Annotated in this window: 57 protein-coding genes and 2 pseudogenes (2 of these 59 cut by a window edge); 40 read left to right on the forward strand and 19 right to left on the reverse strand. The window is 64.9% G+C overall.

The genetic code is table 11. From position 1 onward, the window contains the following. The 3 genes in view from A3E1_RS0117755 to A3E1_RS0117765 are tightly spaced (at most 2 nt apart) and all read left to right on the forward strand, a layout consistent with a single transcriptional unit that may run on beyond the window. Positions 1-42 carry the final stretch of a site-2 protease family protein gene (locus tag A3E1_RS0117755; protein ID WP_020522143.1) on the forward strand. 1,092 nt of this gene lie to the left of the window's left edge, so the window shows 42 of its 1,134 coding nt (coding positions 1,093-1,134); its start codon lies off the left edge, out of view; it ends in the stop codon at positions 40-42. 2 nt (positions 43-44) lie between these two features. Then, positions 45-929: a tRNA (adenine-N1)-methyltransferase gene (locus tag A3E1_RS40795; protein ID WP_051105059.1), complete on the forward strand. Its 885-nt coding sequence runs from the start codon at positions 45-47 to the stop codon at positions 927-929. After that, a complete protein-coding gene (locus tag A3E1_RS0117765; RefSeq protein WP_020522145.1) occupies positions 926-1,480 on the forward strand; it encodes a hypothetical protein in 555 nt (184 codons plus the stop codon). The genes A3E1_RS40795 and A3E1_RS0117765 overlap by 4 nt, the downstream gene beginning before the upstream one ends. Here A3E1_RS0117765 and A3E1_RS0117770 read toward each other — a convergent pair. Further along, positions 1,477-1,776, reverse strand: coding sequence for a ferredoxin (locus tag A3E1_RS0117770; RefSeq protein ID WP_026208545.1), 300 nt, complete (start codon positions 1,774-1,776; stop codon positions 1,477-1,479). The genes A3E1_RS0117765 and A3E1_RS0117770 overlap by 4 nt on opposite strands. Before the next feature lie 142 nt (positions 1,777-1,918). Here A3E1_RS0117770 and arc point away from each other — a divergent pair, with 142 nt between their 5' ends. The 10 genes from arc (at position 1,919) to A3E1_RS40800 (ending at position 12,658) form a co-directional block, all read left to right on the forward strand. After that, complete coding sequence (arc, locus tag A3E1_RS0117775; protein ID WP_020522147.1) at positions 1,919-3,685, forward strand: proteasome ATPase; 1,767 nt, start codon at positions 1,919-1,921, stop codon at positions 3,683-3,685. Positions 3,686-3,763: 78 nt separating this feature from the next. Next, a complete protein-coding gene (locus A3E1_RS0117780; protein ID WP_040391103.1) occupies positions 3,764-5,266 on the forward strand; it encodes a DUF2142 domain-containing protein in 1,503 nt (500 codons plus the stop codon). Further along, a complete protein-coding gene (locus A3E1_RS0117785; RefSeq protein WP_020522149.1) occupies positions 5,263-7,350 on the forward strand; it encodes a hypothetical protein in 2,088 nt (695 codons plus the stop codon). Before A3E1_RS0117780 ends, A3E1_RS0117785 begins: the two co-directional genes overlap by 4 nt. A gap of 34 nt (positions 7,351-7,384) precedes the next feature. Further along, positions 7,385-8,899 (forward strand): depupylase/deamidase Dop, encoded by a 1,515-nt coding sequence (gene dop, locus A3E1_RS0117790; RefSeq protein ID WP_040391106.1) that lies wholly within the window; start codon positions 7,385-7,387, stop codon positions 8,897-8,899. 67 nt (positions 8,900-8,966) lie between these two features. Next, positions 8,967-9,179 (forward strand): ubiquitin-like protein Pup, encoded by a 213-nt coding sequence (locus A3E1_RS0117795; RefSeq protein ID WP_020522151.1) that lies wholly within the window; start codon positions 8,967-8,969, stop codon positions 9,177-9,179. After that, positions 9,157-9,333, forward strand: a complete 177-nt coding sequence (locus A3E1_RS48445) for an endonuclease domain-containing protein (protein WP_020522152.1) — start codon at positions 9,157-9,159, stop codon at positions 9,331-9,333. The genes A3E1_RS0117795 and A3E1_RS48445 overlap by 23 nt, the downstream gene beginning before the upstream one ends. Before the next feature lie 27 nt (positions 9,334-9,360). Then, the gene (gene prcB, locus A3E1_RS0117800; protein WP_020522153.1) at positions 9,361-10,203 is read left to right on the forward strand and encodes a proteasome subunit beta; all 843 of its coding nucleotides are present in this window, start codon (positions 9,361-9,363) and stop codon (positions 10,201-10,203) included. A gap of 50 nt (positions 10,204-10,253) precedes the next feature. Further along, on the forward strand, positions 10,254-11,054 hold the full coding sequence (prcA, locus tag A3E1_RS0117805) for a proteasome subunit alpha (protein WP_026208546.1): 801 nt from the start codon (positions 10,254-10,256) through the stop codon (positions 11,052-11,054). A 31-nt stretch (positions 11,055-11,085) separates the two neighbouring features. Beyond that, positions 11,086-12,444: a Pup--protein ligase gene (gene pafA, locus A3E1_RS0117810; protein WP_020522155.1), complete on the forward strand. Its 1,359-nt coding sequence runs from the start codon at positions 11,086-11,088 to the stop codon at positions 12,442-12,444. A 10-nt stretch (positions 12,445-12,454) separates the two neighbouring features. Then, positions 12,455-12,658 carry a hypothetical protein gene (locus tag A3E1_RS40800; protein WP_020522156.1) on the forward strand — a complete coding sequence of 68 codons (204 nt, stop codon included), beginning with the start codon at positions 12,455-12,457 and terminating at the stop codon, positions 12,656-12,658. Here the strand turns inward: A3E1_RS40800 and A3E1_RS0117820 are convergent. Next, positions 12,632-13,699, reverse strand: coding sequence for a DUF3866 family protein (locus A3E1_RS0117820; RefSeq protein ID WP_020522157.1), 1,068 nt, complete (start codon positions 13,697-13,699; stop codon positions 12,632-12,634). The two genes, A3E1_RS40800 and A3E1_RS0117820, sit on opposite strands and share 27 nt — an antisense overlap. Positions 13,700-13,770: 71 nt before the next feature. On the opposite strand from A3E1_RS0117820, the gene A3E1_RS40805 reads away from it, so the two are divergent. The 3 genes from A3E1_RS40805 to A3E1_RS0117835 all read left to right on the forward strand — a co-directional run bounded on the left by A3E1_RS40805 (position 13,771) and on the right by A3E1_RS0117835 (position 16,032). Further along, positions 13,771-14,772, forward strand: coding sequence for a helix-turn-helix transcriptional regulator (locus A3E1_RS40805; RefSeq protein ID WP_051105060.1), 1,002 nt, complete (start codon positions 13,771-13,773; stop codon positions 14,770-14,772). Then, positions 14,769-15,713, forward strand: a complete 945-nt coding sequence (locus tag A3E1_RS0117830) for a helix-turn-helix transcriptional regulator (protein WP_020522159.1) — start codon at positions 14,769-14,771, stop codon at positions 15,711-15,713. Before A3E1_RS40805 ends, A3E1_RS0117830 begins: the two co-directional genes overlap by 4 nt. A gap of 61 nt (positions 15,714-15,774) precedes the next feature. Further along, entirely contained in the window at positions 15,775-16,032 is a 258-nt protein-coding gene (locus A3E1_RS0117835; protein WP_020522160.1) for a hypothetical protein, read from the forward strand. A gap of 42 nt (positions 16,033-16,074) precedes the next feature. Here the strand turns inward: A3E1_RS0117835 and A3E1_RS0117840 are convergent, their stop codons facing one another. After that, positions 16,075-16,740: a hypothetical protein gene (locus tag A3E1_RS0117840; protein WP_020522161.1), complete on the reverse strand. Its 666-nt coding sequence runs from the start codon at positions 16,738-16,740 to the stop codon at positions 16,075-16,077. A gap of 262 nt (positions 16,741-17,002) precedes the next feature. Here A3E1_RS0117840 and tatA point away from each other — a divergent pair, with 262 nt between their 5' ends. The 3 genes from tatA to A3E1_RS0117855 all read left to right on the forward strand — a co-directional run bounded on the left by tatA (position 17,003) and on the right by A3E1_RS0117855 (position 19,138). Further along, positions 17,003-17,254, forward strand: coding sequence for a Sec-independent protein translocase subunit TatA (tatA, locus tag A3E1_RS40810; RefSeq protein ID WP_020522162.1), 252 nt, complete (start codon positions 17,003-17,005; stop codon positions 17,252-17,254). Positions 17,255-17,339: 85 nt separating this feature from the next. Then, positions 17,340-18,188: a twin-arginine translocase subunit TatC gene (gene tatC / locus A3E1_RS0117850; RefSeq protein ID WP_020522163.1), complete on the forward strand. Its 849-nt coding sequence runs from the start codon at positions 17,340-17,342 to the stop codon at positions 18,186-18,188. Between the two features lie 77 nt (positions 18,189-18,265). Then, positions 18,266-19,138: a diacylglycerol kinase gene (locus A3E1_RS0117855; RefSeq protein WP_020522164.1), complete on the forward strand. Its 873-nt coding sequence runs from the start codon at positions 18,266-18,268 to the stop codon at positions 19,136-19,138. Here A3E1_RS0117855 and A3E1_RS0117860 read toward each other — a convergent pair. Beyond that, a complete protein-coding gene (locus A3E1_RS0117860; RefSeq protein ID WP_020522165.1) occupies positions 19,121-19,834 on the reverse strand; it encodes an HAD family hydrolase in 714 nt (237 codons plus the stop codon). The two genes, A3E1_RS0117855 and A3E1_RS0117860, sit on opposite strands and share 18 nt — an antisense overlap. Before the next feature lie 128 nt (positions 19,835-19,962). On the opposite strand from A3E1_RS0117860, the gene A3E1_RS0117865 reads away from it, so the two are divergent. Both A3E1_RS0117865 and A3E1_RS48450 read left to right on the forward strand, forming a co-directional pair. Next, complete coding sequence (locus A3E1_RS0117865; RefSeq protein WP_020522166.1) at positions 19,963-22,656, forward strand: DEAD/DEAH box helicase; 2,694 nt, start codon at positions 19,963-19,965, stop codon at positions 22,654-22,656. A 150-nt stretch (positions 22,657-22,806) separates the two neighbouring features. Beyond that, a pseudogene (locus A3E1_RS48450) lies at positions 22,807-23,223 on the forward strand (MHYT domain-containing protein); the annotation flags it as partial. A gap of 245 nt (positions 23,224-23,468) precedes the next feature. On the opposite strand, the gene A3E1_RS0117875 reads toward A3E1_RS48450, so the two are convergent. Continuing rightward, on the reverse strand, positions 23,469-24,386 hold the full coding sequence (locus A3E1_RS0117875; protein ID WP_020522169.1) for a 5'-3' exonuclease: 918 nt from the start codon (positions 24,384-24,386) through the stop codon (positions 23,469-23,471). A 42-nt stretch (positions 24,387-24,428) separates the two neighbouring features. Here A3E1_RS0117875 and A3E1_RS0117880 point away from each other — a divergent pair, with 42 nt between their 5' ends. After that, on the forward strand, positions 24,429-25,577 hold the full coding sequence (locus A3E1_RS0117880; protein ID WP_020522170.1) for an acyl-CoA dehydrogenase family protein: 1,149 nt from the start codon (positions 24,429-24,431) through the stop codon (positions 25,575-25,577). Here A3E1_RS0117880 and A3E1_RS0117885 read toward each other — a convergent pair. Continuing rightward, positions 25,574-26,758, reverse strand: a complete 1,185-nt coding sequence (locus tag A3E1_RS0117885; RefSeq protein ID WP_157631585.1) for a PucR family transcriptional regulator — start codon at positions 26,756-26,758, stop codon at positions 25,574-25,576. The two genes, A3E1_RS0117880 and A3E1_RS0117885, sit on opposite strands and share 4 nt — an antisense overlap. Before the next feature lie 270 nt (positions 26,759-27,028). Between A3E1_RS0117885 and A3E1_RS0117890 the strand changes: the two genes are divergently transcribed. Beyond that, complete coding sequence (locus A3E1_RS0117890; RefSeq protein ID WP_020522172.1) at positions 27,029-27,574, forward strand: DoxX family membrane protein; 546 nt, start codon at positions 27,029-27,031, stop codon at positions 27,572-27,574. Positions 27,575-27,593: 19 nt separating this feature from the next. Next, a complete protein-coding gene (locus A3E1_RS44865; RefSeq protein ID WP_020522173.1) occupies positions 27,594-28,343 on the forward strand; it encodes a GNAT family N-acetyltransferase in 750 nt (249 codons plus the stop codon). Here A3E1_RS44865 and A3E1_RS0117900 read toward each other — a convergent pair. Both A3E1_RS0117900 and A3E1_RS45680 read right to left on the reverse strand, forming a co-directional pair. Continuing rightward, positions 28,340-28,666, reverse strand: a complete 327-nt coding sequence (locus A3E1_RS0117900) for a hypothetical protein (RefSeq protein ID WP_020522174.1) — start codon at positions 28,664-28,666, stop codon at positions 28,340-28,342. The genes A3E1_RS44865 and A3E1_RS0117900 overlap by 4 nt on opposite strands. Positions 28,667-28,698: 32 nt before the next feature. After that, the gene (locus A3E1_RS45680; protein ID WP_063825137.1) at positions 28,699-29,592 is read right to left on the reverse strand and encodes a SigE family RNA polymerase sigma factor; all 894 of its coding nucleotides are present in this window, start codon (positions 29,590-29,592) and stop codon (positions 28,699-28,701) included. Between the two features lie 76 nt (positions 29,593-29,668). Here A3E1_RS45680 and A3E1_RS0117910 point away from each other — a divergent pair, with 76 nt between their 5' ends. Both A3E1_RS0117910 and A3E1_RS0117915 read left to right on the forward strand, forming a co-directional pair. Further along, on the forward strand, positions 29,669-30,706 hold the full coding sequence (locus tag A3E1_RS0117910) for a zinc-dependent alcohol dehydrogenase family protein (RefSeq protein WP_020522175.1): 1,038 nt from the start codon (positions 29,669-29,671) through the stop codon (positions 30,704-30,706). A 5-nt stretch (positions 30,707-30,711) separates the two neighbouring features. Continuing rightward, positions 30,712-31,167: an Lrp/AsnC family transcriptional regulator gene (locus A3E1_RS0117915; RefSeq protein WP_020522176.1), complete on the forward strand. Its 456-nt coding sequence runs from the start codon at positions 30,712-30,714 to the stop codon at positions 31,165-31,167. Here the strand turns inward: A3E1_RS0117915 and A3E1_RS0117920 are convergent. Next, positions 31,147-31,710, reverse strand: coding sequence for a histidine phosphatase family protein (locus A3E1_RS0117920; protein ID WP_020522177.1), 564 nt, complete (start codon positions 31,708-31,710; stop codon positions 31,147-31,149). The two genes, A3E1_RS0117915 and A3E1_RS0117920, sit on opposite strands and share 21 nt — an antisense overlap. A 44-nt stretch (positions 31,711-31,754) precedes the next feature. On the opposite strand from A3E1_RS0117920, the gene A3E1_RS0117925 reads away from it, so the two are divergent. Both A3E1_RS0117925 and A3E1_RS0117930 read left to right on the forward strand, forming a co-directional pair. Beyond that, the gene (locus A3E1_RS0117925) at positions 31,755-32,054 is read left to right on the forward strand and encodes a TFIIB-type zinc ribbon-containing protein (protein ID WP_026208549.1); all 300 of its coding nucleotides are present in this window, start codon (positions 31,755-31,757) and stop codon (positions 32,052-32,054) included. A 13-nt stretch (positions 32,055-32,067) separates the two neighbouring features. Next, the gene (locus tag A3E1_RS0117930; protein ID WP_020522179.1) at positions 32,068-32,493 is read left to right on the forward strand and encodes a DUF1801 domain-containing protein; all 426 of its coding nucleotides are present in this window, start codon (positions 32,068-32,070) and stop codon (positions 32,491-32,493) included. Here A3E1_RS0117930 and A3E1_RS0117935 read toward each other — a convergent pair. Genes A3E1_RS0117935 through A3E1_RS47730 form a run of 3 tightly spaced genes read right to left on the reverse strand, consistent with a single transcriptional unit; the run spans position 32,490 to position 34,660 of the window. After that, positions 32,490-33,017, reverse strand: coding sequence for a DinB family protein (locus A3E1_RS0117935; RefSeq protein WP_020522180.1), 528 nt, complete (start codon positions 33,015-33,017; stop codon positions 32,490-32,492). The two genes, A3E1_RS0117930 and A3E1_RS0117935, sit on opposite strands and share 4 nt — an antisense overlap. Then, positions 33,014-33,952, reverse strand: coding sequence for an asparaginase (locus A3E1_RS0117940; protein WP_020522181.1), 939 nt, complete (start codon positions 33,950-33,952; stop codon positions 33,014-33,016). The genes A3E1_RS0117935 and A3E1_RS0117940 overlap by 4 nt, the downstream gene beginning before the upstream one ends. A gap of 27 nt (positions 33,953-33,979) precedes the next feature. Next, a complete protein-coding gene (locus A3E1_RS47730) occupies positions 33,980-34,660 on the reverse strand; it encodes a hypothetical protein (protein ID WP_169454420.1) in 681 nt (226 codons plus the stop codon). 54 nt (positions 34,661-34,714) lie between these two features. Here A3E1_RS47730 and A3E1_RS47980 point away from each other — a divergent pair, with 54 nt between their 5' ends. Further along, positions 34,715-35,869: an NADH:flavin oxidoreductase gene (locus tag A3E1_RS47980; RefSeq protein WP_020522183.1), complete on the forward strand. Its 1,155-nt coding sequence runs from the start codon at positions 34,715-34,717 to the stop codon at positions 35,867-35,869. Here the strand turns inward: A3E1_RS47980 and A3E1_RS49185 are convergent. From A3E1_RS49185 to A3E1_RS0117960, 3 genes and pseudogenes are all read right to left on the reverse strand, one after another. Continuing rightward, on the reverse strand, positions 35,862-36,026 hold the full coding sequence (locus A3E1_RS49185; RefSeq protein WP_020522184.1) for a hypothetical protein: 165 nt from the start codon (positions 36,024-36,026) through the stop codon (positions 35,862-35,864). The two genes, A3E1_RS47980 and A3E1_RS49185, sit on opposite strands and share 8 nt — an antisense overlap. A gap of 47 nt (positions 36,027-36,073) precedes the next feature. Beyond that, positions 36,074-36,661 (reverse strand): annotated as a pseudogene (locus A3E1_RS48455) (alpha/beta fold hydrolase); the annotation flags it as partial. Then, the gene (locus A3E1_RS0117960) at positions 36,658-37,332 is read right to left on the reverse strand and encodes a helix-turn-helix transcriptional regulator (protein WP_020522185.1); all 675 of its coding nucleotides are present in this window, start codon (positions 37,330-37,332) and stop codon (positions 36,658-36,660) included. The gene A3E1_RS0117960 and the pseudogene A3E1_RS48455, both read right to left, overlap by 4 nt. 92 nt (positions 37,333-37,424) lie before the next feature. Here A3E1_RS0117960 and folE point away from each other — a divergent pair, with 92 nt between their 5' ends. Beyond that, positions 37,425-38,021 carry a GTP cyclohydrolase I FolE gene (gene folE, locus A3E1_RS0117965; protein WP_020522186.1) on the forward strand — a complete coding sequence of 199 codons (597 nt, stop codon included), beginning with the start codon at positions 37,425-37,427 and terminating at the stop codon, positions 38,019-38,021. A gap of 123 nt (positions 38,022-38,144) precedes the next feature. After that, complete coding sequence (locus tag A3E1_RS0117970; protein ID WP_020522187.1) at positions 38,145-39,215, forward strand: lytic polysaccharide monooxygenase; 1,071 nt, start codon at positions 38,145-38,147, stop codon at positions 39,213-39,215. Positions 39,216-39,263: 48 nt separating this feature from the next. On the opposite strand, the gene A3E1_RS0117975 is transcribed toward A3E1_RS0117970, so the two are convergent. The 4 genes from A3E1_RS0117975 to A3E1_RS0117990 form a co-directional block, all read right to left on the reverse strand. Next, positions 39,264-41,522, reverse strand: a complete 2,259-nt coding sequence (locus A3E1_RS0117975; RefSeq protein WP_020522188.1) for a WD40/YVTN/BNR-like repeat-containing protein — start codon at positions 41,520-41,522, stop codon at positions 39,264-39,266. Between the two features lie 25 nt (positions 41,523-41,547). After that, positions 41,548-42,537 (reverse strand): LacI family DNA-binding transcriptional regulator, encoded by a 990-nt coding sequence (locus A3E1_RS0117980; RefSeq protein WP_020522189.1) that lies wholly within the window; start codon positions 42,535-42,537, stop codon positions 41,548-41,550. Beyond that, a complete protein-coding gene (locus A3E1_RS0117985) occupies positions 42,537-45,146 on the reverse strand; it encodes a glycoside hydrolase family 3 protein (RefSeq protein WP_020522190.1) in 2,610 nt (869 codons plus the stop codon). Before A3E1_RS0117985 ends, A3E1_RS0117980 begins: the two co-directional genes overlap by 1 nt. A 155-nt stretch (positions 45,147-45,301) precedes the next feature. Next, positions 45,302-46,510, reverse strand: a complete 1,209-nt coding sequence (locus A3E1_RS0117990; RefSeq protein ID WP_026208550.1) for an ROK family transcriptional regulator — start codon at positions 46,508-46,510, stop codon at positions 45,302-45,304. Between the two features lie 159 nt (positions 46,511-46,669). On the opposite strand from A3E1_RS0117990, the gene A3E1_RS0117995 reads away from it, so the two are divergent. The 9 genes from A3E1_RS0117995 to ku form a co-directional block, all read left to right on the forward strand. Further along, the gene (locus A3E1_RS0117995) at positions 46,670-48,325 is read left to right on the forward strand and encodes an extracellular solute-binding protein (protein WP_020522192.1); all 1,656 of its coding nucleotides are present in this window, start codon (positions 46,670-46,672) and stop codon (positions 48,323-48,325) included. A 74-nt stretch (positions 48,326-48,399) separates the two neighbouring features. Then, positions 48,400-49,317 (forward strand): ABC transporter permease, encoded by a 918-nt coding sequence (locus A3E1_RS0118000; RefSeq protein ID WP_020522193.1) that lies wholly within the window; start codon positions 48,400-48,402, stop codon positions 49,315-49,317. Continuing rightward, positions 49,314-50,216: a carbohydrate ABC transporter permease gene (locus A3E1_RS0118005; RefSeq protein WP_020522194.1), complete on the forward strand. Its 903-nt coding sequence runs from the start codon at positions 49,314-49,316 to the stop codon at positions 50,214-50,216. Before A3E1_RS0118000 ends, A3E1_RS0118005 begins: the two co-directional genes overlap by 4 nt. A gap of 10 nt (positions 50,217-50,226) precedes the next feature. Beyond that, positions 50,227-52,479 (forward strand): TIM-barrel domain-containing protein, encoded by a 2,253-nt coding sequence (locus tag A3E1_RS0118010; protein ID WP_020522195.1) that lies wholly within the window; start codon positions 50,227-50,229, stop codon positions 52,477-52,479. Between the two features lie 2 nt (positions 52,480-52,481). Beyond that, positions 52,482-54,149 (forward strand): beta-galactosidase, encoded by a 1,668-nt coding sequence (locus tag A3E1_RS40825; protein ID WP_157631586.1) that lies wholly within the window; start codon positions 52,482-52,484, stop codon positions 54,147-54,149. Next, on the forward strand, positions 54,118-54,393 hold the full coding sequence (locus A3E1_RS40830) for a DUF3040 domain-containing protein (RefSeq protein WP_020522197.1): 276 nt from the start codon (positions 54,118-54,120) through the stop codon (positions 54,391-54,393). Before A3E1_RS40825 ends, A3E1_RS40830 begins: the two co-directional genes overlap by 32 nt. Positions 54,394-54,437: 44 nt before the next feature. Beyond that, positions 54,438-54,998 carry a TetR/AcrR family transcriptional regulator gene (locus A3E1_RS0118025; RefSeq protein ID WP_026208551.1) on the forward strand — a complete coding sequence of 187 codons (561 nt, stop codon included), beginning with the start codon at positions 54,438-54,440 and terminating at the stop codon, positions 54,996-54,998. 1 nt (position 54,999) lies between these two features. Then, positions 55,000-55,644: a hypothetical protein gene (locus A3E1_RS0118030; RefSeq protein WP_020522199.1), complete on the forward strand. Its 645-nt coding sequence runs from the start codon at positions 55,000-55,002 to the stop codon at positions 55,642-55,644. 16 nt (positions 55,645-55,660) lie between these two features. Then, on the forward strand, positions 55,661-55,939 hold the 5' portion of the coding sequence (ku, locus tag A3E1_RS0118035; RefSeq protein ID WP_026208552.1) for a non-homologous end joining protein Ku. It continues 723 nt past the right edge of the window; 279 of the gene's 1,002 nt are visible here — the first part of the coding sequence; it begins with the start codon at positions 55,661-55,663; its stop codon lies beyond the right edge, outside the window.

Below are 55,939 nucleotides of genomic sequence, written 5' to 3' on the forward strand. Positions count from 1 at the left end.
GACGTCATCCGGGTCCTGGACCCAGAGAAGAACAGGCGGTAGATGTGGCACGGCGAGGGCCATTCGTACCAGGCGACCGGGTGCAGCTGACGGACCCCAAGGGCCGCATGCACACCATCGTGCTGGAGCCCGGCAAGGCCTACCACACCCACCGGGGTGCGTTAGCCCACGACGACTTGATCGGCCTGCCCGACGGCAGCGTCATCCAGTCGGCCGGCAATACGTCCTATTTGGCCTTACGCCCGCTGCTGGCCGACTATGTGCTGTCCATGCCCCGTGGTGCGCAGGTCATCTATCCCAAGGACGCGGCCCAGATCGTGGCCATGGGCGATGTGTTCCCGGGCGCGCGGGTGCTTGAGGCGGGTGCCGGGTCCGGCGCGCTGACCTGTTCACTGCTGCGCGCGGTCGGTGACGGCGGTCAGGTGTGGTCATATGAGCTGCGCGAAGACTTCGCCGCGATCGCCCGCAAGAACGTGGAAGCCTGGTTTGGCGGACCGCACCCGGCCTGGAACCTTAAGGTCGGTGATGTGGCGGATTGTGCCGAGACCGGGTTTGACCGGATCATCCTCGACCTGCTGACGCCCTATGCCGTGCTTGACATGGTCGAGCGGGCGCTGCTGCCCGGCGGGGTGTTCATCGGCTATGTCGCGACCACGACGCAGCTGTCCGATCTCGTTGAGGCACTGCGCGAACGAGGCGGGTTCACCGAACCCTTGGCGTGGGAGTCGCTCGTGCGCGACTGGCATGCCGACGGGCTGGCGGTCCGCCCGGATCACCGCATGATCGCGCATACGGCCTTTCTCGTCCGGTCCCGCAAGCTCGCCCCTGGCGTCACCGCTCCGCCGCGGCGCCGCAAGCCGAGCAAGGGACAGGAGGCGTATCAGCAGCGCAAGGCCGCAGCCGCGAAGGTCAGCGAGGACGAAGAATGATCTCCAGCGTTTTCCCGGACTGGTCGCCGTACCCGGATCTGGAGTCGGCGGCGCGGGCCTATTTGCGTGACCCGGAAGTCGCGCTCGATGTGCTCAACGGTGTCCTCAATGGAACCCAGGTGCTGGGGTTCACATTGGAGCGATTCGTCAATGAGCACAATGGAGTGTGGCAAGAGGTCGTCGTGTGTGACGGGTCGCGGCTGATGCTTTGGCATGGCGAGGACGTATCACCCAACGAGGGCCCGGCTGGGGCGATGATTTCGTCGCTGCGCGTCGTGCCGCTCTCGGCCGTCATCGAGGTGGGGTGCCGCCGCCGGCTGATGCGTGGCCCGAGCGGACAGTTGCGCGTTGACAGCGTCGACGTCTACCTGCTGCTGAATTCCCTCGATGAGGCCACGGGCGGGCATCCGCTGGAAGAGGCCCGCGTGTCGGTGCGCCAAGACGCGCTGCGGTTCGGCAAAACGCTCGAAGATGGCGGCCCAGGGCAGATTGGCCGCCTTGAGGAGTTTGCCCGGCTTGTCGCTTCGCTCGCTGGGCGCCCGCTGCTTTAGACCTGCGCGGCGATCTCGTCGCGAACCTGATCGCGCTCTTCTTCGCTGAGCTGGTGCCCGTCGCGGTGCACGTGAATGCACTCGCCGGGACATTCTTTTGCCGCGTCGATGATTTCCAGTCGCAGGTGCGCCGGCACGTTCACCTGTGCACCAGCTGCGAGCTGCAGTTCTCCGGACTCATCCTTGACGTAGGCCAGGCCGTCGACGTCGAATTCAAAGACTTCCGGGGCGTACTGAACGCACAGCCCGTCCCCGGTGCACAGATCCTGGTCCACCCGTACGCGAAACTCGGTCACAGCAACGACAGTACAACCAGGCGGATGTGGCCATGTTGATGCGTTACCTAATGGCCAAGAGCAGCTAGTGTTAAGAGCACCCTGACGTTGGTATCCAACAAGGCAGGATCCAGCGAAGGATAAGCCCCCGGGGAGGTGGGACGTGGCACGCAGCGATGACGCGGATGCGCGCGCAGCACGGTGGGAGAAAGAAGCCAACGATCTCTCCACGCAGGTCGCGTTCCTGCAGGAGGAGCTCGCCCTGTTGCGGCGCAAGCTCAGCGAGAGTCCGCGGCATGTGCGTCAGCTGGAGGAGCGGCTCGCCGCGACTCAAGCACAGCTGGCACGGCTGACAGAAAACAACGAGAGACTGGTCGCCACCCTCAAAGAGGCACGCGCCCAGATCGTCACCCTCAAGGAAGAGATTGACCGCCTGGCGCAGCCGCCAAGTGGTTATGGCGTCTTCCTCGCCCGACACGATGACGGCACGGTTGATGTCTTCACCGGTGGGCGCAAACTTCGGGTGGCGGTGTCGCCATCGATCGATGTCGAGCAGCTCCAGCGCGGGCAGGAAGTCCTGCTCAATGATGCGCTGAACATCGTCAACGCGTTCGGGTTCGAACGTTCTGGCGAGGTTGTTGGCCTCAAGGAGATCCTTGAGGGCGGCGACCGGGCGCTGGTCATCTCGCATGCGGACGAGGAACGCATCGTGTTCCTGTCCGATGCGCTGATCGGCACGCAACTGCGTGCGGGCGATTCTTTGATGATCGAGCCGCGCTCGGCGTATGCGTATGAACGCATCCCCAAGAGCGAGGTTGAGGAGCTCGTTCTGGAAGAGGTGCCCGACGTCGATTACACCGACATCGGCGGGCTTACCGGCCAGATCGAGCAGATCCGCGATGCCGTGGAGCTTCCGTTCCTGCACGCGGATCTATTCCGGGAGCACCAGCTCCGGCCGCCAAAAGGCGTCTTGCTCTACGGCCCTCCCGGCTGTGGAAAGACGATGATCGCCAAAGCGGTCGCCAATTCCCTCGCTAAGAAGATCGCCGAAAGCCGGGGACAGGACAAGCACACCAGCTATTTCCTGAACATCAAAGGCCCCGAGCTGCTCAACAAGTACGTTGGTGAGACGGAGCGGCACATCCGCCTCATCTTCCAGCGCGCCCGCGAGAAGGCCTCCGAGGGTACGCCGGTGATCGTGTTCTTTGACGAAATGGACTCGGTATTCCGTACCCGCGGATCTGGGGTTTCGTCCGATGTGGAGAACACGATCGTTCCGCAGTTGCTCAGCGAGATCGACGGTGTGGAGGGGCTGGAGAACGTCATCGTCATTGGCGCCTCCAACCGGGAAGACATGATCGACCCGGCGATTCTGCGGCCGGGCCGTCTCGACGTGAAAATCAAGATTGAGCGGCCGGACGCTGAAGCGGCCAAGGACATTTTCAGCAAGTACATCCTCACGGATCTGCCGCTAAGCGCGGACGACGTCGCCGAACATGGTGGATCGGCCGAGGCCTGTGTCCACGCGATGATCAACGCGGTGGTCCTGCGGATGTACTCGGAGACCGAGGAGAACCGGTTCCTCGAAGTCACCTACGCCAACGGTGACAAAGAGGTGCTCTACTTCAAGGACTTCAACTCCGGCGCGATGATCCAGAACATCGTCGACCGGGGCAAGAAGATGGCCATCAAGGAGTTCTTGTCCTCCGGGAAGAAAGGCTTGCGCCTGCAGCATCTGCTCGACGCCTGCCTCGACGAATTCCGCGAGAACGAGGACCTGCCGAACACCACGAACCCCGACGACTGGGCCCGCATCTCCGGAAAGAAGGGCGAGCGGATCGTCTACATCCGCACCCTGGTTTCCGGCGGCAAGGGCACCGAGTCGGGCCGGTCGATCGACACTGTGACCAACACAGGGCAGTACCTCTAAGCGAAAAGATCGGCGCGTGGCATCCTTTGGGGTGTCACGCGCCGATCGCTTTACCGATGCCCAAGGAACCATACGCAGATGTCTATGCCGACCCCCTCGGTGCAGCCCAGGTATCACCTGAAAGCTGGGATCGCCGCGTTCTTCGCGTTCTTCCTGATCATCGGTGGCTGGGCGGTCGCGGCACCGTATGACGGCACCCCCGATGAACGCCAGCATCTCTACCGTGCGGCGGGGGTGACGGCCGGGGAGATCTTTCCCGAGCTGGTGACCAACGACCAAGGGTCGGGCGCCCTTCAGACCGTGCCGCAGGGCATGGTGCGCGAAGACCGGATGTGCTGGACGTTCCGTCCGTATGTGTCGTCAGCCTGCAACGGCGATCCGAGTGCTGATCCGCGACGGGTTGAGGTGCTGAGCCTGGCCGGGCGGTACAACCCGCTGTACTACGCGGTTGTGGGCGCGCCACTGAACCTGTGGCCGGGCTGGTCGGGCATCATCGTTTCCCGGCTGATCAGCGGGGCTATCGCGTCGGTCCTGCTCGCGTGCGCGTTCGCGCTGCTGCTGCGGGTGCGCGGCCCGCTTTTCGCCGGCGCCATCGCGGTCGTGTTCACACCGATGATCGCGCAGATGGCCAGCGCCATTAACCCCAGTGGGTGGGAGCTGGCCGCGGGCATCGCCTTCTTCGCCTCCGGCATCGTCATCTTCCTGAGCCCACCGGAGCAGCGCACCACCGGGGCGGTGTGGCTGCTGGGCGTCAGTGCGGTGCTCATGGCGGTCCTGCGCTCAGCGGGGCCGTTTCTTTTGTTCTGCGCCGTCCTCGCCTTGGCGATCCCGGTGTCGTGGCAAAAGATCAAGGGCTGGTGGGGTGACCGGGCCCTGCGCCACACGATGATCGCCGTCGGTATCGCCCTGGTCATCGCGGCCACCTGGCTGCTGGCGATGCGGCCCGGCGAGCTGGCCACGAAACCGCCCGCCGACCTGTGGACACCGCAATTGGCTGTCAGCTATCAGTTCTGGCTGTGGGGTCTTTACACCGATGAACTCGTCGGTGTCATGGCGTGGAACGACACCCTGCTGCCCGGGCCGGTTTACGCCGTTTGGCAGGGCGCCGCGTTGCTGTTTGTGTTCCTCGGGTTCGCCGCGGCCACCTGGGCCGGGCGGATCAGGTTCATGCTCATCTTCACCGGTGCCGTGGTGGTGCCGACCGCCATTCAGCTCCTGGCGGCCAACAGTTCCGGCTTCGTGCTGCAGGGCCGTTATGTGCTGCCGCTTCTCGTCGGGTTCCCGTTGTTAGGCGCGTGGATCCTGGAGGAGCGCGGCTTCCCGGACGCCTGGGCGCGGCCACTGTCCAAACTGTTCGCCGTGATTCTTGTCCCGCTGCACGTCCTGTTCCTGGCCTACACCATGCAGCGCTGGCAAGCCGGCGTCGAAGACAAGATAAAACTCAGCAAAATCATTGGCCCCACCCAATGGCAGCCGGTACTGGGCAGCAAACTTCCTTTGCTGCTAACGATCCTGGGCGCCCTCGCCCTGACTGTCATCCTGTGGCGGGCAGCGGCCAAGGCCAAGGCAGTCAACGCATGACAGCGTTGCTTTTGCGCCGCAGGTGGATCGTCTGGGCCCTCCTGGCCGCCATCTACCTCGTCATGCTGGCGCTCACGTTCGAGCGCACCGATCAGTGGTTCAGCGACTCACGGTTCTACCTCGCCTGGTCCTACCGCTATCTCGGCTACTCCGAGGCTGATGCCGCTCAGCTGACCTACGACTACCTCGCCGGGGCACGCGGGCTGGAAAACTGCACGTTCTGCTGGCCTGCCGACTACCAGCACTCGTTCTTCCACGGTGAGAACGGCGCGGTGGTCGCGCCACGCATGATCTACCCGCTGCTATCCGCGCCGTTCGTGGCCCTGTTTGGTGGCGCTGGAATGCTTGTCGTGCCCGCGCTGGCCTACGCCGCGGGGGCCGTGCTGCTCATCCGGCTGGCGTCGCGGATGTGGGGCTACTGGTGGGCGATAGCGGCCGGGTTCGCCCTGCTGATTCCCGCCATCGCGTTCCGCTTCGCCGGGTCGGCCATGACCGACAGCCTCGCCCTGATGTTCAATGTCGCGGGACTGATGTTCCTGCCGTTGCTGCGCCAGCGCCGCCGCTGGGATGTGGTGTGGTTCCTGGGCATCCTCGTGCTCAACCTGTTCACCCGGCAGTTCGCCATCACCGTCGCGTTTGGTGTCAGCCTCGCGTGGCTCATCGTGGCGCTGCGCGACCGCAAGTTCGGCAACGCCTGGCTGCCGTTCGCGGCCGGGTCCATCGTGGTGACCGGTGCGGTAACGTTTCTGCAAAACCTTTACGCCGCAAGGCTTTTCGAGGGCGACCAGCTCAGCCTGATCGCGCGGTACCAGCAGCTGGCGCTGGAGAAATTCGGCGTCAACGGGCTCGTGTCCATCCCGAAGGTGCTGACCTGGCAGATCCGGGTTGACTACCACTACGTGCGCTGGCTGGACATGCCGCTGGTCATCGTCATCGGCGCCGCCATCCTGGCGGTGTGCTGGCGGTTCCGGTCGGAATTGAGCGCGCTCCTCGCGGGCACCGGCCTGGTGACCCTGGCGATGACGGTGATCATCGTCGACCAGACGTACTTCCGCTATTACGTCCCGCTGGTGCCGCTGCTGATCCTGTGCGCACTGGCGCTTATCCGCGATCTGGCCACCGGCATTCGCCCGTCACGGTCCACCGAGGCTTTCGGGGCTGAGCCAGCCCGTGCCGGGCGGTGGATGCGGGCGGCCGACTTTGGCGTGCCGCGGCTGGCGTGGATCTCGGTCGCCGGGCTCTACCTGGTGATGGCTTTCCTTGTCGGCCGCGAAACGTTGCCACATGGCGACCCACTGGTCTATGTGTCCACATTGATCGGTCTGCCCGCGGTGCTGCTCCTGCTCAAGGTGACGGAACGCCGGTTTGACCTGACCGTCGGCGTGAGCGCCGCGGTGGCGTTCACGCTCACGCAAACGTGGCTCACCCACAGCCTGAGCAGCACGGCGAACGCCGTGGCACTGCTGTTCTGCGTCGCGATCCTGGGACTGCTGCCTGGATCGCGGATCACGGTCCGGCACCAATCCGCCATCGTGATCACTTTGCTGATCGCCGTGGCCGTGCTGACCTATCGCGTCATTCCGCTGGCCGCCGCAATCCTTGCCGTCTGGCTCATCGTCGCCATTCGCGACCGCCGGCTGGGCAACGCGTGGCTGCCCGCCGCCGCGGGTGCTTTGCCGGCGCTGGTTCTGGGTATCTTCCTGGGAGCCCGGCCACTTTGGGGGGACGCGACGCTCACGGCGTACCCCCAAGGGATTGAAGAATTTAAAAGGGCCGTGTTCCTGGTGGCTAAAACGGCGGCGGGGGACCGCATGCTGATCGCACTGGCCATCATCGCCGCGGCGGCCGTCCTGGCTTCGCTGAAAGCGGAACTTACCTGGCTGGCGGTGGTGGGGACAGCGGTCGCGGCTGCCGTGTTCTTCGCCCTCGGCGATCCGGCCACCGGAACGTCGAGTCTCCAGCTGGTCGCCCCGGTGCTCATGATGGTCACCGCGGCGGCAGTCACGCGGTACGTTCGCGCGGACCTTGATCAACAGGAGCCGGTAGCGCCTCGCGCCGAGAAGGCGCACAGCGGGCTAGGCTGAACCCACACGGGGCAAGGGGAGTGAGGATAAGCGCATGAGCGTTCGCCGGATTATGGGTACCGAAGTCGAATACGGCATTTCCGTGCCCGGGCAGCCCGGCGCCAACCCAATGGTGACCTCTTCGCAGGTCGTCAACGCCTACGGTGCCCGGCCGGAGCTGACCAGAGGCGGACGGGCCCGCTGGGACTACGAAGAGGAATCGCCGCTGCGTGACGCGCGCGGGTTCACCTACACCGGCACGGCCTACGACCCAGCCGAAGCGCTAGCCGACGAAGACCTCGGCCTGGCCAACGTCATCTTGACCAACGGCGCGCGCCTCTATGTCGACCACGCCCACCCCGAATACTCCACTCCCGAGGTCACCAACCCGCTCGACCTGGTCAAGTGGGACAAGGCAGGCGAGAAAGTGATGGCAGAAGGCGCCCGCCGCGCCGCCACCATTCCCGGCAGCCACCCGATCCACCTGTACAAAAACAACACCGACAACAAAGGCGTTTCCTATGGCGCGCATGAGAACTACCTCATGCGCCGGCAAACGCCCTTCGCCGACATCGTCACCTTCCTCACGCCGTTCTTCGTCACCCGCCAGATCTTCACCGGCTCCGGCCGGGTCGGGATTGGACAAGACGGCAGCCAGGCCGGTTTCCAGCTGTCCCAGCGCGCCGACTTCTTCGAAGTCGAAGTAGGCCTGGAGACCACGCTCAAACGGCCCATCATCAACACCCGTGACGAACCGCACGCCGACGCCGACAAATACCGCCGGCTGCACGTCATCATCGGCGACGCCAACCTGTCGGAGATCTCCACCTACCTCAAGGTCGGCACGACCTCGCTGATCCTGGCCATGATCGAGGAAAAGGCCCTCGGTGCTGACCTCGGCATCGCCGACCCCGTCGCCGAGCTGCGCGCCGTCAGCCACGACCCATCGCTCAAGCACCTCATGCGGCTGCGTGACGGACGCCGGCTGTCCGCCCTCGACCTGCAGTGGGCCTACTACGAACGCGCACGGTCCTATGTGGACGACCGGACCGGTGCTGACACCGATGACATGACCGCCGATGTCCTGCGCCGCTGGGAAAGCGTCCTCGACCGCCTCGGCCGCGATCCCATGCTATGCGCGCAAGAACTCGACTGGGTCGCGAAACTTCGGTTGCTAGAGGGATATCGCGAACGCGAAGGCCTCGGCTGGGCATCGTCCAAACTGGAACTTGTCGACCTGCAATACTCCGACGTACGGCCAGAAAAGGGCCTGTACCACCGGCTTGTCGCCCGCGGGGCGATGCAGACGCTCCTTGAGCCGGCGGTCACCGAAGCGGCGATGACGGAGCCGCCGGAAGACACCCGCGCCTACTTCCGTGGGCGGTGCCTGGCCAAATACGCCTCCGAAGTCGTTGCGGCCAGCTGGGATTCGGTCATTTTCGACGTCGGCCGCGAAGCTTTGGTGCGCGTGCCGATGATGGAACCGGAGAAGGGCACCAAGAAGCACGTCGGCGCTTTGTTCGACCGCTGCCCGAGCGCGAAGGACTTGCTCGAAATCATTACGGCGTAGCTACTCGCGTGGAGATCGCCTCGCGAGCTACGGTTAACGGACATTAGTTCGATAGGGAGGGCACCCAATGGCCACACAAGACGGTGGGCAGTCCCAGTCTGGCAAGTCACGCCGCGATGACGAAATCGAAGAAGTCGCCCCCGAAGTCAACCCTGAGGTAGCCGAGCGCGTCGAGCAGATCGGTGAGGACGTCGACGACCTCCTTGACGAAATCGACGCCGTCCTCGAAGAGAACGCCGAAGAATTCGTGCGCGGCTATGTACAAAAAGGCGGTCAGTGACCGGCCGTCGCGCCTGAAATTCTGGGCGTCCGGCGTGCCCGGCCCCGAGCATGTGGACCATGACCACCGTTCCGGTAAGGTGCGAGGAATCCTGTGCTTTAAGCGCAACGGCGGTCTTGGTCAGTTCAAGGGCGACGTGGCTACGATGCGGTAAAGCGATCTCGTACTTGAGGGAGACGAAGTGGCAGCCGATTTTGGTACATCCGGGCGTCTACCGCTGGCCTACACGGCTGCGGGAAACTCGTCTTTCACCGAGTTTCTGAGCCAGGTGGCACCGGAGTTGCTGCCTGGGCGCCGTAACCTGCCTCAGGGCGGTGCGGCGAAAGACCTCGCTCCACATGCGACAACGATCGTCGCGATCACGTTCTCCGGTGGTGTGGTGATGGCCGGCGACCGGCGCGCGACGATGGGCAATCTCATCGCCAGCCGCGACATCGAGAAGGTGCACCCCGCCGATCCCTATTCGCTGGTGGGTATCGCTGGCACCGCGGGTGTCGGCATTGAACTGATCAAATTGTTCCAGGTGGAGCTGCAGCACTACGAGAAGATCGAGGGCGCGATGCTGTCCCTCGACGGTAAGGCGAACCGCCTTGCGACGATGATTCGCGGCAACCTGGGAGCGGCCATGCAGGGCCTCGTCGTGGTGCCGCTGTTCGCCGGCTTCGACCTCGACGCTGACGATCCGGTGAAGGCCGGGCGCATCTGGAGCTTTGACGTCACCGGTGGTCTTTACGAAGAGACCGGCTACGACGCGATCGGCTCTGGTTCGCTTTTTGCCAAGTCATCACTGAAGAAGACATACCGGCCTGGGCTCGACGCCGATGCGGCCGCGAGGCTGGCCGTGGAGGCCCTTTACGACGCGGCTGACGATGACACCGCGACCGGTGGGCCTGACATCATCCGCAAGATTTTCCCGGTCGTCATGACGGCGACCGCGGAGGGCACGAGCCGTTATTCCGAGCCTGAGACCGCTGCGATGGCGGAGGCGATTCTGGCCGCCCGCACCGAACGCCCGACGCCATAAACGACACGCTGTAACGAATCGCAGACCGTCCAAAGAGGAGAGCAGCCACCGTGGCTATGCAGTTCTACGCCTCACCTGAGCAGATCATGCGGGATCGCTCGGAGTATGCCCGCAAGGGCATTGCCCGGGGCCGCAGTGTCGTCGTGCTGACCTACGCCGGTGGCGTGCTGTTCGTCGCGGAGAACATCTCCACGACGTTGCACAAGGTCAGCGAGATCTATGACCGGATCGGGTTCGCCGCGGTGGGGCGGTACAACGAGTTTGAGAACCTGCGGTCGGCTGGGGTGCGCATGGCGGACCTTCGTGGCTATTCCTACGACCGCCGCGATGTGACGGGCCGTGCGCTGGCGAGTGCCTATTCGCAGACGCTGGGCTCGATTTTCAGCGAGCAGCCTGGCAAGCCTTACGAGGTCGAGATCTGCGTCGCCGAGGTCGGCACATCGGAGGCCAAGGACGAGCTTTACCGGTTGCCCTATGACGGCTCGGTGCAGGAGGAGCCAGGGTTCATGGCCATGGGTGGCCAGGCCGAGGCGATCTCGAACGTGATTAAGGCACAGCACCGTGAGGGGCTGACGCTCAAAGAGGCGCTGAAACTGGCGCTCGCGGCGATCGGCAGCGTGGGCGGCGACAACAACGGCTCTCGCACGATCGCGGCTAACCAGCTTGAGGTGGCGATTCTGGACCGTTCGCGGCCAGGCAGGAAGTTCCGCCGGCTGACGGGCGCGGCGCTGACGGCGGTCATGCCCGGTGCTGAGGCCCAGGCTGCGGAGGCCAAAGCCGACGGTAAACCGGATGGCAAAGCTGACGCTAAGAGTGATGACAACGGCGACGGCAAAGAGGCGGCACAGTGACCTTGGCGTCACGGGCAGCTAGGGTCTGAGCATGGACCGGCGAATTTTCGGGCTTGAGACCGAATATGGCGTCACGTGTACTTACCGTGGGCAGCGGCGGCTGTCCCCTGACGAGGTGGCGCGTTACCTGTTCCGGCGGGTTGTCTCATGGGGACGGTCCAGCAATGTGTTCTTACGCAACGGGGCGCGCCTTTATCTGGACGTCGGTTCGCACCCGGAGTATGCGACGCCGGAGTGTGATTCGGTAACGGACCTGGTGGCGCATGACCGGGCCGGCGAGCGAATCCTTGAAGGCCTGCTAGTCGATGCCGAGCGGCGGCTGCACGATGAGGGTATCGCCGGCGAGATTTATCTATTTAAGAACAACACTGACTCTGCCGGTAACTCCTATGGCTGCCACGAGAACTATCTGGTGAGCCGCCACGGCGAGTTTGGCCGGCTGGCTGACGTGTTGATCCCATTCCTGGTGACGCGCCAGCTGATCTGCGGTGCGGGCAAGGTGCTGCAGACGCCACGTGGTGCGGTCTATTGCCTGTCGCAGCGCGCTGAGCACATCTGGGAGGGTGTGTCGAGCGCGACGACGCGCAGCCGCCCGATCATCAACACCCGGGATGAGCCGCACGCCGACGCTGAGCGTTATCGCCGTCTGCACGTGATCGTGGGCGACTCGAACATGAACGAGGTGACGACGCTGCTGAAGGTGGGCAGTGCCGACCTCGTGCTGCGGATGATCGAGACTGGCGTGGCCATGCCTGACCTGGCGCTGGAGAACCCGATCCGCGCGATCCGTGAGGTGTCACATGACATCACGGGCCGCCGGAAGGTGCGTCTGGCCAACGGCAAAGAGGCCAGTGCGCTGGAGATTCAGCGGATCTACCACGAGAAGGCGATGGAGTTCGTCTCCCGCCGGGGTGCCGATCCGGCGGCGCAGCGAGTGGTCGACCTGTGGGGCCGGGTGCTGACAGCGGTGGAGACCGGTGATTTGGCCAGCGTTGGCCGCGAAATCGACTGGGTGACGAAGCTGCGGCTGATCGAGGCGTACCAAAAGAAGCACGACCTGCCGTTGTCGAGCCCGCGTGTGGCACAGATGGACTTGGCTTACCACGATCTGCGCCGGGGCCGGGGTCTTTACCCGCTGCTGGAAAAGCGCGGCAAGGTCGACCGCGTCGTGACCGACCTGCGCACCTATGAGGCGAAGGAGACGCCGCCTCAGACGACCCGCGCCCGCTTGCGGGGCGAGTTCATCAAGCACGCGCAGGAGAAGCGGCGCGACTTCACGGTCGACTGGGTGCACCTGAAGCTCAATGACCAGGCGCAGCGGACTGTCCTTTGCAAGGATCCGTTCCGTGCGCACGATGAGCGGGTCGAAAGGCTCATTGCCAGTATGTGAGACTCATTGGGTGACCGATGAGGACAAGGTTGAGCCGATCCTGCCGCGTGATCGGGTGCCTCTGCGTAAGCGCATGCTCGACCGGCGGCGCGAGAAGATCAGGGCCGAGATCGAGCGGAACCGGCGTGGTGAATACACCGTGCCGACGTGGGTCCTTGTGGCTGCTCTCGTGGCACTGGTGGCTGGGCTAGCCGCGTTCATTATCTGGGGCTAGCAGCGAGGCGGCGTGCCGCCCGGCGGCGGCCGCGCTGAGGAAGTACATGAAGTCTTCCTCAAGCGAACGGCCCATGGTCGACAGCGGCACCGGTGACTTGCGCAGCGCGACGTCGAGACCCGCGGTGGGCACGGTGACGAGCTTGTGGCGTTCGGCTAGCGGGGCCAAGGCGGCCAGCTCGTGCTCGTCGAGTCCTTCGGGGACGGCGATGTCGGCGGCGACGAGGGCCACCTGGCCGTAGGCCGTGAGGCTGTGGTGCGACACGCCGCGGTGGCGTGGGCGGGCGTCGGTGCCGGAGATGCGCAGGGACCCGACGGGCCGTCCACCGAGGATGCCCGCCGCGTTGACAGCCTCTCCGACGGACACTCCAGAAAAGCCCCAAGTTGTTGCGGTGCCTAGGTTTCCGGGTCCTTGAGTGACGATGGCGATGTCGGCGCCGAGGACGTGCTTGGCCGCCAGAAGTCCACTGTGGACGGTGGTGGCTTCCAGGTCACCGCCCCAGGACTGGCCGGTGGTGACGGTGCCGGCCAAGTGCTCGTTGAGCGCGGCGAGGGTGCGCGACAGCCCGGCGGGCAGGGCCGCGCCGTCGGTCATGACGTAGGCCACGGAGGCGTCAGCGTCAGCCAGGATGCCGGCGAGGATGGCGGGCAGGGCCGAGTGCAGGTCTGCTGTGACCACGGGCATGCCGCCGAGGTGGGAGGCGCGCTCCATGATGGACCGTGCCGGGGAGGTTTCCTCCTCCACGCTAAGCCGGGCCGTCTGCATCGGACTGTAGCGAGCCTTGACGATGTGCCCCGGGAATTCGTGATCTGGCGGGAGCCGGTCGGGGATGGCGACTACCATCGCGTACCCGCCGGTCCCAAGATTGAGATCCAGAGCGTTTGTGTTTAGTAACACTCTGTCACCGGAGACCGGTTCGCCGACGAGATCCGGATAGGCCAGCGCCCGGACCGTCTCGTCACCAACGAGGACCGAAAGTTCCACGGCACCACGCCATTCGCGCAGCCTGCGGTCAACGACACCGTCTCGCCAGCGGATCATAACCTCGACTCTATCCCTAACGGGCGAAACGGATTACCAACCTGAGCCCTTGCGCTGCTAGCGTGGCCTCTGTGTCGCGCAGTCGTACTGAACGCCTGGTGAATCTGGTGATCTGCCTGCTGGCTACACGCCGTTACCTAACCGCGGCGCAAATCGCTGCGACCGTGCCCGGCTACGAGCACGATCCAGAGGATGTCCGCGAACACGACGCGTTTCAGCGCAAGTTTGAACGGGACAAGGCCGAGCTTCGAGCCCTCGGCGTCCCGCTGGAAACGGGGACGGCCAGCATTTTCGATAGCGAACCGGGCTATCGCATCGCCGCTCGTGACTACGCCCTGCCCGCGATCATGCTGGAGCCCGACGAGGCGGCCGCTGTCGGCGTCGCCGCACGGCTGTGGCGCCACGCTGGGCTGGCCGCTGCCGCGACGTCCGGCTTGAACAAGCTGCGTGCCGGGGGAGTCGAAGTCGATCCTCACGCCACGCTGGGCATCGAGCCGGTGATCGCGGTCGACCCGGCGTTCGAGCCGCTGACCGCGGCGGCACGGGCCCGCTGCGAAGTGATCTTCAGCTACCGCGTGCCCGATGACGACAAGCCAACGGTCCGGCACCTGCAGCCGTGGGGTGTCGTGTGCTGGCGCGGCAAGTGGTATGTCGTGGGCCACGACACCGATCGCGAAGCGCCCCGCTGCTTCCGCCTCTCGCGCATCGTCGGCTCGGTGAAGACCCAGGGGCAGCCCGACGCGTTCGAGCCGCCGGAAAACCTTGACCTGATTGGCTATGTCGGCCGCAACGCCGGCCCCGTCGCGCGCCCGAACACGGCACGTGTGCTCGTCAAGCCGGGCCGTGCCGCCGGGGTGCGCCGCTTCGCTCAGCCGGTTCAGTCCACAACAGACGGAGATGTGCTGGAGCTGCGTTACGCCGAGCCAGACAGCTTCGCCGCTTGGCTCGTTGGCTATGGCGCTGACGTGACCGTGCTCGGCCCCGATGAGGTGCGCAAAGCCGTCGTCGCCCGCTTGGAAGACATCGCGTGTGTGCCCTTCAGCAGCACGGCCTATGAGCTGGAGCCCGCGTGACCGTTTCCGCGCCCGCCCGGTTAGCCAGGCTGCTCAACCTGGTGCCGTATCTGCTGGCCCGCCCCGGGATCGAACTCGCCGAGGCGGCCGCGGACCTTGGCGTGTCGGATAAGCAGCTGCGCGAGGACCTTGAACTGCTGTGGGTGTGCGGGCTGCCCGGTTACGGCCCCGGCGACCTCATCGACATGTCGTTCGACGGTGACCGTGTCACGGTCACTTATGACGCCGGCATTGACCGTCCGTTGCGGCTCACGCCGGATGAGGCGACAGCGCTCGTCGTGGCGCTGCGGATGCTCGCCGAAACAGCGGGAACTACCGATCGAGACGCGGTCGCGCGTGCGCTGCAGAAGATTGAGCACGCGGCCCGGCTGGAGCAGCCGCCACCGGTCGCGGTCCGGCTGCCCGGCGACACCGAACGCCTGGCTAACTTGCAGGACCTGTTAGAGCGCGGCAAAGCCCTGAGCATCAGCTACTACTCGGCTGCCCGTGATGTGACCAGCGAACGGATCATCGACCCAATGCGGCTGCTGTCGGTGTCGGGACGGTCCTATGTGGAGGCCTGGTGCCGCTCGGCCAAGGGCGTGCGCATGTTCCGCGCCGACCGCATCGACTCCATCACCGAGCTTGAGGAGCCGGCGGCGCCACCTGCGGGCGTGACCGGCAACGACCTGACCGACGGGGTGTTCCAGCCCGATCCGCAAGCCGAGCTGATCACGCTTCGGGTCAGCCGCGGCAGCCGCTGGATCACCGAGTATTACCCGTGTGAGTCGGTGACCGAGGTGAGCGCCGACGAATGGCTGGTGTCCATGCGGGTCAACGACATGGATTGGGCCAGGCGCTTCGTGCTCGGCCTGGGACCCCGGGTGCAGGTCGTCGAGCCAGATCATTTAGCCGAGGGGGTACGCCAAAGCGCGCTGGCCGCCTTGGCAAACTACGCGTGACATACCCTTCCGCGCGGCCCGGTTGCACCGAGGCGAGGCGGCGCGGCCTAGTGTTAGAGCCGTGGTTGTCTGGATCGTCATCGCCATCATCGTCGCGGGTTTGGCATACCTCGCCCTGGCTTTGCGTGCGTTAGCGCGCCGGACGCAGCCGCTGCTGGCCGAACAGGCCAAGTTGCAGACTGGACTGGCTAAAGCACAGGATCTCGCGGCTGCGGCCGAAGGACTCCAGGCACACGCCGATTCGCTGCAAACGCGGGCGGAGCTGTTGCAAGAGCGCATGGAGGCGATCAAAACCTCGCGGCACGGCCAGAACGCATGAAAACGCCCGGGGCGCATGTCCCCGGGCGTTTCGCCTAAGCGTCTAGTTGACCGACTGCGAGTCGATCCACTTCTGCAGGTCGTCGCCGCTTTCGAAGCTGACGATCAGCGCGTAACGGGGCTTGTCGCCCTTGTGGTAGACCGCGTGCCACAGGCGCTGCGTGTCGACCACGAACTGGGCACCCTTGCGAAGCGGGATGTGCCTCTCGGAAGCGGCATCGTCCTTGCCTTCGCGAACGATCATGTAGCTGTCGGTGTCGTCGGTGAGGTTCAGCCAGGCACGAACCACCCACGGCTCGCTTTCCGGGTTGAGCCGGTTGTTGTCGTCCTGGTGCAGGCACGACACGGCGTATTCGTAGGAGGTGCTGGGCTCCAGCTTGATCACGCGAACGCGGCCGTAGCGGGCGCCAATGTTCTCGGCCCACTTGACCAGGGTCGGGCAGATCTCGGCGTTCTCGGTCCACACACCGTCTTTGTCAGACTTGCCGTGGTCCCAGAAGCCAGCGCATTCCATGGCGCCCAGGGCCGAAGCGATCGGGGCGAAGTTGGTGTCGCCACCGCTCTTCCAGTCGACGTATTCCATCGACTCCCACTCAGCCGGGTTCAGTTCACCTTCGTAGTCACGCAGCTGCACAAAGCCGGTCTCGTCGAGCACGGGCAACCTGCGGTGATTGGTGAGATGGCTGTTGGGCGCTGCCTGCTCCATCATGCGAGGAGGTGTTCCTTTCCGTGAGGGGCGGGCCGCCGCGCACAGGGAAAAGGGGAACGCGCCAGGCGGCCGTTGGCAAGCATTGCCTTACTTGCGCGCCTTTGTCAACTCTGCGTAACGAAGGGCCGTGCAGAAAACTGCACCCTGAGCCGTGCCTCGTTGACCCTCGCCGGGTGAGCAGGAACACTCGAAACCGAAGACGCCCGAGGCAGGCGCGTACCATAAGTACTGATCACCCCTCTTGAACTAAATGGAGCAAAAAATGGGTGCTTTGAAGCCATGGCACATCATCCTCGTGGTGGCGGTGCTGGTGCTGCTGTTCGGCGCGAAGAAGCTGCCCGACGCGGCTCGTTCCCTGGGCCGTTCGATGCGCATTCTCAAGGCCGAAACCAAGGGCCTGGCCGAGGACGGCAAGGAAAACGTTGCCGAGAAGGCCGACGCCCAGGTGACCTCGCAGCAGCCGCTGGGTGACAGCCAGCCGTCGGCCGCGCCCAAGGTCGACCCCATCAAGTAACCCACAGAGCCCGGAGACTGACGTGAAGAACCCCCTGGCACGTCGGCGAGGGTCCTCCGATTTCCAGCGAGCCGCGGATGGCTCCATGACGCTCATGGAGCACATCCGCGAGCTGCGTAACCGCTTGTTCAAAGCCTCGCTGGGCATTGTGGCGGGCATGATCGCCGGCTGGTTTCTGTCCAAGTGGGCATTCGAACAGCTGAAAGTGCCCTACGTCGAACTCATGGCGAAGCACGGGCTGCCTGACGACTTCCTGCAGATGAACCCGGGCAGCGGCCTGATTCTGCGGCTGAAGATCACTCTTTGGCTAGCTCTGATCGTTGCCGCACCGATCTGGCTCTACCAGCTGTGGGCGTTCATCGCGCCGGGCCTGCACCGGCACGAGCGCAAGTGGGCCTACATCTTCACCGCCATCGCCGCACCACTGTTCGCGATCGGTGTCACGCTCGGCTTCGTTATGGCCGCCAACGGTCTTGAGTTCCTTATGGCCCAAGGTCTTGCTGGTGTCACGATTCTGGAAGTCGAGGGCTATACCTCGTTCATGACCGGTGTGATGCTCCTATTTGGAGTGTCATTCGAGTTCCCGCTGATCCTGCTGATGCTCAATTTCACCGGGGTGCTCACGGGACGCAAGATGCTCAAGGGCTGGCGCGTCGCGGTGTTCGCGGCGACCGTTTTCGCCGCGGTGACGACGCCGGACCCGGGGCCGTTCACGATGAGCATCTTCGCGGCGAGCCTGAGCCTGCTGTTCTTCATCACGGTCGGTGTGGCCATGATCAATGACAAGCGGGTCGGGCGCGGCAAGGAGATTTACGAAGGGCTATCCGACGACGAGACGTCATCGATTGATGACTTCGCGCCGGAGCCGGTGGAGGCAGGAGCGCCACCGAGTTCGATAGCGCCGCTTGAGCGCCGCTACGACGAAATGACATAAGCCAGTGGCCTGCCGCGCGAGCGGCAGGCCACTCGCTCTCTTGACCGGCCGGTAACCGGCGGTCAGACTCACTTTCCGTGATCGCGGTGTTAACGAACCCTCAGGCCGGCCGGGGACGGCATCGAGCCAAGGCGCAGGCGGCCCTGGCTGTGCTCCAGGAAGCAGGGCCGGTTGAGGTTCTCTCACCGCGTACCCGCGAAGAAGCCCTTGAGGTGGCGAAAGCTGCTGTCGCCGGCGGTGCGGACGCTCTCGTGGCCCTGGGCGGTGATGGCACTGTGCACGTGGCCTTGCAAGCCGTTGGCGGCACCAGCACTCCGCTTGGCATCGTGCCCGTGGGCACCGGCAACGACATGGCCCAGTGTTTCGGTCTGCCCGCCGATCCGGCTGAGGCGGCCAAAGTCGTTGCCAGAAAACAAACGAAGGCCATCGACTTAGCCCGGCTGTCCACGGCGGACGGTGCGGCGCGCTGGTTCGGTGGCGTGCTGGCGGCCGGTTTCGACGCGATCGTCAACGAGCGCGGCAACGCGATGCGGTGGCCGAAGGGCCCGCGCCGCTACGACCTGGCGATCCTTGTCGAGCTGGCCCGGCTCAAGCCACGCCGCTACCAGCTCGTCATCGACGGCAAGCCCGAAAGCCTTGAGGCGGTTCTTTTCGCGGTCGGCAACATCGCCCAGTACGGCGGTGGCATGCGCATCTGCCCGCAGGCCGACCCGCAAGACGGCAAGCTCGATCTCGTGTGGGCCGAACCGGTCTCGCGGGCGAAGCTCATCCGGATCAAACCCCAGGTGTACGCCGGAACCCATGTCCTGCACGAAAAAGTGCACCAGCGGCAAGCCCGCGAAATCAGCATCGACGCGCCCGGGATCGTTTGCTACGCCGACGGCGAAAGGATCGCGCCGCTGCCGGTGAAAGTGACCGCCGTGCCGGGCGCGCTAACGCTGTTTGGCTAGGTGATAGACGCGGCTGAGGCCGTTGGGCTGACCGGCCGGTGCTCGCGACACGATAAGTGCCGTGCAGCCCGCGTCGATAGCGCCAGCGTCAGCCTGAGTGTCACCGACCATCATGGTCTGGGCCGGATCGGCCTTGAGCGCGGCGCACGCCTTGAGGAAAATCTTCGCGTCCGGCTTGATGTAGCCGGTCTCGTAAGACAGCACGATGGCGTCGCACAACGGCGAAAGCCCCCACTCATCGAGCAGGGGCCTGATGTCGAAGCCAATGTTGCTGACAATGCCGATTTTCACTCCTGCGGCGTAAAGAGCCGTCAGCGTCGGCAAGGCATCCGGATAAACCTGCCAGCCATCGGCTTTGAGCACACGCTCGTAAATCGCCGACGCCAAACCCGGGATATCGCACGGCACAGTGGCCGCCAGACCGGTAAACGCGTGCCGGTGCGCGTCTTCGTAGAGGTCGCGGTTGGCCCAGGATTCGGCCAATGGCGGGGGAATGCGCGCCGGTTTGTCCACACCGGGCAGGCCGCCCGCGGTGGCGAGACGGTCGGCGAGCACGGTCGCCTTGCCCCGGTCCAGCGTGACGCCGCAATCAGCAGCCGCTGCGGTCACCCAGGCGACCGGGTCGATCGTCATGGCCAGGGTGCCATGAAAATCAAAAAGGACCGCGTCTAGCGGCCAACGCTGCGGGTCTGGCACTCCAAGAGGATACCGAGCTGCGCCGGCTGGCCAAGGTCGCCTAGCCTAGAGTGCATGAGCGGAGCGAATCGGTATTGCAGGGTAATTAGTGCCTCAGGCCGAAACTCCGCTCTTTTTGGAGTTTCGGCATGAGCAAGCAACCGGCAGCGCCACCTTTGCTCACCGAATTCGCCGGGGCCTTGAGCTTTGAGCTCGACCCGTTCCAGCAAACCGCCTGCGCCGCCCTGGAAAGGGGCAGTGGGGTGCTGGTCTGTGCCCCCACCGGAGCGGGCAAGACGGTCGTGGGGGAGTTCGCGGTTCACCTGGCGCTAAGCCAGGGCCGCAAATGCTTCTACACCACACCGATCAAGGCACTGTCCAACCAGAAGTTTCACGATCTGATTCAGCGCTACGGCGCGGCCAAAGTGGGCCTGCTGACCGGCGACAATTCGATCAACGGCGATGCCCCGGTCGTCGTTATGACCACTGAAGTGCTGCGCAATATGCTCTACGCCGGGTCGTCCACGTTGGACGGGCTGTCCTATGTGGTCATGGACGAGGTGCACTACCTGGCCGACCGGTTCCGCGGCGCGGTCTGGGAAGAGGTCATCATCCACCTGCCCGCGACGGTGACGCTGGTGTCGCTTTCGGCGACAGTGTCCAATGCGGAGGAATTCGCCGACTGGCTCGTGACCGTGCGCGGAAAGACCGAAGTCATTGTCAGCGAACACCGCCCGGTGCCGTTGTGGCAGCACATGATGGTCGGCAAGCGCATGTTCGACCTGTTCCACGACGCCGACGCGGCCAAAGCCCACGAGGTGCATCCGGAGCTGCTGCGCCACACGCGTGAGGTCGCGCGCCGGGCCGAGCTGAGCACGATGAAGAAGGGCGCAGGGCGCCGCCGTCAGGGCGGGCCGCTGCGGCCAGACGTCATCGAGCGCCTTGACGCCGAAGGGCTGCTGCCGGCGATCCAGTTCATCTTCAGCCGGGCGGGCTGTGACGCGGCCGTGCAGCAGTGCCTGCAAGCCGGGCTGCGGCTCACCTCACCGGATGAGCGGGCTGAGATCCGCCACATCGTCGAGCGCAAGGTCGGCCACATCCCAGGTGAGGACCTGGCGGCTTTGGGCTATTGGGACTGGCTCGACGGGCTCGAGCGTGGTCTGGCCGCGCACCACGCCGGGATGCTGCCGGCGTTCAAAGAAGTCGTTGAAGAACTTTTTGTTAACGGACTTGTTAAGGCGGTCTTCGCGACCGAGACGCTTGCCCTGGGCATCAACATGCCGGCGCGCAGTGTCGTGCTGGAGCGGCTGGTCAAGTTCAATGGCGAAGCCCACGTCGACTTGACGCCGGGGGAGTACACGCAGCTGACGGGACGTGCCGGGCGGCGCGGTATCGACGTGGAAGGTCACGCGGTCGTCATCTGGAGCCCGGAAATCGACCCACGGCACGTGGCCGGCTTGGCATCCACGCGCACCTATCCGCTGCGCTCGAGCTTCCGCCCGTCGTACAACATGGCGGTCAATCTTGTTGGCTCTGTTGGCGCTGCGGCCGCTCGTGAGCTGCTGGAGTCGTCGTTCGCGCAGTTCCAGGCTGACCGTTCCGTCGTCGGTCTGGCCCGCCAGGTCCAGCGCAACAACGAGACGTTGCGGCTCTACGAGACCGAAATGGAGTGTGAGCAGGGCGACTTCGACGAATACTTCGCGATCCGAGTGAAGATCGGCGAACGGGAGAAGGCCCTGCAGCGCGTCAGTCAGCAAGCCCGCCGCGCCGAGGTGAACAGCTCCTTGGAACAGCTCAAAATCGGTGATGTGATCCGGATTCCGGGTGGCCGGCGGGCCGGGCTCGCGGTCATCCTCGACCCGGGTGCCGGTGCCTTTGGCGAGCCACGGCCGGTCGTGCTGACCGAAGACCGTTGGGCGGGAAGGATTTCGGCCGCCGAGTTCACCTCGCCGGTGCTGGCCTTGGGCCGGGTGCGGGTGCCGCGCCATTTCAATCAGCGGGCACCACAGGAACGCCGGGACCTGGCGGCCACCCTGCGCCACGTCGAAGACCAGCGCGCACCAGGCAAGCGCCGTCAAAAGTCAACGGCTGGCGAGGACAAAGAGCTGGCGTCACTGCGCAAGGCGTTGCGGATGCACCCGTGCCACGCCTGCCCGGAACGTGAGGAGCACGCCCGCTGGGCCGAGCGCCGCCAGCGGCTAACCAAAGACACAGAAGCGTTGCGGGACAAGGTTTCCACGCGTACCAATTCGCTGTCACGCACGTTCGACCGCATCTGCACGCTGCTGACCGAGCGCGGTTATCTGCGTGAGGACGGGACCGTGACCGATCCGGGACGGATGCTGGCCCGGCTGTGGACGGAAGCCGATCTGCTGGTGGCCGAATGCTTGCGTACCGGGGTCTGGGAAGGCCTGATGCCGCACGAGCTGGCCGCTGCCGCGTCTGTGGTGCTGTATGAGGCCCGGCGTGAGTCAGACGAGCAGGCCTCGGTGCCGCGAGGTGCCGTTGCCACGGCTATAGACGGGACGTGGCGGACCTACACGGCGCTGGCCAGTGACGAGCGGCGCCTGGGGCTCTCACAGACCCGGGAGCCCGATCTGGGGTTCGTGTGGCCCATTTACCGGTGGTCCAAGGGCGAACCGTTGGCCAAGGTGCTCGCGAGCGGGCATCAGCTTGACGGCGACATGCCCGCCGGCGACTTCGTCAGGTGGGCGCGACAGGTCATTGACCTGCTAGGCCAGATCGCTGAGGCGCCCGGAGCGTCGCCGGACCTTAAAGACACTGCCCGTGCGGCTATGGATTCCATCAACCGGGGAGTCCTTGCTTACAGTTCGGTTAGTTAACAGGCAGTTGGTTTGCTTTAACATTGTTGAATCCGCCATCATGCCCCCGTGGCAGATGTGCATCACTTCACGTATGGCCTTGTGACACCAGGGATTGCGTATGTCCTTTCTGTCCTTGGATCACTGCTTGGCCTGATCTGCACCGCCCGGGTGCGGACCGCACGGACTAAGGGGCAGCGAGCCTGGTGGCTGCTGCTCGCCGCTTGGGCAATCGGGGGAACCGGTATCTGGTCGATGCACTTCATGGCCATGCTCGGCTTCACCGTCTCGGGGGCGTCGATCCGCTATGACGTCTTGTTAACGGCGGCTAGCGCGGTGCTGGCGATCGTGGTCGTGGGCATTGGTTTGTTCATCGCCGGATTCGGCAAGCGCAGTGCGGTGCGCATCGTGCTTGGCGGCATCTTCGCCGGCGTCGGGGTCGCCATCATGCACTACACCGGCATGGGCGCCATGCGCCTAGACGGCGTCGTGCACTACGACACCAGCCTCGTGGTGGCCTCGGTCATCATCGCCGTGGTCGCCGCGACCGTCGCGTTGTGGTTCACGGTGACGCTGCAGCGCCCGCTGGCCATCTTCTTCGCCGCGTTGGTGATGGGTGTCGCCGTGTGCGGCATGCACTTCACCGGCATGGCATCGATGTCGGTCACGCTAGGCGAGCCGAGTCTGGAATCCCGGGGCGCGACCGCCTTGTCACTGATGGTGCCGATCGGCATGGGAGTGCTCATCGTCATGGGCGGACTGGTCTTCGCGATCGGTGCCGCCCCGCGCGAAGAGGACTTCGAAGCCCGCGCCTACCTCGACAAGATCGCCGCTCAGCGGGCCGCCGCCACGGCCTCGACCAACGCGTCGACGAGCCGCCGGCAGGGTCCGGCCACGTTCCAGCGCTCCGCCAGCTTGAACAACTCATCCGGGTCGTTTGGCGCGGGTGGCAAGGAGTCCTTGAGCGAAGGCACGGGCACGTCCAAGGCGACGCGCACGACCTGAGGGGCCACCGCCAGATAGTCCGCCGCGGCCGCGAGTTTCGTCCGCAGGCCAGGGGCGAAGTCGGCACTGGGGTCGGCAACCGCTTCGACAATGGCGTCGAGGCTGCCATACGTGGAGATGAGCCTCGCGGCCGTCTTCTCGCCGACCCCGGGCACGCCGGGCAGGCCGTCACTGGGGTCGCCCCGCAGCGCGGCAAAGTCAGCGTAACCAGAGGCCGGTACGCCGTATTTCGCGAGCACGGCAGGCTCATCACACACTTCGAGTTTGGCCACGCCACGTCCGCAGTAGAGCAGCGTCGTGGTCTTGTCGACGAGCTGGAACAAGTCGCGGTCACCCGAGGCCACCTCGACCGGAGCCGGACCACGCTTGGCCAGCGTGCCCAGGACGTCATCAGCTTCGTAGCCGTCGTGGCCAACCGCAGCGATGCCAATGGCGCCAAGGATTTCCAGGATCACGGGGATCTGCGGGGTGAGGTTGTCAGGCACTTCTTCGCCACCGTTAGGGGCCAGGCGGTGCGTCTTGTAGCTGGGAATCAGCTTCACCCGCCACGCTGGGCGCCAGTCGAAGTCCATCGCGCACACGACGCGGTTGGGGTGCCGGGTGCGGATGAGGGTGGCCAGCATGTCCAGGAATCCACGGACCGCGTTGACCGGCTCACCGGCGGCTGTCTGTGCGGCCTTCTCTGGAATGCCATGGAAGGCCCGGAAATACAGACTCGGCGCGTCTATGAGCAATAGCGGCTTCACCCCGACAGCGTAATTGCCCTAACGAACGTTAAGCTGATGGACATGGCCAGCATCGTCCGGTTGCTTCCCACCCCCGAAGCACATGAACTGCTTGAACTTGCCGAAGAACTCGCTGAGAAGGAGCTTGCCCCGAAGGTCGATGATTTCGAGGCACGTGGCGAGTTCCCGCGCGAGATCATCCGCACCCTGGGCCGCTCCGGCCTGCTCGGGTTGCCCTACGCCGAAGAATTCGGTGGGGCCGCCCAGCCTTATGAGGTCTACCTGCAGGTGCTTGAGGTGCTGGCCACCCGGTGGGCCGCGGTCGCCGAGGCGATCAGCGTGCACACGCTGGCGTGCTACCCGCTTTACTACCACGGCACGGCGGAGCAGAAAGAGCGCTGGCTGCCCAGCATGCTCGGCGGTGAACTTCTCGGTGCCTACTGTTTGTCCGAACCGGCCGGTGGCTCCGACGCGGCCAACCTGACCACGAAAGCGGCGCTGACCGACGGCCAGTACCTGATCAACGGCACCAAGGCGTGGATCACCCACGGCGGGGTGGCCGACTTCTACAACGTCTTCTGCCGCACCTCGGGCCCTGGCGCGAGCGGCATTTCCTGCCTGCTGGCCGAAGCCGGGACACCCGGCCTGAACCCGCAGGCTCGCGAGCGCACGATGGGGCTCAAGTCCTCACCGGTGGCGCAGATCGCCTTCGACAACGCCCCGGTGACCGCCGACCGCCTGATCGGGCAGGAAGGCGAAGGGTTCCGGATCGCTATGGGCGCCTTGGATTCCGGGCGCCTCGGCATCGCCGCGTGCGCGGTCGGCCTCGCTCAGGGCGCGCTCGACTACGCCACTGGGTACGCCCGTGAGCGCACCCAATTCGGCAAGCCGATCATCGACTTCCAGGGGCTGTCGTTCATGCTGTCCGACGCCGCGACCCAGATCGCCGCGGCACGGGCCCTAACCCTTTACGCCGCAAGGCTTCGCGACCTCGGCCGGCCCTACTCGATCGAGGCCGCCAAGGCGAAGCTGTTCGCCACCGACATGGCTATGAAGGTCACCACCGACATGGTTCAGGTGCTCGGCGGCGCGGGTTATGTCGCTGACCACCCGGTCGAGCGCTACTTCCGCGAGGCGAAGGTGCTGCAGATCGTCGAGGGCACCAACCAGATCCAGCGCCTGGTCATCGCCCGCTCCCTGGCCAAGGGCTAGGTCGCGGGGGCCATCATCCGTTTGGCGGTCAGTGCCGCGCGCAGCAAAGCGATGCCGTGCGCGGTGCCGGGGTCGATGCCGCACAGCTGACGGATCCGGTTGATGCGATACGTCAGCGTGCGGCGGTGAATATGTAATTGCTGTGCGGCTCGTTCCCGGTCGAGATCGCAGGAGTAAAGCGTTTCCAGCGTGGAGGCCAGCTCGGTGCCGCTGTCTAGCGGGGCGAGCTGGTCGGCCAAACGTTTGACGACGTCGGTGTTCTGCGAGATGGCGTATTCGATGAGCAGTTCATCGAGCCGGTACGCCCGATCCGCCGGCCCTGGCACGAAGGCCAGCAACCCCAGCACCTGTTCGGCTTCAGCGATCGCGTCGGGGATGCCCCCGATCGCACCGCGAAAAGCCTGAGCCGCGCGCACGGGCACGCCGCTGAGCTGGCTGACAACTTTGACCAGGCTGTCGGCTACCTCGGAGGCACCGTCGTTTTCGGACGGAAGCAAAGCCGTGATGCCGTCGAGGTCCCAGCGCATCAGGGTCCCGCTGACGCGGTGGAACGCGGCCACGATTTCGCGCCGCTGTTGCGGTTGCAGTGCCACCGGTCCGAGGTGGCATTTGAGCACCAGATAGCTCGCGGCGAGTGTGATGTCGAGTGAGCGGGCGGCTTCGCTCGCGCAACGGCCGTCCAGGAGCAGTTCGATGAGCAAGCGGCGCCCCGGCTGCTCGCTGCCGTTTTGCCGGCACGCGGACAGGTAACCGTCAACGAGCGCGTCGATCACCGATGGCGTCTCGCGCGCGGTCCATTCCTGGATCGCGTATATCTCGCGGTAGTTGTCCGGGTTGGCGATCTGCCAGAAAAGCCTGTGCACGGCGACGGACGATAGGTGGAACGCGGCGATCATGTCCTGGAACGGAATGCCGAGCTCGCCACGGCGAAAGCCCTGAGCGCGGTAAAGGCTCAGCTCCGCGTCCGCGATCGGTTCTCCGGCGATCGCGTGCTTGAGGCACGCGCCGACGCAGTAGTTGAGCTCTTCGAATAGTTCTCGCTGGATGGCTTCCGGCAGCTGCCCGTAGCTGGGCAGGTTCTTCGTGATTTCGCTTTGGATGCTATTGGCGATGGCGAGCCGGTGGTCGTGGACGTGTTCCATGATCGAGCCGAGAGTGGGCATCTTTGCGTCCTCCTCCACGCCAGGACGTTACCGGCTAGTACCCTCTGCCCGATTCAACCGCATAGGCGCAAAAAATGACCATTTGTATGGCTGGCCACGCCTGGCTTGTCCCTATGGGCAACCACGAAACTCAGGTCTTCCCGGTTGGGTAATAGCTCCCAGGCACGCTCGAGCCATAGCGTGAAGAGCAAGCGCACGTCCCCCAAAATGCCCGCGGGGTCCCCCGGCCCCGCGGCATAAAAAGCGCTATCCGGTTATCCGGCCCCCACACGGGGTACGCAGGGACACATGAAGCCTGTACGTGCCGTAGCCCGGGCCCTGCTCAGCGGAATCTTCCTGGCCAGTGGCGCCCGGGCCTTGGCCTTCCCCGAAAGACTTGTCCCGCAAGCGAAACGGGTCACCGACCGGGTCGCCCCCCTACTCGAAAAGGCCGACGAGCGCCTGCCGACCGACCCCAAGACGTTGGTGCGCATCAACGGTGCCGTTCAGCTTGGCTGCGGATTCCTCCTGGCGACCGGTCTGCTGTCGCGTCCCGCGGCGGCGGTCCTGGCGGCCTCCCTGGTGCCGACCACCATCGCCGGTCACCCCTTCTGGGAATACGAAGACGAAGCCGCCCGCTATCAGCAGCAAGTCCACTTCCTCAAGAATCTCGGCCTGCTCGGCGGTCTGCTGCTCGCCGCGGCGGACACCGAAGGCCAGCCCGGCCTGCGGTGGCGTGCCGCGCACCTGCTCGATCATCAGCGCCGGGCGATCAACCGCACCGCACGCACGGCCCGGCGGGAAGCGCGCCTAGCGGTGAGAGCGGCGAAAGCGGGACGGCATTTGCCAGGCTGAGTAGCTACAGTGCTGCCACATGTGGACGTCAGCAAAGGTGCTGGAGCGGTCGGCGCGGTGGACGTGGGTTCCGTATGACGCGGTGCGGGTGGAAACGGTCGAGTTAACGGTGGTCGTGACACCGCAGGGCAAAGGTTCGGTCCTGCGTTTCCAGGACGGCGACGTTGACGAGGCGGTCCGCCTGGCCCGTCAGTCCGGCGCCCGCACGCTAACTTTTTCCGTCCACGAACACACCCGACCGGCATCGCTGGCCTCGCAGCTGCGCGAGCGCGGCGCGACGGTCGACAACGAGCTGGACGTGAGCGCCCTGGACCTCACCGGCGGCGTGCCCGACCTTGCCGTTCCGCAGGGGATCGAGGTACGCCGGGTGGACGATCCGCTGCTGTTGGCTGATGTGTACAAAGTGGACGGTGCGGCCTTTGGGTCGCCTTATCCGACAAAGGATTTTCAGCGAGCTGACGCCGAAAGGCTGCGCACCGACCCGAGCGTGATGCGCTATCTGGCCTATGCCGGCGGGCAGGCAGTTGGCTCTGCCGGGCTCACCCAAGAGGGCCCGGTCGGTCTGCTGTGGGGCGGCGGCGTCCTGGAAGCGTTCCGCGGCAAGGGGATCTACCGGGCGCTATTGGACGCCCGGCTGACCGAAGCGGTCGCCCAGAACAGCGAACTCGCCCTCGTCAAAGCACGCGTGGGCACCTCCGCTCCGATCCTGCGGCGAGCCGGGTTCACCGCCCACGGCAAGGAATGGCATCTCACACTCGCTCTGGCTTAACCGTTGCGGTGAAACCCTCCTGGGTTCCCGTTCTCGTCCAGCAGGCAGTAGCCGCCGTCAGGCGAGATAACGAGGGCGACCTGCCATGGGCCGCCGGCCTGCTTGGGCACGAACGTGATTGGCGCGGTCACGTTGTCAATCACGGAATGCACTCGCCCAGCCTTGTAGTCCCACTCATGGTGTGTGGACAGGATCTGATCACCGCTGCGTGCCTCGAGAATTCCCGGCGTCGTCATCTCGTAAATGGCGAGCACGCGCTTAGCGCCGGAAACCGTGGCGGTGATTGGCTTCGTGGGGTCGGCCGGATCGCTAGTGGCCACCACTAGCGACGTGCCCTCACACGCGGCGAACGGGATCAGCGTCTTAAGAGCCGCCGGCCTGCTGGGGAACGGGTACTCGGCGAAGGATTGCCGTTGACCCGCGTTGCGGCGCGGCCACCCGTGACGCCCAGGTCGCCGGCGCGGCAGTTCACGGTGATGGTGTGGCTGTCTTTGACCGGTGTCCAGGTCAGCGTGACGGTCAGCGCACCACCGGGAGCGGAAAGGCCAGTGGCGACCGTGCGGCGGCCGTTATCGAACTCGGGGCGCGCAGAAACCGATGGCGACGGTGACGGTCTGCCCGGATCCGGGGGGTTTTTGCCGCTCGCGGCTGTGCTCAAGGCGTACCCACTGAGGAAAAGGAGCACGGCCCCGGCGGCCGCCACGATGCGTCGCGTGCGGCGTTTGCTGATGCGCTGCCGCACTTGCGCAAGCCGCAGGTGATCGAGGCCGGGGGTTTCTGGAAATAGGCCCGGAACGCCGCGCAGCTTCGCCAATGCCTTGGCGGCCTGGCTTTTGACCGTGCCGGGCTTGACCCCGAGCACGTCGGCGATTTCGGCCTCGGGCAGGTCCTCGAAGTAGCGCAAGACAAGCACTGCCCGCTGGCGGCGGGGAAGCCTGTCCAGCGCACGCCAGACTTCGTCGCGTGCGTCGACGGTCCGGAAGGGATCCTCACCCGTGTGCTCGGGTAGTTCAGCGTGCGGTTGTTCAGCCCGCCACTTGCGGCGCCACCATGACGAGTAGGTGTTGACCATGATCCGGCGAACATATGGCTCGGGATCGCCGTCGATGCGGTTCCAGGCGCTCCACGCCCGGATGAGGCTGCTCTGCAGAAGGACTTCGGCGGTGGCCCAGTCGTGTGTAAGCAAATACGCCGTACGCAACAGGTGTGGGGAACGCATGCTGACGAACTCGGCGAAAGTGTCACTCACCGGCGGGGTCCTAACTGTCATGGCCGGTACTACTAGTGAGGGCGGCGGCCGGGTTGCCTGCGGCTAGGATGATCACATGCGAGCCGCGGTCATTCATGCCCCCAGGGATATCCGCATCGAGACAGTACCCGACCCTGAGCTGCGGGAACCCACCGATGCCCTGGTCAAGGTGACTCACGCGTGCATTTGTGGCAGCGATCTGTGGGCCTATCAAGGTGTCGCGGCACGCACGGCCGGCCAGCGCATCGGGCACGAGTTCACGGCGGTCGTCGTGGAAACCGGCAGTGAGGTCACCACGCTCAAGCCGGGCGATCCGGTGGTGGCACCTTTCGTGTGGTCGGACGGCACATGTGTGTACTGCATGGAAAACCTGCAGACGAGCTGTGTCAACGGCGGGTTTTGGGGCGAGCCGGGATCTGATGGCGGTCAGGGGCAGTTCGTGCGGGTGCCTTATGCCGACGGCACTTTGGTGAAGCTTCCGTCCGGTTTGGACGATGACACGATGGTGAAAATCCTTGCCCTGTCTGACGTTATGTGCACCGGGCACCACGCGGCCGTGACCTCGGGCGTACGCAAAGGCAGCACCGTCGCGGTCGTCGGCGACGGAGCGGTCGGCCTGTGCGGCGTGCTCGCGGCGAAAAGGCTTGGCGCCGAACGCATTATCTCGCTCGGCAGGCACGAGGCGAGAACAGCGATCGCCCGCCGGTTCGGGGCGACCGATGTCGTGCCCGAGCGGGGACAGGACGCGGTCGACGCGGTTCGTGACATGACGAATGGCGAAGGTGCGCATGCCGTCATCGAAGCGGTCGGCACGGAGCAATCGATGCGCACCGCGATTTCGATCGCCCGCGATGGTGGTGCGGTCGGGTTCGTCGGTGTGCCGCACAGTGGATCCAGGGGCGTCGACATCCGGCAGATGTTCAACCGCAACGTCGCGCTCACGGGCGGGGTCGCCCCGGCCCGTGCTTATCTACCGGAACTCCTCAGCGACGTGCTCGCTGGCAGGCTTGACCCGTCACCGGTGTTCGACATGCGCGTCGGTCTAGACGGCGTGCCGCAAGGCTATGCGGCGATGGATGAGCGGACCGCGCTGAAAGTGCTGGTGCTACCTTGAGTGCCGTGGAGGAAACCGACCAGGCGATTATCGCCGAGCTGGCAGCCGATGGGCGTATGTCCTATACGGACCTGGCCAACAAGGTGGGACTGTCGGTTTCCGCGGTCCACCAGCGTGTTCGCCGTCTTGAGCAGCGTGGGGTGATCAGCGGGTACGCCGCGAAGGTCGACTACGAAGCCATCGGCTTGCCGTTGACCGCCTTCGTGGCGATCCGCCCACATGACCCGGCTGCGCCCGATGACGCGCCGGAACGCCTGGCCCACCTCACCGAGATCGAGTCGTGCTACTCGGTGGCTGGCGAGGACTTCTACATCTTGCTCGTGCGCGTGGCCTCACCGTCCGATTTGGAGCGTGTGCTGGCCGAGATCCGCACCAAGGCACACGTCACGACACGTACGACGGTGGTGTTGTCCACGCCCTTCGAACACCGCCCGCCGGGACTAGCCGTTCCACTGGAGTAGGACCGGGGTTTCACGTTCGAAGCCCAGCACGTTCACGGTGGCGGTTTCGAGGCGGAACAACGCACCACTAGCGGGCGGCAGCCCGAGCCAGCGGGCGGTCAGCACTCGCAGGATGTGCGCGTGGGCGATCAAGGCGACGTCGCCTGAGGGCAGCATGGTCCGCACGCGGTCGAGCACCCGGTCGGCGCGCATGCCAACTTGCTCGGCCGTCTCGCCGCCGGGGCAGTCGCCGTTCCAGACCGTCCAGCCTGGCCGTTCCTGCCTGATCTCGGCGGTCGTGCGGCCCTCGTAGGCGCCGTAGTGCCACTCCAGCAGATCATCATCCGTCGCCGTGACGTCCAGTCCGGCTAGCTGTGCGGTGTGCGTGGCCCGCCGCAGCGGGCTCGACAACAGGGCGGCGAACGCCCGGCCGGCCAGCGCGGTGCCTACGCGAGCGGCCTGCCTTTCGCCCTCAGGCGTCAGGTCGAGGTCGGTAAATGAGGTGTGCCGCCCGGAGGCGCTCCACTCGGTCTGGCCGTGCCTGACTAGGACGATCTCCCGCATAACGCTCATGCTACGGGTTGCGATCATGCGCTACGGTCAGACTTATGCAGCAAATGACATGCCCCAAGTGCCATGGCGCGATGCGTTCTTACGAGCGCAGTGGCATCACCCTTGAGCAGTGCACAGAGTGCCGCGGGATCTTCCTGGACCGTGGCGAGCTGGAGCGCTTGACGCAAGCGGAGCAGGCCTTCCATGGCGGGCAGCCACAACAGCAGCATCAGCAGCCGCACCAGCCCTATCCGCCGCAGTCACACGGACAGCAAGGTCACTACGACAGCTACAGCTACGGCGGGAACAAGTACAAAAAGAAGCACAAGCATTTCCTCGAAGAACTCTTCGACTGATTAGCCTGTCTTTATGGCAGCAGAACCAAAGACACAGAAGACGACTGCGTCAGTCAAGGAGTTCCTGTCGCTTGTGGAGCGTGCAGACCGCCGAGCGGACGCGGAAGCGGTCTGCACCCTTATGCAGGAAATTACCGGCGCTGAGCCGGCCATGTGGGGCTCGAGCATCGTCGGGTTCGGGCAGTACACCTACAAATACGCCAGCGGCCGCACTGGTGACTGGCCCGCGGCCGCGTTCTCGCCGCGCAAGCAGGCGCTGACCGTCTACCTGCCCGAAGGGTTCGACGACAATCAGGAGCGGCTGAGCCGGCTCGGCAAACACAGCACCGGCAAGGGATGTCTCTACATCAAGCGACTGTCCGATGTGGACACCGGCGTGCTCCGGGAACTGGTGGACGAAGGTTTCCAGGAGTTCAACGGGAAGACCATCACACCCTAGGCGCCGGTGATACCGTCAACGCGCTCACGGATCAAGTCAGCGTGCCCGTTGTGCCGGGCGTATTCCTCGATCATGTGGATGTAAACCCAGCGCAGGTCGATCTCGATCTCTTCGCCACGGCGGATGTACCGGAACGTTTCGTCCAGATCGCGTCCGGCCGCCGCCGCGTCGGCCAGCTTGACCTCCTCGCGGAAGACCGCGAAGTCCTTCTCAGCGTCCGCTTCCGCGACATCGTCGAAGTCGCCGTCCGGGCTCTCCGGCGGGCAATACAGCGTGGGCAGGTCTTGCGCGCCGAACCGGATGCGAAACCACCAGCGCTCAACCTCCGCCATGTGACGCACGAGGCCCAGCAGGGTGAGGTTTGACGGTTCGACGCTGGCCGTTTTCAGCTGCTCGGCGGTCAGGCCGGCACATTTCGTCAGCAGGGTGTCGCGGTGGTGGTGCAGCCAGCTTTCCAGCGCGTCGCGCTCACCGGCGACTTTGAGCGTTTGGGTGCGTTCTACTTCAGGGGCGATCCAGGTCATCCGGTAAACGTAGCGGCTATGGTCTCGCTCGTCGCGCCGGCCGCCAGCAGGGCCCACAACATCACACGGGCCTTGAACGGGTCGAGCTGCCCGGCGCCGATCAGCCCGCGCTCGCGCAGGTCAGATTCCGAACCCGGAAACGCGTAGGTGGCATTGAGGACCGGCCCGGCTCCCGTGCGGCTGGCCAGCACGACCGGCATCCGCTGGCTCAGCTCGGTCAGCGGGTCGATCCAGCTCTTGGGCACATGGCCCACCCCAAACCCCGCAACCACCAAACCATCCATCTGGTACGCCGTAAGTTCGCCCCCATCACTGGAAAGCGTTGCCACGATCAGCCCGACCTTCGCCTCGCGCACGGGCAAGTTCACGTGCTGACGCCGCGACGGTCCACTGTGGAACAACGGCACCCCTTCGGCCATCACACCAACCGGTCCCGCGCCCGGCGAACTGAACGCGGCGGGACTGGACGTGTGCCCCTTGCGCACCCAGCGGGCCGCGTGGATTTCGTCGTTGAGCACGGCTAACACTCCACGCCCGGCTGCCGCCGGGCTCCCCGCGACCTGAAGCGCGGCAAGGAGATTCGCCGGCCCGTCCGGCCCCGCGAGCTGAGGATGGCGCATAGCACCGGTCACCACGACCGGCTTGTCACCGTCGTGCCACAAATCAAGCAGGAACGCGACTTCCTCTAGCGTGTCCGTGCCCATCGACACCACGTAACCGTCGGCATTGGACTGACGGATCTCCTTAGCCAGCAACGCGATCTCATCGAAGCTCAGCCAGCCCGCCGGCTTGGCGGCGATGTCACGGATCAGCACCTCGGGCGCGCCGGGGATCTGTGCCACCAAGTCTTTGCCGGACAACTGTGGATTCACCGGGTCGGTCGCGGCCGCCATCGCGATCGTTCCACCCAGCGTGAACAACACCACCCGCCCCATGCCCGCCGATAGTAGCCGTTCAGCGCATCAAAGCCCGGGGACGAGCCACGAGCCGAAGACGTGGCGCGCGCCGATCACTAAGGCTGTAACCGCGAAGCCGGACACTAGAAGGACGCCAAAGCCCAGCAATCCGCTGCGCCGTTGGGTTTCGGGCCGCACAGCCATAGCGGGCCGCTCGAACCACAGCCACGCGAGGTAACCGAGCCCGAGCGGTATCTGCCCGATCCAGAACCAGAACCAGCGCGTTCCTCTTCTGGGGTCACGTCCGCCCAGGAGGACCAGCAGCCCCGCGATAATCAGGGCTAGACCCAGCACCGAGGCTGTCTGCGCCAGTGGGCTGGTGCCCGAGCGGTGCGAAATATCGGCGAATCCGAGTTCCTGGGCTACCGCGTGCACGGGCTGATGGGGCCAGGTGTAGAAGGTCTGCCCGTTGTCGTTGGTCCACGCGAGCAGTGGACCGTCCGGATTCCACCATGCTCGCGCCGGTGCGGCCCACGGTGCTGGCCTGTCCCACGCGTCCGTCGTCTGATACGAGGCGATGCGGCCTGCGGCGAAGTCCGCGTCGAACTGCTCGGCCGTTGTCTCGCGCGGGGCGGACCACCAGGCCAGTGCTGCCCACACGACCCAGAGCACCGCCAGGCCAACGCGCACGTAATCGCCCGCGGTCAGGCGTTTGGCAGCCGTGGGGACTTCCTCGATGACAATCACGCCTATGAAGGTAAGGCCCTTGCGCACGTTCCCGCTGACCCCAACACTCTGGGGATGGTCTTTGAACCTGCCCGGCTGGGCCCGCTGACGCTGCGCAACAGGCTGATCAAGTCGGCGACGTTCGAGGGGCGCACGCCCGAGGCGCTAGTGACCGACGATCTGATCGCGTTTCACCGGTCCATGGCCGCCGGTGGGGTCGGCATGACGACGGTCGCCTACTGCGCTGTGTCGCCCGAGGGACGGACCGACCGCCGGCAGATCTGGATGCGGCCCGAAGCGGTGCCCGGGCTCAAACGGCTAGCCGAAGCCGTTCACGCGGAAGGGGCAGCGATCTCGGCCCAGATCGGGCACGCTGGCCCGGTCGCTAACCCTGCGTCGAACGGATTGCCATCGCTAGGGCCGGGCTGGCGCATCAACCCCCTCGGGCCCGGCATGACCCGGCGAGTGTCGGCATTGGACATTGACCGGATCGTGCGGGCGCACGCGACAGCCGCTTTGCTCGCCGAAGAAGCCGGCTTTGACGCTGTCGAAATCCACATGGGTCATGGCTATCTGCTCAGTGCTTTCCTGAGCCCACAGCTCAACCGCCGTCGCGATCCGTTTGGGGGCACCTTAGACAACCGTGCACGGTTCGCCCGCGAGGTCGCCGCAGCGGTTTATAGCGCCGTGGGCGGCCGGCTGGCGGTGACCGCCAAGTTCAACATGACCGATGGGGTGCGTGCTGGTTTAGTACCAACGGAAAGTTTGGCAGTTGCTCGTTTGCTGGAAGCTGATGGAACCCTCGACGCGCTGCAACTGACCGCGGGAAGTTCGCTGCAGAACCCGATGTATTTGTTCCGCGGCGGCGCACCGGTCAAGGAGTTCGCGGCAACGTTTGCGGCGCCGCTGCGGTGGGGCATTCGCCTTGCCGGGTCACGGTTCCTGCGCGAATATCCCTACCGGGACTTGTATCTGCTCGACAAGGCACTTGAATTCCGGGCCGCGCTTAAGCTTCCGCTGATCCTGCTCGGTGGAGTGTCCGGGTGGGACGACATGGAAACGGCGCGCCGCAACGGGTTTGACTTCGTCGCGCTCGGCCGGGCCTTGCTCATGGAGCCCGATCTGCCCAACCGCATCCAGGCTGACCGGTCGGTGCGGTCCCAATGCATCCGATGTAACCGTTGCATGCCAACGATTTACACCCGCACTCGCTGCGTCATCACTACTTAGAGAGCCAGTCGTATATCTCGCTATACACCTCAGCGCCCGGCAGATGCCCGCCGCTGTATACGTGTCCTTGCGCCGAGGCAATGTGCGCGAGCAGATAGTCGGATTGTTCCGCGGAAACGTTGGCGTCGCTGGTTCCGCGCCAGATGCCGGTCGGCACGGTGATCGTCGCCAGCTTGAAACCCCACGGCTGGGCGAAGCGAGGCTGTCGTCGACCCAGCCGTCTGTCCCGTCGATAAAGGTCGCCCGCAGGCGCGTCATAGCGTCTGGATTGTCGCGGGCTGGAGGCCCTGTTTCGGTTGGCAATTCTGGACCGCCATCGTCGATGCGACCCATGATTTCCGCCGAAACTTCGGCGAGCCGGGATCGCAGCTCTGTCTCGTCATGCTGTGGCGCGCCGGGATCCGCGGGCTTGATGCCTGAGAGCACGGCACATCGAGTGACGCGGTCAGCGAGCAGTGCCGCGCAGGCCAGCGCGTGCGGTCCGCCCCCTGAGCCGCCGAAGACCGCGAACCGTTGCCACGCCTGTGCATCGGCCAGCGATCGCACATCGTTGGCCGCGTCGGCCACCGTGCGGCCCGGGCGGCGGGTCGAACCGCCGTATCCCGGCCGGTCGTAGACGAGCACGCGAAGTTTGCTCCGCTCCATGGCATCGATCAGCGTGGGCCACTTCCAGCGGCTGCTCGGCGACCCGCTGTGGAAGACCGCAGGGTGGCCATCGGCTGGGCCGTAAAGGCAATAGCGCAAGACGGTCCCGTCGGCACGGGTCAGCTGCGAGGTTTCGGGAAGCGTCATGGAGCTTTGTCAGCCGTGATCCGCACACAGCAGCCGCCGGGGCGGGGGACCAGTTCGGCGTGCAGGGTTTCCTCGCCCGCACCGGAAATAATGCCGTCAACGAACGCGTGGTTGAGCGCGCACACCAGCGCTGGCTCGCTGACGGCGAGGGTGTGGAACGGGCAGTTCAGCATGACCAAGGTCGCCGTGTCCTGTTGCGCTGGTTCATAACCGAGCTCGCTGAGCGTCTTGGCTAGCATCGCGACCGCGCCTCGATGCCGTTGGCGGGTAAGGGTTTTGCCGTGCTTTTCCCCGTGCATCCGGGCGCGTTCGCAGGCTGCCGTCGCGGCGTTCGCGGGCTGGGCGGCGATCGCCTCCGTGAGGATGCTGGCGATCAATTCGTAGCGGCGCTGGGGCAGCGTCAGGTTGAGACCGGCTCCGGCTGCTTCATAAACCTTGGGTGTACGCCCGCGGCCGCGCGGCTCATCGGCTGGCGCCTCATAGCGGGTGCCGAGCAGGCCCGCTTCCACGAGCTTGTCGAGGTGAAAGGCGGCCAGGCTGCGGGAGATGCTCTGAGCGTCAGCGGCTTGTTCGCGCGTGACAGGCAACGGCTGATGCCGCACATAGTCATAGAGCGCCCGTCTGACCGGGTCGAGGAGCGCGGCAGCGGCCTGCCAGGCTGTCTGATCCACGCGTTCAGAATATCACCAATGCTCGTTATTGAAATTCCGGCGCGCATGGGGCAGGATTCGGATTAAGAGCAACTTTCATTAGTGAAAATAGGATGACCGTGACGCCTTTGGTGCTCCAACAACGCGTGCCGCAGCGCGACATGGCTGCTGCCGAGCAAGCCGCGGCTGACCTGCTGACCGCGCTCGGCATCAGGCTCGACTCCGACAGCCTGCGCGAGACCCCTGGCCGGCTCGCCCGCGCCTACGCTGAGCTGCTCACGTCCCGCCCGTTTCGCCTCACGACATTTCCCAACGACGAGGGTTACGACGAACTCGTCCTCGCTCGCGGCATCCCGATCAGATCAGTGTGCGAGCACCACCTACTGCCGTTCATCGGTGTCGCGCACGTCGGCTATTTTCCTGGCGACCGCATCGTCGGACTGTCCAAATTGGCGCGCACCGTCGAACACTTCGCTCACGGGCTGCAGGTGCAGGAGCGGCTCACCAAGCAGGTCGCCGACTACCTAACGGAAGCACTGGCGCCCAAGGGAGTCGGCGTCGTGATCGAGGCCGAGCACCTCTGCATGACCCTGCGCGGCGTTCGAGCCAACGGCACGACCACGGTCACCTCAACGATGCAAGGCATCCTGCGCTCCGACCCCCGATCCCGCGCCGAGTTCCTAGCCCTGACCCGGACCGCAGGTCAGTAAGTACACGTAGCGTTTGACTTGAATCATTCAAATATGTGAGGCTATTTAAGCGAGTCACTGCGGGAGCCATGCAGTTGCTGAGCGCGGGTTGGGGCGATCCGCGCGCATCTCCCTGGAGGCTCGATGCCTAAACGCAAGCAAGTGTTGCATCTGCTCGCGGCGGCAGTGGCGGGAACGCTCATGACCGCCGTCGCTCTGGTTAGCACAGCTTCCGCGCACGGGTCGGTTGTTGATCCGGCGTCGCGGAATTATGGCTGCTGGCAAAGGTGGGGCAGTGATTTCCAGAATCCCGCCATGGCCACGCAAGACCCGATGTGCTGGCAGGCCTGGCAAGCCAACCCCAACGCGATGTGGAACTGGAATGGCCTTTACCGGGAAGGCCTGGCGGATAATTTCCCGGCGGGTATCCCGGATGGACAGTTGTGCAGTGGCGGTCACGCCGAAGGCGGGCGCTACAACGCGCTGGACGCCATCGGTGCCTGGCGGACGCAGCAGATCGCCAACAGTTTCCGCATCAAACTCTATGACCAGGCCAGCCACGGCGCGAATTTCATCCGCGTGTATGTGACGCGGCAAGGGTTCAACGCGCTGACTCAGCCGCTCGGCTGGGGAAATCTGGAACTCGTGGGCCAGATTGGCAACACGCCCGCGTCACAGTGGACGCCTGAGTCCGCGGGCGGGGTGTCCATTCAGGTCCCGGGAACGGCCGCGGGACGCACCGGCCGCCACATCATTTACACGATCTGGCGGGCCAGTCACTCGGATCAGTCCTACTTCCTGTGCAGTGACGTGACATTCCCGGGTGGGCCGGTGGATCCGACACCGACGTCCACGCCAAGCCCAACGCCGACAAGCACACCGAGCCCGACGCCGAGCCCTTCGGACCCGGTGGGCGGCTGCACGGCGACGTATCAGGTCGTCAACGCGTGGCAGGGCGGCTTCCAGGCCGACGTGACGGTCAAGGCCGGCTCGTCGGCGATCCAGGGCTGGTCGGTTAGCTGGTCGTTTGGGGCTGGGCAGACCATTTCCCAGATCTGGAACGGGTCGCTGGTATCACCGCCGCCCAATGTGACGGTCAGCAACGTTGACTGGAACAAGAACCTGGCAGCTGGCGCTACGGCGTCGTTCGGGTTCCTGGGCAGCACGAACAGCACTAATCCAACTCCGACGCTCACCTGTTCGGCGACAACGTAAGTAACACCGCGGGCCGTGCTGTGCGTTGGCACGGCCCGCGGTTCAGGCTCAGCTCGGGGAACCCATGATGATGCCGCGCCCGTTGGTGGCGACGTAGACGCGGCCGTAGACCCGTGGGTCGCCGGTGATCGCGGCACCGGTCCACGCGTACTGATGCTTGTCGTCATTGATGCGTTCCCAGGTGGAGCCCGCATCGTCGGAGCGGAAGATCCCCCGCTTGCCGAAAGCCTTGGCGCTGCTGTAGATCGCCGGGTACGACCGTCCAGGAGCCGGTTTGCCGAACCCGACGTTGTCGGCCTCGGTCAGCGGGCGCACGCGGGTGAAGGTCTTCCCGAAATCGACTGAATGCCACAGGCCGTAAACGGTGCCCTTGCCGCCCGCGAGCCAGAGGTCACCGGCAGCCGTGGGAGCGGCTTTGAACCGCACGTCGCCTTCAACGGGAAGCCCGGTGGCGCCGGTCGACGCGAAGGACGCACCGCCGTCAGAACTCTTGTAGAACACGCCAGCCTGGAACGCGTAGAAGACGTTGGGATCAAAGCGGTCTGACTCGACCGCCGCACCGAGCGGCACACCGGAACAGGACGTCCAGGTGGCTCCGTCGTCTGTGGACAGTGAAACCGCCGCGCCGTCAGGCGACCAAACGACACGGGTGCCGTTGGCGTTGACCGCGATCCGGCCAGCGTCGGTGATGCCCGAAGGCTGAGTGGCGGCCGGAGTCCAGGTGGCGCCGCTGTCGCGGGAGATACCGAACCGGCCCTCGCCGTTGCCGACGCGGACGATCACTGAGGGAGCTTGGCCCGCGAAGTCGAGACTCTTCGTGCTGCCGGTGGTGGGGTTGGCATACATCAGCCCGGGGTTGGCGAAGTCGTGGTGCACAAAGCCGCCGACGTCACCGACGGCGGACAGCAGATGCGCGCCAACGGGTGGGCTGATGAGGTCGAGGATCGCCGTTTCTTCAAGCCCACGGGCGGTTACCGCGAAGTGGACGGTGGCATTGGCATCCCAGTCGGTCAGGTTCCGCGTGCCGTAGATCGTGGCGCCCGTGCCGTAGAGGAGACGGTTGGAGTTGAACGGATCGATCTCCAGGGACTCGGTCATCCACCCGAGCTTCGGTGCTTCCTCCGGCAATGGGGGAGTGGCGTTCCAAGTAAGCCAAGGTGAGTCGCTGATATCGAGGTCATAGCGCTTCACCCGATTGGGGTAGGCGCCCCAATCCCACGCGCGGGTCCACGTCGCCCCGTGATCGGTGCTGCGGAAGAACACGACGTCGGGCCACCAGGCGATCTGGGTGGCGACCATGAGGGTGCCCGGGTTCTGCCTGTCTATCGTCAGGCCGGAATAACCCCAGCTGCCGTTCTCAGGCGTGATGTTGGCCCAGGCGCCGGTCGCGGTTTCCAGGCGCCAAACCTGGCCGCTGCCACCGTCGTAGGGACCGCCCGTGTCACTCGTCGCCAGGTAGAGGTAGCCGTTGACGTGGTCAAGAACCCCTTTGTGGGGGACGAATCCGGCCGGGCTGCCGGGGACGGCCGACCAGGTGAGGCCGCCGTCGGTGGAACGGTAGAGCGGATTGTCCTTGTCGGCGACTCCGGCGTAGATGGTTTGCGTCTTGCGGCGCCGGCTTCCCGTGCGCGGGTCAAAGAGCACCCACACCACGCCTTGCAGGTCGCTGGAGTAGCCGCTCGTGTCATTGGGGTCAGCGCGGTAGGTGCCCGGGTTCGGGAAGCTGTCTACTTTGGACCATGTCTCACCGCGATCGGTGCTACGCCACAGGCCGTGACCGCTGGGCGCACCGAGGTAGAGGATCTCGTTGCGATTCGGGTCGATGGCGAGCCGCTCGCCTTGCCCACGTCCGGGCATGTTGCCGCCCAGCTTGAACGGCAGCGGCGTGATCTTCCAGGTGCGGCCGCGGTCGCGGGACCGCAAAATGGCGCCGTTGTTGGGATCCCAGTCATTGGTGTACGTGCCGACGGCCACGTAGACACGGTCGGGATCGACGGCGTCGGTGGCGAGGCTCGCGACCCCGGTCCAGCCCCATTGCTCCCAGCCGATCCAGTCCAGCAACGGAATCCAGCGCCCGGCCGGTTCGTGCCAGCGGTAAGCGCCGCCAATGTCGGTGCGGGCGTAAATCAGGTTGGGCTCGGCTTGATTGAACACGATGCCGGGAACGAAGCCGCCACCAACGATTTCCACGTTACTCCACGCGTAGCCGCGTGGTGCCGAAGCGGAAGCGGGAGCCGACAAAGCGCCCGCGGTGACGGCCCCGGCGGCGGTGAGCAGACCGCGCCGGGAGAGATGAAATTGTGGCATGGAGAAGCCTCCACTGAGAGGGGAATTAGGCGGGCCCCGTTGAGGAGCGGACCGTCAGCCGGGGGGTCAGCAGGGTCACGCTCGCGGTCGTGTTGCCGTCGAGTTTGCTCATCAGCAACTCGACGGCACGCTGGCCGACTTCGGTGGCAGGGATGGGAACCGAGGTCAGCTCAGGGGTGGCACGTTCTGCCACTTCGTCGGGGCAGATCGCCACGACCGAAACGTCATCAGGGATGCGGCGGCCCAAGGTGCGCAAGGCGGTCAGCGCGTGGTCGACCGCGGCTTCGTTGTGCACGATGAGCCCGGTGACGTTGGGCAGGGCTGTCAGTTCACGTAACACCGCGGCATAGGTGGGTTCGCACGGGCGGGCGACAGCGTGCACGTTGAGTGAACGGGCAGCCGTCAGGACACCATCGCGGGTGCGGCGGGCGAATCCGGTGTCGCGGTCGTAGACCGCTTGTGGCGCGCCGAGTAGCGCGACACGTTTGTGGCCGAGCCCGGCGAGGTGGTTCACGCACAGCTCTCCGGCGCCGGTGAAGTCAAGGTCGATACAGGTCAATCCGTCGGCCGACGCGGGCAGCCCGATGAGAACACTTGGCCGGTCAAGCTCACGCAAGGTGGGTACCCGCGGATCATGGGTTTCCACGTCCATGAGGATGAGCCCATCCACCATGGCGCTGTTGGCGATCCGGCGCACGCCTGCGGCACCTTCGTCGGCCGTGAGCAGCAGAACGTCATGGTCGGCCGCTCTCGCTGCGGTGACGACAGCGGTCGCGAACTGCATGAGGACCGGAAGGTGCATGCCTTGCCGGAACGGCAGGGCGAGGGCGATGACATTGGCCTTGTTGCTCGCCAGCGCGCGGGCTCCCGCATGAGGATGAAATCCGAGGGTACGAATGCTCGCCATCACCCGCGCACGAGTGGTTTCCGAGATCGTCCGTTTGCCACTGAGCACGTAGGAAACCGTGCTCGCCGCGACTCCGGCGTGCTGAGCCACATCGTTGATCGTCACCATCAGCGAAACACCATGCCCTGGACGGTCGTCCCAGCGGAGGGGAAGACGAGGTAGAGGCTGTGCACACCGTCCACAGTGGACAATGGCTGTTCGGTCCCCGGAACGGCGGTCGTCAGAAGCGGCCCGGAAAACGGGTCGTCGACGCGTAGCTCAACCGGGTCGCCCTGGCCCATCAGTTCCGCACGGGAAGCGGAGGTCAGGTCGACGTCCTGAAACCGAAGCCAGGCACCGTTTTCCACAGCTGTGCTACCCGACGCGGTCAAGGCGATCCCGCTGTACTCGTCGTCTTCGCTGGCCTGGATGGGCCGGCCGACCGCTTGCCGCGTGCCGATGACCGTCCCGTGCACGGCCAGTGTCGCGGTGAGCCGGAGGTCAGCCGAAGAGCGTCCGGCCATGATTTTGTGCCGTGCCGTTTCGAGCACTGGCCGGCCAGTGGTGACGTCCCAGAACGTCAGGTCGTCCACAGCCACAGCGAACGTCACGGCAGCCGATTCACCTGGCGCCAAGGAGAGCTTCGTGAACGCCCGCAGCTGCCGCAGCGGCTGTTTGACACGGGACTCCTGCTGATGGCTATACAGCTGAACGACTTCAGTGCCGTGGCGCGTGCCGGTGTTGGTGACAGTTAGCGACACGTCGATGGTGTCGCCAGCTTTCGCGGCGCCTGACGATAACCGCAGGTCTGAGTAGGCGAAGTCGGTGTAGGACAGCCCGTGCCCGAACGGGTAGAGCGGCGTGCCCCGGTAATACAGGTAAGTCGCGTCGCTGGTGATGATGTCGTAGTCGAATAGGTCGGGCAGGTCACTGATACCGCGGTACCACGTCTGGGTCAACCGCCCACCCGGGTCGCTAACTCCCGTGAGCACGTCGGCGACGGCGCGGCCAAGCTCTTGCCCGCCATGTGACGTCCACACGACGGCCGGAACAGTGCTGTCAAGAGCGTAGGGATAGCTGCTGACCAGTACCAGCGTGGTGGCTGGATTGGCCTCAGAAACGCGCCGCAGCAAGCTCTCCTGAGTTGACGGCAACGACAGCGAAACCCGGTCTTCGGTTTCGCGGCCGTTGATGAGCGGGTGGTTGCCGAGCACGACGACCACCGCGTCGGCTTCGGCGGCGAGCTGGGCGGCTTCAAGAGCCCCGTCAACGACCAGTTCAACCTCAAAGGCATATGGTGCATCAGCGAGCGAGAGATCGGCCTGAACGTAGCCGTAGCAAGGGTTTCCGGGAGAGGCATGGTGTGCCAGGTGGACGGTCCCGTCTGGCTGTGTCTCCAGGCGGAACATCTCGCGCACGACCCACTCCGACGGGCCGTCAGAGGAGGCCTCCACGACACCCTCGTTGACCCGAAGGAACTTGCCGGAAAGCGACCGCAGCGTGACCACGCCGTCGCACCAGTCGAACACGTCGAACGTGCCCAGCCCGTGCAACGTGATCCGGTCGACGCCTTCGTGGAACAACGCGGCGTCGAGCCCGGCGCGGACAGTCACGGCGTAGGGGAGCGTGCCGCTGTACCAATCGGTGTGGTTCTGATCGGCGAGCGGTCCGATCACAGCCACCTTTCCGGGGCGCAACGGGAGCAACTGGCCATCGTTTTTGAGCAGCACGACCGAGGCGCGGGCGGCCTCTAGCGCCAGCTCCTGGTGGGCGGTGCAGTTGATGACGTCAGTGCTAACCAATGCGTATGGGTGGTCCGCTGAGAATTCCCCGAGCCGCGACCGCAACCACAGCGCACGGCGGACCGCTTTGTCCACATCGGACTCATCAAACAGCCCGCGCTCAAAGCCTTCCCGCAGACGGTCAATCGTCACGTGAGACCGGTTGTCCTGGTCGGTGAAACTGTCGATGCCGGCCTTCAGAGCGGCCGCGTGACTCGTGGCGTGGTCGGGGAAGAAACCTTGCTGCGCCGGGTCGGCCAGATTGCTTGGGGCATATGCGTCTGAGACGACAAAGACCTCGTCGTCCGTCCAGGTGCGCAACTGGCTGTTGATATACGGCGTCACGTGCGCGGGATGTCCATTGACGAGGTTGTAGGAAGCCATGACGGCGACGGCGGCACCCGAGGCGATGGCCCGGCGGAACGCGGGCAGCTCGTATTCGTGCAGCACCCGTGGCGGCAGGTTGCTGTTGCTCGTACACCGGTCGGTTTCGTTGTTGTAGCCAAGGAAATGCTTGAGTGTTGGCGCTGTCCGCAGGAAGAACGGATGATCGCCGCGCAGCCCCCAGCTGTAGGCCTCACCCATGATGGCGGTCAGTAATGGGTCTTCGCTGTAGCCCTCTTCGTTGCGTCCCCAGCGCGGATCGCGCAATGGGTTGACCACGGGCGCCCACACGTTGAGCCCACACTTGCTGGGATCTTTGGCGTGCAGCCCGCGAACCTCTGTGCCGACCGCCTCTGCTACGCGCCGGATGAGCGAAGGGTCCCAAGTGGACCCAAGGCCGATCGCTTGCGGAAAGACGGTCGCCTCACCAAGCCAGGCCAAACCGTGCAGGGCTTCGGTGCCGGTGGTGAACGCGCCGAGGCCCAGCCGCTCGATCGCGGGCTGGTGCTGGTGCAGCATCGCCAGCTTTTCGTCCAAGGTGAGCTGGGAGAGCAGGTGTTCTACAGAGGTCATGCTCGGCCACCGTCCGTCGTGAACCCGGTTCGTCGAAGCGCTTCGAAAGTGCCGATCGTCGAAGCGCTTCAACAATGGGTCTTGGGGTAGATGTCGATTGTGTTTCGGGGACTTGTCCAGAAGGTCTACCGGAAGCGCTCCCAAGCCGTCAAGGGCTAGGGAAGTTTTCCAGAGTCAATGGCATCGAGCACCCGGGCCGCGCCACCATAAGCCGCCGCACCGAGATCCAGGTTGGACGCGACGATCCGGGTGCCGCCGGCGTCGGGGGCGATGGACCGTTCGCGCAGTTCAGCGACTGCTTCGGGCACCAGCCAAGGGGACAGGCGCACGAAGTATCCACCTAGGACAACCACGTCTGGGTTGATGAGGTTGGCGACGGTGGATATGCCATGGCCGAGATGACGGCCGGTTTCAGCGAGGGTCTTGAGGACCTTGGCATCTCCGGCCTTGGCGCGGCGCACGACTTCGTCGACGTCGAGTTCGACTTCGGCGGCCTGTGGTGCTGGCGTCGCCAGCGCCCGGGACACCACAGAACTGATGCCGGCCAGGGCTTCCAGGCAACCATGGCGTCCGCAGCCGCATTTCGGCCCGGCCGGATCGACTTGCAGATGACCGAATTCCCCGGCGTATCCGCGCTGTCCGCGCAGGAGACGGCCATCGCTGATGATGCCCGCGCCAATGCCGACTTCGCCGGTGAGGTAGATGAGGTTGGCGGTCTCGGCGTAACCGCCGTAGCGCTGCTCCGCGAGCACCGCGAGGTTGGCGTCGTTTTCGACATCGACCGGATAGGACGGATCGCCGAGCGCTTTGCGGATGGCCGAACGCAGGTCGGCGTCTTGCCAGCCGAGGTTGGGAGCCAGGCGCACGACCCCCTCGCCATCAACAAGTCCCGGCACGCCAATGGTGAGCCCGAGGGTATGCCGTCCGTCTTTGCTCACTTTGGAGACGGCCCGTTTGACGAGGGCGCTGATCGACGCGGCCGCCTGTCCCGGATGCGATGACGTGCCGGAAAAGGCCCGCCGCCACGACAGCAGCCGCTCGCCGGTCAGGTCGATCGCGACAACCGTCATGTAGTCGGCATTGACCTCTAGGCCAATCGCGGCATATGCCGAGCCGTCAAGCACGAGCATCGTGGCCGGGCGGCCGACGCGGGCTTCGGTCATGCCGATCTCGCGCACGAGCCGGCGGTCGATGAGGTCGGCCACGAGACTGGACACAGTGGACTTGTTGAGCCCGGTCGTGCTCGCGATGTCGGCCCGGGAACACGGCGCGTGCATGCGCATATAGCGCAAGACGACGGCGAGATTCGTCGCCCGGACGTCGGCGAAGTCGGCCGGCTGCGGACCGGTTTGATTGGTGATCACCGCGGGCTCCACCTCACGCGCATCTGTCCTCCTGCCACATCATGTCATGTCTGTCCAGAAGCGACGCCTTGTGGTGTGGGCTGGCGTCAGCTAATTTGTTTCTCCGGAAGACCAACTAATTCTAACAGCCAACCCCTCGACAAATGAAGGGAGTATGCCGTGGACCGTCGACAGCTACTCTCGCTCGCGGGTCTCGGTGCGCTGTCTGTCGCTGGGGGCGGTCTCGTCGCAGGCTGCACCAGCACTCCGGCCGCCGGGCCCGGCACCACGAGCACCTCTGACCTAAGCAAGATCCTGCCCAGCTACGTCCCGAACACCGCGGTCAAGCCCGATATCGCCGGTGTCATCGGCGCCAACGGGGCGGTGTCTGACCCCGTCTTCCTGTCTTATCCGGGCAGCCCGGTAAAGACCGTGTCCGGCGTCCCGGGTAAAGGGGGCTCCTACACCACGATGACCCCCTTGTGGGGCGCCATCCCGCCCTCGAGCGGCAACGCCTATTACGAGGCCGTCAACAAGGAACTTGGTGCCACGCTTAAGCTTCAGCCCGCTGACGGCAACAACTACGGCACGGCGCTTCCGCCAATCTTCGCGGCTGACAAGCTTCCAGACTGGATCATGATTCCGGGCTGGAACACCACCAATCTCAACTTCGGCCAGGCGGTCAGTAAGTTCACTGACCTGACGCCCTATCTCGCGGGCGACAAGATCAAGGCCTACCCGAACCTCGCCAACATTCCCGGCGGCGCATGGCAAGCCGGCGTCTGGAACGGCAAGCTTTACGGTCTTCCCGCCTATCCCGGTGGCGCTGGCATCCCGGGCACGTACTACTTCCGCCGCGACATGTTCGACAAGCTGAACATCAACCCCGACAACATCAAGAGCCCAAACGACCTTGACGCGCTTGGGAAGGAACTGACCAGCTCCAGCGCTGGGCAGTGGGCGTTTGACAGCATGTGGGACTACCTGTTCCAGGTCTTCAAGTTCCCCATGAAGTGGGGGCTCGACGCTGGCGGCAAAATCGTGCATAAGTACGAGACCGAAGCGATCGTCGAAGCGCTTAACTGGCACGCGAAACTGGTCGCTAAGGGATACATGCACCCTGACGCGATCGCTGGGCAAAGCCAGAACGCCAAGCAGCGTTTCTGGAGCGGCAAGGTGCTCATTTGCGGCGACGGCCCGGGCGCGTGGAACGGCGACGACGCCAAGTCAGGCACGGCGGCCAACCCGGCCTACCGTCGTCAGGCGTTCAAGCTGCTGTCTGCTAGTGGCACGCCCACGGTTGAGCTGAACCCAGGGGCCGGCATGTTCGGCTACCTGAACGGCAAACTCAAAGAAGACCAGGTCAAAGAGTGCCTGTCGATCGCCAATTACCTTGCCGCGCCTTATGGTTCGGCCGAGTGGCTCACCGTCAACTTCGGCACCGCCGGTGTCACCTACAACATGGAAAACGGCAACCCGGTGCTGACGGAACGCGGCGGTAAGGAAGTCGCCACCACATTCCAGTTCCTCGTTACGGCGCCTACCCCAACCACTGTCGGCAGCGGATTCACCCAGGTCGCTAAGGACTTTGGAGCGTGGCAGGCAGACATGGTGAAGTACGCGGTCAAGCCGCTGTTCTTCGCCATGAACATCACTGAGCCGTCGCAGTACTCGTCAATCGGCCAAGCCGTTGAGGACACCATCACTGATGTGCGGTTTGGCCGAAAGCCGGTGTCAGCGTTCACCGACGCGGTCAAGACGTGGCGCAGCCAGGGCGGCGACGCGCTGCGCACCTTCTATGACGACATCCGCAGCAAGTACGGCACAGGTCAGTGATTAACGCTCCCGGATCCGCTCAACCCGGCCGGTGAAGCGGATCCGGGAGCGTCCACAGAAGAGGGAGAAAGACGGTGCAAGGAAAGCTCAGCTGGCGGGCAAAGCTGCGGCGGGACCGGTCGCTGCTGCTGATGACCTTGCCTGCGCTGGCGCTGCTCATCGTGTTCAGCTATGTGCCGATGTTTGGCATCGTGACGGCGTTTCAGAGTTACGACATCTACTCGGGCTTTTCTGCTAGCCCGTTCGTTGGGCTGGCTCAGTTTGAGAGGCTGATGACTGATCCGGTCTTCTGGCATGCCCTCGAGAACACGCTTGTGCTCAGCGCCGTGCAACTGGCGCTCTACTTCCCGGTGCCTATCGCGCTCGCCTTGCTCCTCAACTCGATTCTCAGCAGCAAGATCCGGTCTTTCGTACAGGCCGTGGTTTACTTGCCGCACTTCTTCTCCTGGGTTCTGGTCATCACGATCTTCCAGCAGATGCTCGGCGGTGCCGGTCCGCTCAACACGGCGTTGCGCGAACATGGCTGGGCGACGTGGGACATCATGACCAACCCGGAAACATTCAAGTATCTGGTGACGGGTCAGGCGGTGTGGAAGGAAGCCGGCTGGGGAATCATCGTCTTCCTCGCCGCCTTGGCCGCCATTGACCAGAACCTTTACGAAGCCGCGGCCGCTGACGGGGCGGGAAAGTGGCGGCGCCTGTGGCACATCACCTTGCCCGGCATGCGTGGTGTCATCGTGCTGCTTTTGGTGCTGCGGCTCGGAAACTCGCTGACCGTCGGCTTCGAGCAGATGCTGATTCAAAGACAGGCGGTGGGGCGCGACGCCTCAGAAGTCCTTGATACGTTCACGTACTTCTATGGCGTTGTCAACAACAACTTCAGTTATGGTGCGGCGGCCGGGCTATTCAAGGGTGTGCTTTCGCTCATCCTCATCTTGATAGCCAATAAGGTCGCGCACCTGTTCGGCGAAGACGGGCTGTACCGCAAATGACAACGAGACCTATCTGGGAAGAAAAGCCAACCATCGCGGGGCAGACGAGCAAAACGGCCGTCATTACCGTCGTACTGGCGATCATCATCGTGCCGATATATTCCGTTGTCCTGACGAGCTTTTCGACGCAAACTTCCGTCAACATCGCTGGCGGGCTGGTGCTGGTGCCACACGGGCTGACCACGGCCGCCTACGAGCAGATCTTCAGCAATCAGCTCGTCATGCACTCGCTGCTCGTCAGCTTCGGCATCACCATCATCGGCACGGCCATCTCGATGGTGGTCAGTGTGCTGTGCGCCTATGGACTGTCGCGTTCACGTTCGTTTGGCCACCGCTTCATCCTCATGCTGCTCATCGTGACGATGTTCTTCAGCGGCGGGCTCATTCCCAGTTTCCTGGTCGTGGCGGCGCTGGGTGGTTACGGCTCCTACTGGTCGCTCATCCTGCCCAGCGCGGTGTCGGTATTCAACATTCTCGTGCTGCGGGCGTTCTTTTCTAGTACCGCACAAGAATTGATCGATGCGTCCAAAATAGATGGCGCGGGAGACTGGCGGACCTTGTGGGCCATCGTGCTGCCTACTTCGCGGCCGGTGCTCGCGGTTATCGCGCTGTTCTACGCCGTTGGCTACTGGAACACCTTCTTCAATGCCCTGCTTTACCTGCCTGACAACGAAATGTGGCCGCTGCAGATGGTCATCTACACCTACACCCTGCAGGGCAACGCGATGCCGGGCACCGGCGTCACCCAGACTGGCCAGTATTTCGGGCATCAGGCGGTCGCCCCGCTATCGATACAGATGGCCGTGGTGACCCTGACGCTCATTCCCATCCTCCTCGTGTATCCGTTCGTGCAGCGCCACTTCACCAAGGGCATCCTGCTCGGCGCCATCAAAGGTTAGGAACTCGCTCATGCCGTTTCGCCCGCCCCTGGTCGCTCACGAATACTTCAGCGCTGATCCGCCAGAGCTGCCCCGCCGCGCTCGCGGTGAGGCTGGCCCGCAGGCGATCACGCACGCCACGCTGACCGCGCTGGAGGCCAATGGGGTGACCTTCAAAGCGCACACCGGCACCGGCGAAGTGCTGACCGCGCAGGTGATTGCGGCAGCGGAGGGGATCATCAGGGTCCGCCTCAGTGCCGACCCCGCGGCGAGCTCTCGCAGCGCCCAGGCCCTGCCTTTAACTTCTTCGCGGGGGTACTCAGCGGAGCTTGCCCAAGACGGAAACGTTGTCCGCGTCGGGGCGGGCAGCCTCACCGCTGAGATCACACTCGAACCCTGGAGCATCCGGTTCACCGAAACCGCGACCGGAAAGCTGCTTGTGCGCACGGCTGCGGGCGTGGTCGACATTTCCGGCCGGATGCGGACCGCTCCGTTCGGGGTGTCGGTAGTGGACGGTCAGATCGTCGCCTATCACGAAACGTTTTCCCTGCCGCCCGGCGAAGTGCTGGTCGGAACCGGCGAACGGTTCACCGCCCTGAACCAGCGCGGCCAGCGGCCCGTGATGTGGAACTTCGACGCGTTCGGCAGCGAAGGCGACCGGGCCTATAAGAACGTGCCGTTCTATCAGTCCAGCCGTGGCTACGGCGTGGTCGTGGACTCGGGCATGCCGATCGAGTTCGACTTTGGGGCCAGCACACAGAGCGTCACCCAGATCATGGTTCCCGACGATCTGCTGGACTACTACGTGCTGGCCGGGCCGACGCCGTCAGACGTGTTGCGCCGCTACAACGTCTTGACGTGCGCACCGGTTTCGCCGCCGAAGTGGGCGTTCGGTTCCTGGATTTCGTCAGGGTTCTTCGTGGACACGCAGGAAGCCGTGCTGGAGCGGGCGAAAACGATTCGCTCGCGGGGGATCCCTTGTGACGTCATGCATCTGGACACCTATTGGCAGCCCGACGGCAAGTGGTCAGAGCTGCGCTGGAATCCGGTCACGTTCCCCGATCCGACGTCGATGCTGGAGGAACTGTCCGCTCAGGGTTTCAAGGTATGCCTGTGGATGAACTCTTACCTGAGCGTCAACTCCGACCGCTTCACCGAAGCTGCTTCGCTCGGTTATCTCCTCAAGCGCGCCGATGGATCGGTTTATGTGGCTGACTCGTGGCACGGGTCGTATCCCGAGGGAGGCATCGTCGACTTCACGAACCCTGACGCCACCGCCTGGTTCCAGGACCTGTTGCGGCCCTTGGCCCGTCAAGGCGTGCAGGTGTTCAAGACGGACTTCGCCGAGGGAGTGCCCGCTGACGCGGTGGCATTCAACGGCATGTCCGGCACGGAGCTGCACAACGTCTACTCGCTGTTGTTCAATGACGCGGTGAGTGCCGTGACGCGGGAAGTGCACGGGCACTCGATGGTGTGGGGACGCTCGTCTTACCTTGGCGGGCAACGGCATGCGGCCCAGTGGGGCGGCGACACCATGTGCACGTATGAGGCGATGGCTAGCTCGATGAACGGCGGCTTGGCGCACGGCTTGTCCGGCGTGCCGTTCTGGTCGCACGACACGGGTGGCTTCGCGGGCCGCCCCTCCGATGAGCTGTTCTTGCGGTGGGCGCAATTCGGTGCCCTGTCACCGCTGCTGCGCTTCCATGGGACGACAAGCCGTGAGCCGTGGAAATTCCCGGCGGTCGAGCAGCACGTGATCGAGGCGCTGCGGTTGCGTTACGAACTGTTGCCCTACCTGTATTCGGCCGCGCTGCGGTCAGCGGAGACGGGGGAGCCGGTGATGCGTGCCATGATGGTCGACTCACCAGACGATCCGCTGGCGTGGCGCGCCGAGCATCAGTACCGCCTCGGCCGCGATCTGCTTGTCGCGCCGATGGTGCACGAGGAACAGGAACGTGAGGTCTACTTCCCCGAAGGCGAGTGGATGGACTGGTGGACGGGGGAAGTCGTGACCGGGCCTTGTTCGGTTCAGGTCCGCCCACCGCTGGAGCAGGCATCGCTTTTTGCCCGGGTTGGTGCGCTCATTGCGACCGTGCCGCCGGCGGAGTCCATTCCCGACGGACCGTGGGGCTCCCTCACCCTCATCAGTGTGGGCGGCGGCGAAGGCACTACTGAGATCCGTGACGACGATGGCATCACGACGGTGTCGGTTTCCGCTGACGGTGAAGTAACCGTGAACGGCCCGGCCCGCGTCGACCGTGTCGTCCCGCTGCGGGCGGCCTGACGTTGCTGTATTTCGGCGGGGACTACAACCCGGAACAGTGGCCGCGAGAGATGTGGGCCGAGGACCTGGAGTTAATGCGCCAGGCCCGGGTCAACCTCGTGACCGTGGGCGTGTTCTCCTGGTCGCGGTTGGAGCCGCGGCCAGGGGAGTTCGACTTCGGCTGGCTCGACGAGGTGCTGGACGGATTGCACCGCAACGGTATCGGCGTGTGCCTGGCCACCCCGACCGCGTCACCGCCGCCGTGGTTTACCCGCTCGCATCCCGATGCCATGCCGGTGACCCGCGAGGGGATCCGGCTCGGACACGGCTCCCGTGACACGTACTGCGTCAACGCGCCTGCCTATCGCTGCGCTAGCGTGCGCATCGCCGCCGCGCTCGGCGCCCGCTATGGCACGCACCCGGCGCTGAAACTGTGGCACGTGCACAACGAATACGGCACGTGGTGTTTTTGCGACCACTGCGCCGTGGCGTTCCGCTCTTGGCTGCGTGCCCGGCACGGTTCGCTTGAGGTGCTAAACGCTTGCTGGAGCACGGATTTCTGGTCGCAGCGTTACGGCGACTGGGAGGAGATCCTGCCGCCGCGCGCGACCCAGTATCTGCGCAACCCGGCTCAGGAGCTGGACTACCGCCGGTTCCTGTCGGCCTCTTTCACAGAACACTATGCAGCCCAACGGGAACAGCTTCGCGGCAATGTTGCGGTGACGACCAACTTCGTTCTAGGCCAGTGGGTACCAGTCGACCACGCCCGCTTCGCCACCGAGGTAGACCTCGTCGCGATCGACCACTATCCCCATAGCGTGGAAACCTCCCTGGGCGAACGCGCTTTCGTGGCAGACCTGGCCCGCGGCTGGGCTCGCGCGGCCGGGCACCCGGACGGCCGCTGGCTGCTCATGGAACACGCCCCGGGCGCGGTGCACGACGGTGTGCTCCGCTCGCTGGAACCGGGCGGCATCAGTGCTGCCGCACGCTCCTATGTGGACCGGGGTTCCGTTGGCGTCATGTACTTCCAGTGGCGTGCCTCACGCGGCGGTGCCGAACAGTGGCACCCGGCGATGGTCCCGCACGAGGGCCCGTCATCATCTGTGTTCACTGAACTGTGCTCGCTCGGGGCAGCCCTAGCCGACCAGGCGCCAGTGGCGGTCATCGCCGACGTGGCTGTCATGTACGACGAAGAGTCCATGTGGGCGTGGCGAAGCGAGCACCTGCCCACGCGTCACGTTGACTACGAAACCGTTGTCCGCCAATGGCATATCCACCTGGCCAGCGAGCATGCAAACGTTGACGTGATCCCGCCGTGGGCGCCTTTGGACAGTTACCGTCTCGTGGTCGTCCCGGCTCTGTATCTCATGTCGGCGGCGACTCATGCCGCGCTTCGCTCTTACACCGGCAAGCTGGTCATCACTTGCGGCAGCGGGGTAGCCGACGAGCACGCCCGGATCACGCCGGGTTCGCTGGACGACCTCATCGGCGCTCGCATCACGGGGCGCACCTTCGACGTTCCGCCCGGCGAGCTGTGGGTCGACCACGTGGAGCCGGTAAGTGCGACAGCCGTGGGTCCAGCCGTCTACCAAAACGGCAACGTCACCTTTGTCGCCAGGCTGGCGCCGTGCCACTGGGAAGAGCGAGACTTGAATAACGATGCTGAGCGACGAGGAACAGCGGCGGCTTGAGGCCATCGAGCGGGAACTCGAGACCGCGGACCCGAAATTGGCGAAGCGGCTGGCCCGGCCCTATCAGCGCGCCATGGCGTGGGTGCTGCTCGCGCTGATCGCTTGTGCGGCCGTGCTCACCGCCGTCGTCGTCAAAGGCTGGTGGGCACTGGCCATCCTCGCCATCTTCCCCGCATTGATGTTCGCCGCTGGGACCCTTGCCCGGTACCGGGCGACGGCGAAGGACCTTGACAAGCCAAGCTAAGGCCATTAGCTTAATGGCTATGAACGTTAGCCAAGAGAGCTGTCATGCCTAGAGCGGGCCTTTCGGCCAGTGCCGTGGTTGACACGGCACTGGCCTACATAGACGAGAACGGGCTGGAGTCGCTCACGCTCGCCGCTGTCGCGGCACGGGCGGGTGTGGCTACCCCGTCGCTCTACAAACACGTCGCCAGCCTGGCTGAGCTGCGCAGCCTGCTGGGAGTGCGCGTGCTCGATGACGTCACGGCTCAGTTCACGGCAGACGTGATGGGGCGGTCCAAAGACGACGCCGTGCGGGCACTCATGCTGTCCTACCGGGGCTACGTGCGCCAGCATCCGGCCCGTTACGCCGCAATGCCTATCGACGCGCTGCACGATCCAGCGGCGGCTGCCGCCGGGAAACGGCTGCTTGAGGTGTTCCTAGCGGTGCTGCGCGGCTATGGTCTGCAAGGCTCCGTGGCCATTCACGCGGTGCGCTGCCTGCGTGCCATCGCGCACGGGTTCACCGACATCGAAGCCAGAGGTGGCTTTGGTCTGCCCGAAGGCCTCGACGAAACCTACGAAAACCTGATCCAGATGTACCTCACCACCCTTCACAAGGAGATCTGACATGTCCCGCGTTCGTTTTGGTGCCCTGGCAACAGCTCTGGCCGGTGTGATGTTCATTCTTTACCCCGCCGTGCGGCCCTGGCACGACGAGACCACATTGGACGGTGCTATCGCGTCACTGTCATCGTCATCGTGGGTCTACTCCCACTTTTTCGCCATGATCGGCTTCATCCTCGTACCAGCTGGAATGTTGGCTTTGCGGAAAACCTTGCGTGAGACGAAGGCTGAGCGAACAGCGTTCCTGGCGCTGGTGTTTTCCTGGCTTGGTGCTGGTCTAGTGCTGCCGTATTACGGTGCGGAGGACTTCGGCCTGCACACCATCGCCAAGCAGACCGCGAGTGGCCAGCCGATCGATGTCGTCGCCGCGTCGGAGGCGTTCCGTTACCAGCCGCTCGCGATGTCAATGTTCGCTGGCGGACTGCTTCTGCTAGCCGTCGCCGGAGTCCTTGCCGCTGTGGCCGTTTGGCGCTCAGGTGTGCTGCCGCGCTATAGCGGGCTGCTGTTCGGCATCGGCTACGCCCTGTTCCTGCCGCAGTTCTTCACCCCGTCCGCCGCGCGCATCGCCCACGGGATCATCCTCGGGGCAGGCCTGTTCTGGCTGGCCGCGACACTGTGGCGGGCCAACCGGATTGAACCGGCTGCGTGATGGGTACGCCACCGGCATGGCGAGACCGATATGGCGTGGAGTGATTAGCTTCGGCCTGGTGTCCGTGCCGGTGGCGATGTATTCGGCCACACAGGAACATGAGGTGCGATTTCACCAGTTCGAAAAGGGCACGGGAGACCGGATCCGGTATCAGCGGGTGAACGAGCAGACCGGCAAGGAAGTCGAGTTTGCCGACATCGTCAAAGGCGCGGAAGTCGGCAAGGGCGATTATGTGATGGTGGAGCCGGATGAACTCGACGAGATCGCCCCTGGCCGCTCACGCAGCCTGGAGATA

Origin of the sequence: Catelliglobosispora koreensis DSM 44566 (assembly GCF_000379685.1) — a bacterium.
GTDB classification, from domain to species: Bacteria; Actinomycetota; Actinomycetes; order Mycobacteriales; family Micromonosporaceae; genus Catelliglobosispora; species Catelliglobosispora koreensis.

Excerpts from the sequence above, each read along its gene's own strand:
- dop (WP_040391106.1), top strand. The coding sequence starts at position 7,385 with ATGAGCGTTCGCCGGATTATGGGTACCGAAGTCGAATACGGCATTTCC.
- A3E1_RS0117840 (WP_020522161.1), bottom strand. The coding sequence starts at position 16,740 with ATGATGGAGCAGGCAGCGCCCAACAGCCATCTCACCAATCACCGCAGG.
- A3E1_RS0117765 (WP_020522145.1), top strand. The coding sequence starts at position 926 with ATGATCTCCAGCGTTTTCCCGGACTGGTCGCCGTACCCGGATCTGGAG.
- A3E1_RS40830 (WP_020522197.1), top strand. The coding sequence starts at position 54,118 with ATGCTGAGCGACGAGGAACAGCGGCGGCTTGAGGCCATCGAGCGGGAA.
- A3E1_RS0117935 (WP_020522180.1), bottom strand. The coding sequence starts at position 33,017 with ATGACCTGGATCGCCCCTGAAGTAGAACGCACCCAAACGCTCAAAGTC.
- A3E1_RS0117880 (WP_020522170.1), top strand. The coding sequence starts at position 24,429 with ATGGCCAGCATCGTCCGGTTGCTTCCCACCCCCGAAGCACATGAACTG.
- A3E1_RS48445 (WP_020522152.1), top strand. The coding sequence starts at position 9,157 with ATGTACAAAAAGGCGGTCAGTGACCGGCCGTCGCGCCTGAAATTCTGG.
- A3E1_RS0117985 (WP_020522190.1), bottom strand. The coding sequence starts at position 45,146 with ATGACCTCTGTAGAACACCTGCTCTCCCAGCTCACCTTGGACGAAAAG.
- A3E1_RS0117970 (WP_020522187.1), top strand. The coding sequence starts at position 38,145 with ATGCCTAAACGCAAGCAAGTGTTGCATCTGCTCGCGGCGGCAGTGGCG.
- A3E1_RS0117940 (WP_020522181.1), bottom strand. The coding sequence starts at position 33,952 with ATGGGGCGGGTGGTGTTGTTCACGCTGGGTGGAACGATCGCGATGGCG.
- A3E1_RS0117890 (WP_020522172.1), top strand. The coding sequence starts at position 27,029 with ATGAAGCCTGTACGTGCCGTAGCCCGGGCCCTGCTCAGCGGAATCTTC.
- A3E1_RS0118030 (WP_020522199.1), top strand. The coding sequence starts at position 55,000 with ATGTCCCGCGTTCGTTTTGGTGCCCTGGCAACAGCTCTGGCCGGTGTG.
- A3E1_RS0117780 (WP_040391103.1), top strand. The coding sequence starts at position 3,764 with ATGTCTATGCCGACCCCCTCGGTGCAGCCCAGGTATCACCTGAAAGCT.
- A3E1_RS0117930 (WP_020522179.1), top strand. The coding sequence starts at position 32,068 with ATGGCAGCAGAACCAAAGACACAGAAGACGACTGCGTCAGTCAAGGAG.
- A3E1_RS0117820 (WP_020522157.1), bottom strand. The coding sequence starts at position 13,699 with ATGATCCGCTGGCGAGACGGTGTCGTTGACCGCAGGCTGCGCGAATGG.
- A3E1_RS0117920 (WP_020522177.1), bottom strand. The coding sequence starts at position 31,710 with ATGCGGGAGATCGTCCTAGTCAGGCACGGCCAGACCGAGTGGAGCGCC.
- A3E1_RS0117925 (WP_026208549.1), top strand. The coding sequence starts at position 31,755 with ATGCAGCAAATGACATGCCCCAAGTGCCATGGCGCGATGCGTTCTTAC.
- A3E1_RS47980 (WP_020522183.1), top strand. The coding sequence starts at position 34,715 with ATGGTCTTTGAACCTGCCCGGCTGGGCCCGCTGACGCTGCGCAACAGG.
- tatC (WP_020522163.1), top strand. The coding sequence starts at position 17,340 with ATGACGCTCATGGAGCACATCCGCGAGCTGCGTAACCGCTTGTTCAAA.
- A3E1_RS0117795 (WP_020522151.1), top strand. The coding sequence starts at position 8,967 with ATGGCCACACAAGACGGTGGGCAGTCCCAGTCTGGCAAGTCACGCCGC.
- A3E1_RS44865 (WP_020522173.1), top strand. The coding sequence starts at position 27,594 with ATGTGGACGTCAGCAAAGGTGCTGGAGCGGTCGGCGCGGTGGACGTGG.
- folE (WP_020522186.1), top strand. The coding sequence starts at position 37,425 with ATGACCGTGACGCCTTTGGTGCTCCAACAACGCGTGCCGCAGCGCGAC.
- A3E1_RS0118025 (WP_026208551.1), top strand. The coding sequence starts at position 54,438 with ATGCCTAGAGCGGGCCTTTCGGCCAGTGCCGTGGTTGACACGGCACTG.
- A3E1_RS0117975 (WP_020522188.1), bottom strand. The coding sequence starts at position 41,522 with ATGCCACAATTTCATCTCTCCCGGCGCGGTCTGCTCACCGCCGCCGGG.
- A3E1_RS0117785 (WP_020522149.1), top strand. The coding sequence starts at position 5,263 with ATGACAGCGTTGCTTTTGCGCCGCAGGTGGATCGTCTGGGCCCTCCTG.
- A3E1_RS0118010 (WP_020522195.1), top strand. The coding sequence starts at position 50,227 with ATGCCGTTTCGCCCGCCCCTGGTCGCTCACGAATACTTCAGCGCTGAT.
- A3E1_RS0118005 (WP_020522194.1), top strand. The coding sequence starts at position 49,314 with ATGACAACGAGACCTATCTGGGAAGAAAAGCCAACCATCGCGGGGCAG.
- A3E1_RS0117980 (WP_020522189.1), bottom strand. The coding sequence starts at position 42,537 with ATGGTGACGATCAACGATGTGGCTCAGCACGCCGGAGTCGCGGCGAGC.
- pafA (WP_020522155.1), top strand. The coding sequence starts at position 11,086 with ATGGACCGGCGAATTTTCGGGCTTGAGACCGAATATGGCGTCACGTGT.
- tatA (WP_020522162.1), top strand. The coding sequence starts at position 17,003 with ATGGGTGCTTTGAAGCCATGGCACATCATCCTCGTGGTGGCGGTGCTG.
- A3E1_RS0117910 (WP_020522175.1), top strand. The coding sequence starts at position 29,669 with ATGCGAGCCGCGGTCATTCATGCCCCCAGGGATATCCGCATCGAGACA.
- A3E1_RS0117865 (WP_020522166.1), top strand. The coding sequence starts at position 19,963 with ATGAGCAAGCAACCGGCAGCGCCACCTTTGCTCACCGAATTCGCCGGG.